This window comes from Gulosibacter sp. GYB002 (genome assembly GCF_036577665.1).
GTDB lineage: Bacteria > Actinomycetota > Actinomycetes > Actinomycetales > Microbacteriaceae > Gulosibacter > Gulosibacter hominis.
Map to the genome: position 1 here is coordinate 1 of NZ_JARBDD010000013.1, position 57,671 is coordinate 57,671.

Below are 57,671 nucleotides of genomic sequence, written 5' to 3' on the forward strand. Positions count from 1 at the left end.
CGGCTTCACCAGAGCCTGGGCTACCGCACGCCGGCTGAAGTAGAAGCCGAATTTTGGGAACACCACCCCGGTCAAGGAATAATGGAAATCAAGGCACAAGCCTAGGAACAAAACTCAGGGCACTTCACTACCTGGTCGACGATGGGTTTGTTCAGGTCGGATCCCTTGCTGGATGTGGTGTGGCTGTTATAGGCATCCACACCCGCATCCACCCAGCCGGGCACCGATAGCGGTGTGTACCAGTGCGGCCCGAAATCCCTACCGGAATCAAACTGCTTTGTCTCGAAAGCGGGGTCTTCATTCGGGCTGTCTTTCATGATGCCCACCGCATTGATCGGTTCACCCTCGTAGTGATAGTGCCGGTACTCGGTGTTCGGGTCGGCCTGCCACCCCTCCGGCATGAAGGATCCCGATAGCGAGGTGACGCTGTCGTAGCGCGCCCCGTGCATTTCAGATCCGGTCACAACACTATTTCCGGCTGAGTGACCAATTCCGTGGTACTTGGCGTCGCGGTTGTTTTCCTGCACATAAAGCGACTCTTGGAAATCGGCGAGCTGGGCACCTTTGTTATTGAGGAATGCTTCGTTCGAGTTGGCGTCGTCGCCCGACCAGCCAATCGCATCGCCCTGGTGGTGGATATAGAGATCTGTCGGGCTGTCACCAGCGTGCCGCGCAATATCACGCGCAGCCCCACCGCTTGAGCCGTCGAAAACACCGTCGTAGTCGCCACCCGTACCGTGCTGGTAGGTAATGACGTGCTCGGTGGGTCCCCGGCCACCGGTGTGCACCCGCTCGACAATATTGCCGTTTTCGGGGTCGTAGATCACAAAGCCGCCATTGTCGATCGCGCGCTGGCGCAGGTTGATCTGCTCGTTGATCCGCTTTCTTTCTTCCTCAAGCGACCGTATTTCACTGCTCGCACCAGATTCAATTGGGAAATAGCGCGCCTGAAGGCTACCCTCCAGTTCTTTCAGCCGCTCATCGATCTCATTGCGACGCGCCAGCATCTCGTCGATCTCTTCACCCATCTTGATGCGCGACGCTTCTTCAAGAATCTCTGGCGGCAATCCCTCCCTATTGAGGAGGCCATGAGGATCCATCGCCATCATGGCACGCTGCTCTTCCCACGACATTGACTGCCACAGCGCCTGTACTTCACCCGGGGTCTTGCCATCAAATACCCCGCCGGTGCCCTCACCGTTGAGCTGCGAAAGCAGGGATGCCACATCCGAAACCTCGCCCGCAGCCACGCTCGTCAATACGCTTTGGAATCGACGGTCGGTCTCATTTGCCCGGTTCCGCACCTCATCAACCAGTCCCTGGCACCGCATTTTGGCGCTGTCTGTCTTCTGGCGCTCCAAATTATAGAGTTGCACCGCAGCCGCGTCCCCTATGCTCAATATCGCTCGCAATTGAGCCTCGCGAGCGGCACTCACCACAACCGTTCCCGGATCGTGAATCTCCAACTCGTTGGCGCTCGCAAACGAATCAACATCCGGCACCGAAGCTTCAATACGCGCCACCTTACCGGCCGCACCCAAGCATCCCTGCATCAGATCGGTCAGCAGTGCCTCGAGCTGATCCGCCTGATGGCGCAGGTTTTGCACCTGCCCGCGCGCAGCCGACGCCGACTCGCCCTCCGATTGCAGCGCCGTTCCCGCATCCGAAAGCCCCTCACTGGCATCGCTCAAAATTTGCTCGCAGCGCGAAACCTCGTCGTAGGCGGCAAAGATCGGGCCAGATTTCCAGCTGCGCAGATCGCTCCAGTTCATCATGGCTACTGCCCGCCTCCCGGATAGGTGTAATCCTTCATTTGGTGCTCAATTTTCAGCGAAGCCTCATTGCCCGCATCAGTCTGCTGCATCGTCGTATCAACGAGCGAAGCCGCCGTAGCATCCGAGTCGATCGCCGACGCCAGGGCGCTCGCAGCGCTCTTAATCTTGGCCGCCGCCGAACCGGCCGCCCCCGCCGAGCCGCTCGATGGCATCCCCGACGACACCTCCCCCGGAAGGCTATTGACGTGCACCGAACCCGAGATCACCCCGGCAACCTCTGCCAATGCATCGGCGAGTCGCTGAAAGTCTCCACTGACCACTTCGAGCGCCACTTCGCTCTCCTCTCACGTGCCGCAAGTGGCCGCGAGGGTAACAGAAAAATCGACCGCGAACGTAAATTCCGAAAAACCGCTGGTCGAGCTAGCTGCCGAGCACCCGCTCAAGATAGTGGTTGTCAAACACCCGGTCGGGATCGAGCCGATCACGCAGCGCCACAAACTCGTTAAAACGCGGATACAGCTCAGCAAACTGCGGCGCCCGCAGCGAATGCAGCTTGCCCCAGTGGGGTCGGCCGTCGAAGTCGCGCAGCACCTCTTCAACCGCACCGAAATATTCAAGATGCGATTCGCGGCGGTAGCGGTGCACCGCGATATACATCGAATCGCGCTGATAGGCCATCGACAGCGGCACATCATCGGCCGCCGCAGTGCGCACCTCGAGGGGGAACGAAATGCGCCAGTCATTGTCGGTGATCAGGCGCTGGATTGCACGCACCGCCTCAACTCCGGCCTCGAACGGCACCGCATATTCCACCTCGTTAAACCGCACCCGCCGAGCCGAAACAAACACCTCATGCGAATCAGCAACGTACTGCCGTTCCCACATCAGGTTGCTCGACACCTGGTTCACGCGCGGCACAATTCCCGGTGCCACCGCGCCCACCGACGAAAGCAGGCCCTGACCCCAGTTCTGCACAATTTCGCCGTCCATAAACCGCGATGCCCTTGAAAGCGGCGGCACACCCTCGGGCTCCTCACCGGCAGCCAATCGACGGAAGGTTTTCACATAGGCACGCTGCGCCGGCGGATACCAAATAAACGTCACATGATCGTTTTCACGCGAGCGCTGCTGGAAGCTCTCCAGCACCTCATCGAGCGGCTCCGCGCCCTCGGTCGCCTCAACGCGAAAAGCCGGGACGCACTGCATCCCCACCTCAACGATCACGCCAAGTGCACCGAGACCGAGCCGCGCGAACTCGAAAATTTCTGGATGCATCCGCTCATCGCAATAAATAATCGAACCGTCAGCCAGCACGATCCGCAGCGATTTCACCATCGCCGAAAGGCCTGTAAACGCCAGACCGCTGCCGTGCGTACCGGTTGAAATTGCGCCCGCAATAGTTTGCGCATCCGAATCGCCTTGGTTCGCGAGCGCCAAACCGTGGGGCGCCAGCAAGCCGGGGATCTCGGACAATCGCGTGCCGCCACGGAACGTAGCCACGCGGCTCTGTTCGTTCACCGAAACCAGGCCGCGATAGTCGTCGAGGTGCATCCGCAGCCCCTCGGTGGCCGCAATGTCATTAAACGAGTGACCGGCACCAACCACCTTCACCGGCAGCTGCGAACCACCGGCACCGATGACCAGCGCCTTCACTGCCGTTTCGCTCGTTGGGCCAGCTGCCAGCTGCGAGCGCTCGCTCACCTCGCCCGACCAGTTACGCCAATTACTCGACCAGCGCTTGGGTGCAGTGCGAGTCGATTTGCCGGTTCGGCGTGACTGCTCGGTCATGACGATTGCAGATCCTTTACTCATTGCGGTTTTGCTCGCGTCGGTTGACAGGTTGAAATCAGCCAACCGCCGGGAGACAGCGGCTATTGGGGATGCGCGCGTGCTTAGCCCTCCTCACCCGCGATCCGCAGGTGGTGCTGAATCACCTCAGCAACGATAAACGCCAAAAACTTCTCGGCAAACTCCGGATCGAGATCCGACTCTTTTGCGAGCTCACGCAGCCGCGCAACCTGTCGGTGCTCACGGTCGGGATCGGATGCGGGCAGCCCGTGCTCGGCCTTTAGCTGACCGACACGCTGCGTGCAGCGAAACCGTTCAGCGAGGATGTGCACGAGTGCCGCATCAAAATTGTCGATCGAACAGCGCAGCTGCCGCAGCTGCTCGAGCGCGGCAGCCTGCGACGGTGCTGATTCGGGAGTTTCGGTCATGAACGGCTACTCCGTCGGCGCTTCGGCCAGAACCGCCTTGCCCGACGACAGCCCGAGGCGGCTGGCACCGGCCTCGATCATCGCCACCGCATCCTCGTAGGTGCGCACACCGCCCGAAGCTTTCACGCCCAGGCGATCGCCCACGGTTTCGCGCATCAGCTTCACGGCCTCGATGCTCGCGCCGCCAGCTTTGTGGAAGCCGGTGGAGGTTTTCACCATGTCGGCGCCGGCACGCTCTGAGGCCTGGCAGGCGCGGACGATCTCATCATCGGTGAGCGCGGCCGATTCGATAATTACCTTCAGCACCACCGGGGCGGGCGCCGCGCGACGTACCGTGGCGATGTCGGCCTCAACCAGATCGTCGCGACCCGCCTTGAGCATGGCGATATCGATCACCATGTCGAGCTCGGTGGCGCCGTCGCTGACGGCACGAACTGCCTCGGCCGCTTTGATGCTCGAGTGGTGTTTACCCGAGGGGAAGCCAATGACGGTCGCGACCTGCGGGCCGTTCGCGGCGATTTCGGTGGCGGTGGCCTCGGTGTCGCCCCAGGCTGCGCCGACGGGGAGCATATTTGGCGAAACGCAGATCGCGTAGGTGCCGAGCTCGGCCGCTTCGGCGTAGAGCGCGGCGACGTCTTCGTTGGTGGCGTCGGTGCTCAACAGGGTGTGGTCGATGTATTTGGCAAGCTCGTCACGAGTGAGTTTCGTCATGGTTCTATCCTCGCACCTTCGGGGTCGCCGCGGCGATTCGCCGCTCGAGTACGTCGCGGATCTGCGGCCATTCCGCAGCCAGGATGCTAAACACGGCGGTGCCATCCCAGCTGCCATCAGCCATTTTCCGGTCACGGCGCAGCACGCCATCCAGTTGCGCGCCGAGCTTGGTGACCGCGGCGCGCGAGCGCTCATTACCCGCCGCCACATGAAAAACAACGCGCTCGAAGCTGCTGCCGAACGCCCATCGAAGTAGCGTGAGTTTTGCATCCGGATTCACTACCGTGCCCCACACTTCGGGGGCATAGGCGGTGTAGCCGATCGCGATTGAACGCGTGTTCGGATTGAATTCATACAGTGAAGTGGTGCCCACGAGCCGGTCGCCGTAGCGCACCAGATAGCTGCGGCCGCCGCGCAGCCACGGGCAATAGGTCGAAAAAAACTCGACGTATCCCTCATCGGATGCGGGCATCGCTGCGGGTCCGCCGCCGTGGCCGCCCGCGAACACCTCGGGTACGCGCAGCAGCGGTGCCACTTCGCGCAGCCCGGCGATCGACATCGGTTCCAGCCGCACGTGGTGGCCCGTCAAGGATGCTGCGGGGCTGGGAAGCTGCACTGCACTCATGGGGGTATCCAACCGCATCCGCCCTGAGAACCGCATCCGCGCTTGCCTGCTGTCTGCCCTGGCGTGCTGCCGCCTGCCCCGGCGGTATCTGCCCTGCCCGTCCCGCCGCCGCGCCGGTACCTGCCCTGCAGATTCTTGTTTCCTGACTGCATCCCTGCTGAGGAGATTTGTTTCCTGACTGCATCCCGCCTGCAGATTTTTGTTTCCTGGATGCAGTTCGCTGCAGATTTTTGTTTCCTGGCTGCAAAACCGGCAGTTCCAGGCTGTTTCAGGCCAAATAGGCTGGTTTTGCAGCCAAATTTCTGAGTTCAGGAAACAAAAATCTGATGCCAGGAAACAAAAATCCGAGTTCAGGAAACAAAAATCTGCAACAGCCCGGCAGGCAGAACAGCCCGGCAGGCAGACGAGGCCGGGCCAGACCGGGCCAGGCAAACCCGGGCCGGGCAGCTGCTAGCCGAGGAGGTTGTGGCGCTCAATGATGTGGTCACGCGCCGGGCCGGTGCCAACAGCCGAGATGCGGGCGCCCGAGAGCTCTTCGATCGCCTCGACATAGGCGCGCGCGTTCGCGGGTAGCTGATCGAAGTGCTGCATCCCCGAAATATCTTCCTGCCAACCCGGGAAGTATTCGTAAATCGGCTTCGCGTGGTGGAAGTCACTCTGCGAAAGCGGCATCTCATCAAAGCGCTGACCGTCAACCTCGTAAGCGACACACACCGGGATGCGCTCAAACTCTGAGAGCACATCGAGCTTGGTCATCACAATGTCGGTAAAACCGTTGATCCGCGACGAGTAGCGCGCAATCACCGAGTCGAACCAGCCCGTGCGGCGCGGCCGCCCGGTGGTGACACCAAACTCACCGCCGGCCTCACGCAGCCGGTCACCATCCGCGTCGTGCAGTTCGGTTGGGAACGGCCCTGAACCAACCCGCGTGATGTAGGCCTTCTGGATGCCCACAATGCGGTCAATCTGGCGCGGCGAGATACCGGCACCGGTCGCCACACCTCCGGCGGTTGCTGAGGATGAGGTGACGTACGGGTAGGTGCCGTGGTCGATGTCGAGCATCGTCGCCTGCCCGGCTTCAAAAACTACGGTCTTGCCCGCTTCGAGGGCGCGGTGCACTTCGAGCGAGGTGTCACCCACCATCGGCCGCAGACGCTCGGCGTACGACAGCAGGTTGTCGGCGATCTCGTCGACGCTGAATGCGCGACGGTTGTAGGTCTTCACCAGCAGTTCGTTTTTTTGCACCAGCGCGCCTTCGATTTTTTGGCGCAGGATGCGCTCGTCGAAGATGTCTTGGATGCGGATTCCGACACGGTTGATTTTGTCGGCGTAGGTTGGGCCGATACCGCGGCCGGTGGTGCCGATGCGGCGCTTGCCGAGGAAGCGTTCGGTTACCTGGTCGAGTGCCCGGTTGTATTCGGGGATAACGTGGGCGTTGCCCGACACCTGCAGCTTCGACACATCGATACCGCGCTCGATGAGGTGGTTGAGTTCTTCAAACAGCACACCGAGATCGACCACGACACCGTTGCCGATCACCGGGGTTACGCCGGGCGACAGGATGCCCGAAGGCAGCAGGTGGAGGGCGTATTTTTCGTCGCCGATAACCACGGTGTGACCGGCGTTATTGCCCCCGTTGAACTTCACCACATAGTCGATACGGCTGCCGAGAAGGTCAGTCGCCTTGCCTTTTCCTTCATCGCCCCACTGGCTTCCGATGATTGCTACGCCGGCCATGGCCATCCTCAATTCGTTTGTGCGCGAGATTTCGGTGTGTGCGCGAGATCGCGTGCTTTGGGCACGGACCAACTTCCTATTCTAGTCGCCGCCGAGCTCGCTAGCGATGGCTGCGCCGGCGTTTGGGTCAGCGTCGCGCAGTAGCGCTCCGAGGCGGTTCACCTCGTCGGTTTCGCCGATGGCGGCGGCTGCCTGCTGCAGCAGCCAGAATGATTTGAGCACACCGCGGTTGGGTTCGTGCGACCACGGCACTGGCCCCTGCCCGCGCCAGCCAGCTTTGCGCAGCGCGTCGAGGCCGCGGTGGTAGCCGACGCGCGCATAGGCGTAGGCCTGGATGGTCTGTTTTTCGCGGCGGGCTTGTTGAGCGAGTTCGGCCCAGGCGAGTGAGGATGCGGGGTGTTTGGCGACGATGGCCTCGAGCGCCGGCAGCGTTGCCGGCAGGTGCGAGAGGTCGTCGAGCACCTCGGGTTCGGCTTCTAATAGCGTCGGGGGGATGCTGAGCAGGTTTTGTGGGTGCATGTTTCTGATGGTAGGTCGTTGTTATTTAAAAGGGATGCTTCGGATGCCAGGTGCGATCGGTACAAGCGGTGCGAACGGTGCGAACAAAAAGCTCGCTACCAGTCGCCGTTAATTTCTGCGAGCGCGTTCGACCAGTCTCGGTGATCGGCCGAGCAGATATAGCTGACGCCCGTGGCGGCGATGTTCATTGCACCGTCAGTTATTCGGATGCGTTCAGTTTCGGTTGCACCGCTGGCCATATCGGCGACGAGGGGTGATGTGGCCGCGTGCATGCGCACGGTGTCTGCGTCGACGTTGTGCGAGTTCAATATTGAGGTTTCACAGGCGTCCATTGCCAGCGCCAGTGCGGTCCACTCCAGTTCATCGCTCCACTGCCCACCCCGACTTTTCATCTCATCAATGAAGGCGTGCTGTTCGGGCGTGACTGCCTTGAGCGGTGTGCCGTCGAGGGGCAGCTGCTGTTCGGCGAAAAAGGCGTCGCGTTCGGCGAACACATCACCGTCAAAGTTTGACGGTGGGTCGTTCGGCTCAAAAGTGTCGGTGGTTTCGGGAGCCTCTTCCTCGCTCGTTGCCGGTGCTGCTTCGGCTTCTTTGCTGGGGCGCGCATCCTGCCCGCCGAATAGCAGCATTGAACCGATAATCGCGCCGGCAACAACGACCACGCCGACGCTTGTGAGCCCGATGATGAGCCCCGTACGTCGCGGTTTTTGCGGCGGCGTTTGGTTCCCCGGCCAGGGAGGGGGTGCGCCGGGGCCAGGATGCATTGTTTGCGGCTGATGATTGAAACCCGGTTGGTATTGCTGGTTCGGCATGCCGTTCGATGCCGATGGCCCGGGATGCGGGGCCTGGCGCGGCTGGTTCGCACCCCCGTGCGGGTTTGGATACTGCGGCTCAGGCCCCGAATGCGGACCTGGGCCACCCGAATGCGAGCCGGGCCCGGGATGCGGGGGCTGCGAGTTCCAGTGCGGCGGAGTTTGCGGTGGCTGATTCATATTCGCTCCATTTACAGCGGGCTGACCCACAGGTATCGAGCGACCGTGGGCCTCAGCCGTTGAGCCGCCCTGCCCTGGCACCGTGAAGGTGTCTTTTGCCGAGCCTAACAGCAGGCTCATCGGCCACGGGGATGACATTGGTACTCGATCGGGCGCATCGTGATCTGGCAACGACCTGCCGTTCAGCGTATGGTGGTTGCAACAAACGTGCTCCGGGGTCGGTGTAATTCCGAACCGGCGGTGAAAGTCCGCGACCCGCTGCCAACCAGGTAGCGGTTGAGCTGGTGAAATTCCAGCACCGACGGTGAAAGTCCGGATGAGAGGCGCACGCGCAATGCTTCGGCATTGCGATTTGAGCTATAGCTTCACCGCTACCAGCGGTGCGGCGGTTGCTGGCAATGCTGCCACTCTCCCCGGACTAACCGAGGAGAATCATGACCGCCCCAACCACAGTCGGCGCCGCACGCATCCGCGGCCGCAGGGCTGGCCGGATGCACTGGCTGGCGCCGATTGTTTTTGCGCTCGTGCTGGTCACAGCATGGGAGCTTGTGGTGCGCGCCGGCGTGGTCGCCGAGGTGTTTTTGCCCGCCCCGTCCACGCTTTTCGGCCGCTTCACACAGGAACTCGCCGGTGGCCCGCTGCTGCAGCACACCGGGGTCACGCTCGTTGAGGCGCTCGTTGGCAGTGTCATCGCCGTGCTCGTGGCGGTTCCGCTCGGTTATCTGGTTGCCCGCGTGCGCTGGGCCGACCTTGCCCTCACCCCGTACATCACCGCCTCGCAGGCAATTCCGGCGGTGGCAATCGCGCCGCTACTGGCGCTGTGGATCGGCTACGGGCTCGCACCCATCGCAATTCTCTGCGCAATCGTGGCGTTTTTCCCGATGCTCATCACCACGGTGCTGGGGGTACGGGCGCTGCCGACCGAGGTGCTCGAAGCCGCCCGCCTCGACGGCGCCAGCCGCTGGCAGTCGCTGCGCTGGGTTGAGGCTCCACTGGCCCTACCGAGTGTGCTCGCCGGCGTGCGCGCCGGTGCCGCGCTCTCGGTCACCGGTGCAGTGGTGGGCGAGTTCACCATGGGCGGCCACGGGCTCGGACTGCTACTGACCCTCTACCGCGACGCTAATGACACCGAGGGGCTGTTCTGTGCCCTCATCATGCTCGTGGTGCTGGCCGTTGGGCTGTTTATTGTGCTTCGCATCCTCGAATCGCTTTCTCGCACCCGCATCAAAAGGAAACCCGCATGACCCGCCTTCACCGTCGCATCCGTAGTTTTTTGGCCGCTGTTGCGACCGCATCCGCCGCACTGGCGCTTTCGGCCTGCGCACCGGCCGCATCCGGCGATCACCTCACTATTGGACTCACCTACACGCCCAATATTCAGTTCGCACCAATCTATGTGGCCGAAGAGCTCGGCTATTTCGATGAGGCCGGCGTGAATGTGAAGCTGCGCCACCACGGCGAGAGTGAGGCGCTTTTTGGTGCGCTCGAGGGCGGCAGCGAGCATCTCGTGTACGCCGCGGGGGATGAAATTTTGCAGGGTGCGGCAGGAGGTGTTCCGGTGACCGCAATTGGCACCCTCTACACCGAATATCCGGCGGTGTTGATTGTGCCGGCCGACTCACCGATTGAATCGGCCGCCGATCTTGCCGGCCACTCAGTTGGTGTGCCGGGCCCCTATGGCGAAACCTGGTTCGCGCTGCAGGCGCTGCTGCGTGACGCCGGCCTCGATAGCGACCAGGCGCAAATTGAGCACATCGGTTACACGCAGCAGGCGGCACTCACCTCGGGCAAGGTGGATGCGGTCATGGGCTTCCAAAACAACGATGCCGTGCAGTTCGAAGCAGCCGGCTTCGAGGTGCGCACCATTGCCGCGGTTGACGCGGATGCCCCGCAGCTGGTTGGCCCCGCCATTGGCGCCTCGCACAGCGTGATCGAGTCGCGCGGCGATGAGGTTACCGCTGCCCTCGCGGCCATTCAGCGCGGTGTGGAATACACCCTCGAGCACCCCGATGAGACCGTCAAAATTGCCGCGAAATACATTCCGACGCTGTCGACCGAGCAGGTGCGAGAGGATGCGCTGGCCACGCTGCTGGCAACGAATGAGCTCATGCAGCCGGTGGCAGGGCAGCCGCTGCTGCACAACGATGTTGAAACCTGGAAGCGGATGTGCGAGTTCATGCCCGCCGCGCAGCTGATTTCGGGTGAGGTTGACTGTGCCGCCGCCTACACCAACGAGCTCCTGCCGTAGTCTGCAGCTATGAACGACTCGACCGAACCCGAGATTGGTGTTGGCCCGTGGCCGGGAGGTGAGGCTGCCTGGCCCGACGATCCGCGCTACGACCGGCAGCTGCTGGCCGAGGGTGATCGCCGCAATGTTGTCGATCGGTTCCGCTACTGGACGAAGGCAGCGATTGTCGAACAGCTCGATCGCGAGCGCCACCCGTTTGAAATTGCGGTGGAGAACTGGCAGCACGATTTCAATATCGGTTCAATTGTTCGTTCGGCCAATGCCTACGGGGCTGAGGCGGTGCACATCGTTGGTAATAAGCGCTGGAATCGGCGCGGCGCGATGGTGACCGACCGCTACCAGCACGTGCATCACCATCCCGAGGTTGATGGTTTTGTGGCCCGGATGCGCGAGCGCGGTCTCGCGATCGTGGCGGTTGACAATGTGCCCGGTTCGGTGCCGCTTGAAGCGACACCGCTGCCGCGCGACTGTGTGCTGGTATTCGGGCAGGAGGGGCCGGGTGTTTCGCCCGAGGTGCTTGCGGCCGCCGATCTGTGTGTTGCCATCACGCAATACGGCTCGACCCGCTCGATCAATGTGGGCGCGGCCGCATCCGCGACCATGTACGCGTGGGTGCTGCAGCATGTGCACGGCTGGCGCCTGCCGCAGCAGTAGCTACTCGTTGAACGCACCCTGCCACGGCGTATCCGCGGTGACAAAGCAGGCGTAGTCGCGCATCCCTTTTTGCCATTGTTTTTTGGTGGGCCACACGGCAACAATTTCCACCTGTGCGAGCCGCTCGTCACTCACTTCGGCGAACGCATCCGCCTGCTGACAGGCGAGCATGGCGTGGGCTGAAAGCGGCTTGTCGCGCGGCCGCTCATATTTGTCTTCGAGTTCGAGTGCTTCGGCAATCGGCACCTGCGCCACCAGTTCGGTGCGATGCAGACCGGCGCAGTCGACCGGCGCAAATTCATCCGGCAGCTCAGTCAGGGGTGCATCCAGGCAGGTGGGTGCGGTCAGATCCGCGAGCGTGGTTGCGGTGGGCGTGGGTGTTGGGGGTGGGATTGATGGTTCGGCTACCGGGATGAACCGGGTCGCCAAAAAGCGCCCGGCCACCACCGCGAGCACAAAAATAATGACACCGATGAGCAGCCAGCGCACTCGCTGCGGTCTGCTGCGTTCGGTCGATGCTGTGGGCATCGTGGATGCTATTCGATCGGCGGCAGGCCGAGGTCGTCGAGTGTGATGGCGGCACGGTAGGGGTAGCCGGCGGCTTCGATGCGCTCAGCCGCACCGGTGGCGCGGTCGACGATAGTGCACACCGCAACCACTTCGGCACCGGCCCGCTCGAGCGCTTCGGCAGCCTTCAGTGGAGAACCGCCCGTGGTGGAGGTGTCTTCGAGCACGATGACGCGCTTACCCGCGACCTCGGCGCCCTCAATCTGGCGGCCGCGGCCGTGGTCTTTAGGTTCTTTACGCACGACGAACGCATCGATGGGTTTGCCGGCAGCAACCGAGCGGTGCAGCACCGCGTTCGCGAGCGGGTCGGCACCCATGGTGAGGCCACCGGCAGCGGCAATTTCACCGAACTCGGCCATCAGTTCGAGCAGCACATCACCGATCAGCGGTGCAGCGCGGTGGTCGAGCGAAAGTTTGCGCAGATCGATGTAGTAGGGAGCTCGTTTGCCGCTGGTGAGAACAAAGTCACCGTGGAAAACGGCCTCCGATTTGATGAGTTCGATGAGGGATGCACGCGCGTCAGTCACCTCGCCAGTGTATGTCGGAACTTCGGCACCGTGTGACAGGTACGGTGGAGCAATGCGCATCGCCACCTGGAATGTGAACTCCATCCGCACCCGTGTCGGCCGGGTTGTCGACTTCATCACGCGAGCCGATATTGATGTGCTCGCGATACAAGAGACCAAGTGCAAACCCGAACAGTTCCCCTACGAACCATTTGAGCGAGCCGGTTACGAGGTTATTGCTCGGGGTTTGAACCAGTGGAATGGCGTGGCGATTGCTTCGCGGCTGCCTATCGACGAAATCACCGAGGGATTTGCAGGCATGCCCGGTTGGGGTAAGCCGGGCGCCGATGGTGAGTTGCCGCGCGAGGGGCGCGCGCTGGCCGCCCAGATCGAGGGGGTGACCATCTGGTCGCTGTATGTGCCCAACGGTCGCGAACTCACCGACCCGCACTACGAGTACAAACTCGAGTGGTTGGCGGCGCTGCGCGAGCATATTCAGCAGTGGCGCGCCGCGCATCCGGGTGCCCCGCTGGCGCTCATGGGCGATTTCAATATCGCCCCGCTCGATATCGATGTGTGGGATATGGCGGCATTCGAGGGCCGCACGCATGTTTCGGCACCCGAGCGCGCCGCGTTCAATGCCTTCCTCGAGGACGGGTTCGTGGATGCGCTGCGCTCGCGCGGTGTTGAGGGCTACACCTACTGGGACTACCAGCAGCTGCGCTTCCCAAAAAACGAGGGGATGCGCATCGATTTCATTCTCGGGACGCCCGAGTTTGACGAGCTGGTCACTGCCGGTGAAATTGTGCGGGATGAGCGCAAGGGCGACGGCCCGAGCGATCACGTTCCGGTGGTGGTTGAGCTCGATGTTGAAACCGAGCTCGATGATGACCGACCGATGATTTTTTAGCCGGGATGCATCCCTGCCGTTAGCAGTCGACCGAGAGCGCCTTATCGGCGAGCTCGTAGACGATGTCGACCCGCGGATCATCCCCGTAGTTCGCGGGCGAACCATTCCAGGCGATCGTGACCTGGCGGGCACCGTCGGGGCTGGTGAGGGTCAGTGCTCGATATCCGAGCCCGGAACCCAGGTGCCCGTAAACCACACCAGCCTCGCCGATCTGCACTTCTTCACCCTCGGTGGCTGCCGGAGTGTTGGCGCCGCCGAGTTGAGCGGCGGCGGCCGTGGGTGTCGATTCGCCCTGCGGCATTGAGGTCGGTTGCGGCGATTGTTCACCGCCGGCATCCGAAATCTCCAGCGGCAGGTAGACGGGAGCTCGATCGGGGCAGCTGTCGGCTCGGCCCTGCAGCCCCAGCCCGTAGCCGTCGCCGCTGAGCTCGGTCATTTCGGCGAGCAGCTCGGGCGGCACCACCGCGCCGCTCATGAGCGCGCGCATGAAGGTGTTGATATCGCTGACGTTTGATTCGACGCCGCCGGCACCCGACCACAGTGACGCATCCTGTCTGGTCACCTCAATGCTGAAGCCCTGCTCGGTGAAATAACCGTTCAGGTGATCGTCACTCAGCTCGGTGCCTTCGGGGATGCGCGTGGAGTTCAGCCCCAGCGGCTCGGTGATGCGGGTGCGCAGCGATTCGGCGAGCGGTTGGTCGTCAAGTTTTTCGACCAGCATCGACAGGGCGATGTAGTTGGCGTTCGAGTAGTAGTACTCGGTTCCGGGGGTTGACCGCCAGCCCTGCTTGGTGGCGAGTTTGAGCAGGTCTTCGGGTTTGTGCGGCGTAGCAAGAATTTCGGGGATGCGCTCGGGGTTTTCTAGCCCGAGCCGCGCGATGTAGTCGTCGAGCCCGGAGGTGTGCTGCAGCAGGTGTCGAATGGTCACCGGTTCGGGGGCGTCTGCGAACAGCTGCGGGAAGTAGTCGTTGAACGGGTCGTCGAGTGAGACTTTACCCTCATCGACCAGCTGCAGCACCATTGCGGCGAGGATCGGTTTGGTGAGGCTGGCCACGCGGAAGGTTTGTTCCGGGCGCGCAGGGAGTTCTGATCGCAGTGATGCCACGCCCGCGCCCGAGCTCCACACCCGGTCGCCCACCCGCACTTCAATCACAGCGCCGGGCACACCAGCGGCGACGATGTCGTCGAGGCCCTGCTGCAGCTCATCGGTGCTGAAATCGGCCGTCGCGGTGGGACGCAGCGGCAGCGCGGTGGGGCCCGGCTGGCTGCCGCCAACGCAACCGACCAACAGGGCCGCGATCAGCATCAGGGTGAACCCCATCAGGGCCAGTCGCGAACGGCGGTTGGGCTGGATGCGGTGCGGATGGATGCGTGGGCTACTCACGTGTGCCAATGGTGCCAGGTTCGGGGGCAGTTGCGCGAGGGGGTTACCGAATAGCGAACACGCACTCGGTAACCCCCTCGTTGGATTTGGGCTAACTGCCGCGTTATTTAGCTTGGCGGCGCCGGCCGCGCAGCAGCAGGCCACCGGCGAGCGTAGTGGCCGCCAACGTCAGCAGGCCAAGTGCGCCCTCGTTACCGGTGGTGGCGAGGCTATCGGCATCCTGCGTGGGAGCCTCACTGGCCGTCGGCTCGCCGGTGGGCTCGGCCGTCGGCTCGCCGGTCGGATCAGACGTGGGCTCAGCGGTCGGCTCGGCGGTGGGCTCAGACGTGGGGTCAGCGGTCGGCTCGGCGGTGGGCTCAGACGTGGGGTCAGCGGTCGGTTCACCGGTGGGCTCAGCCGTCGGCTCGACGGTCGGCTCAGGAGCCGTCGTGTCGCAATCGTTCTCGCTCACCGGCTGACCGGCCGCATTGAAGTAGACGTGCTGCACACCGCCGGTCAGTTCGCGCCGTTCAGTGCGAACCACGTTGTAGTCGTCATCAAGGATGGGGAACGAGGCGACCGGGGTCATGGTCAGCTGCGACGCGATGTCAGTGCAGCTGCCGGTGTACTTGTCGAACACCATGTCAAGGTGCCCATAGTGCTTACCACCCGAAACCAGGTGCTGCACACCATTCTCGTTGGTCTGCCACACCTCGGGTTCGTCTCGCTGAGCCGACCACACCTCGTGCGTGTTGAAGTTTTGTGGCTCGTAGCTGCCGTCTTCAAGTTTGATTTTTTTGTCAGCACGCAGGCCGTCTGAGGCGACCCCCACATCCCAGTGGTAAACACCAATACCGTCGTTGTTTTCGTCGACGTAGCTGGCTTGGAACATCTCGTCGTGGCCTGAAATCACCGCGGCCACGCCGTATTTCTCGATGAGCGGCTGGAGGTGACGGGTGGCAACACCCGGCTGGTCATCCGGGAACTCATTGCCCATCGGGGTGCCGTGCACACCGTTTGAGTAGGCAACGTGGTGCCACTGCACGACAATAATCTGACCCTTTTCGCGCGCATCCTGTAGCTGAGCTTCGAACCACTTGTACTGCTCAGAACCAGGCATGAAGCTCGGCTGGTCGGGCTGCTGGTTTTCAACCGGCTCATCGATCCAGTTGTTGTCCTGGGCCACGTGGAAGTCACGCTGGTATTCCTCTAGCGTGAACACACCCTGCGTGTCGGTACCGTACTGCTCGGGGGTGAGGTTTTCGTCGGTGTGGGCCGAGCGCTGCTGGGGGTCTTCCTGTGCCTCGTCTTTGGTCGAGTCGGGTTGACCGTTGGTGACGTCAAGCGAGATGAAGGTTACCTTGCCTTGGTCGATGCGGTGGTAGGCATCCATCGCGTTCGGGTTATCGGAACCGAAGGTGTCGAAGTAGTGGTTGTAATACATCCGCGAGCGCACAATCGAGCTGCGGTCTTCGGGCTTTCCGTAGCCGTACACTTCGTGGTTTCCGAGCGAGGTGAATACGGGGATGCTGTCGAGCAGGTGGCCGCGATCGCCAGCGAAATTACGGAAATAGTCATCCCAGTGGGTTTGGCTCGACCCCTGCTCAACGAGGTCACCGGGCATGAGCAGCAGATCGGGCTGACGTTCGGCGATGATCTGGTTGTTGTAGTACTGACCGTCGTCTTCGGTGAGCATATAGTTCACGGCATACTGACCGTTACGCTCGCTGCCACCGAAGCGGGTGTCATAGGCTGAGCCCTGGCCGGGTCGCGCCTCCGATTCGACACCCAGCTCGCGGGTCTGCTCCCACTCTCGGTAACGCACGCGACCGCGGGGCTCGGTCTCCGAGTCGCTCATGGCGACGACGTAGAGCCGCTCATCCAAATCACTTCCGGCGCTTGGCGCGGTTGAGAAAGTGGCGTCGTGGCGGTAGCCGTCGAGGATCACCGCGTAGCTGTAGTTGGCGTTCGGCTGCAACTCGGTGATCGTTTGGCTGTACTTGTACGAACCATTGGCACGAACCCAGCTGCCCTTCGGCACCGAGCGCACGATGCTGCCGTCGCCGCCCTTGTGGGTGTAATCGCCCTGGTTCAGCTCATAGTCCTGGTACTGGGTGACCGGGTTGTGCTTACCGCTGACGGTAAAGCTCTTACCGCCCTCGGGGAGTCCGGGGCCGGTGACAATGAGGGTTGCGTCATTGCCCTGTTCACTGAACCAGTTAATGGTCATCTGGTCAGCAGCTGGCTTCTGCAGATAGGGAAGCACACGGAAGCCGGGACGCGGGTCGACCGGGATGGTCTTCTCGTCAGCCACGTTCGGTAGCTCATTAACCGACGCCAGCGCGGGTGAGTCGAACGAGCTGCGCTCATCGGCTGCGAAGGCGGGCGTGGCTACGGTGACGCCAAATGCCATGCAGGTCGCGGCGATCAACGTCGTAGTTCGCTGAGTGACTTGGGGAAAACGTGGCACGGAGCGCTCCTCACTGTGTTGTGGTCAAGCTGTGTTGTGGCCAAAGTTGTAATCTGGCCAAAGTTGTGCCTATCGAGCGACACAATCGCAGCCAGACTAGGCAGCCGTATCGGCCCAACTGGCCGGGGAGCACGAGTTTTCGCCGAGCATTAGCGCTTTGGTCATCCGACGCTTACCAGGCGGACACTTGACAGCACGGTAAGTGCCTGCTGGCCGTAGATCGGTCGTATGGTTGAGGCCATGACCGATGATGACGATCTCACTCCGCTGCCGGATGATTTCGTCGTGCCCGACGACGCATCCGCACTCGCTCACGACCGCGCCGCGCACCGTATTTCGGGGCTGCCCGAGTTTGATCCGATCGTGGTGCGCTCAATTTTTGCGGCAATATCGAGCTTTGTCTGCACCTTTGCCATGTATGCGGGCATCATGTCGCTCAATGCCGGATGCGCCACCGAGGCCGAGTGCAATGAACGCACCATGTCGCTGACTTCGACACTGATCGTGATTTTTACTCCGGTGTTGGCGGCGGTGGTGATCATTTTGGCCACCCGGCCGCGGATTCCCCGTCGCGCCCGCATCACCATCGCGACCGTCGATATTGTGCTGCCGGTCATCTTGGCGGTGGTTTACTACCTGGCGCTCTAGCGGCTTGCCCGTGCGAAAAGCGCGGACAGTCGGGATGTGCCGACTGCCTTCGAGATGGCGAGGTGGCGCACCGAGAAGCTGATCTCGGTGTGGGTCGGGTCGATGGTGTACGTACCTACGGTGAGTCCTTCAAATGCGGTCATGCGTTACCCCATTACTAAATTGCTTGTAGGTGCAACTTATTTGTATGCGTGGGATTACGCAAGGGGTAATTCAGGATGCATTGCCGCAAGTTACGTAGAAGGTCTCGGCACCGTTCGCCCAGCTCGTGAATAATGGAGCGCATGTTTCGATTCGCGCGCCGCAACCGCCGCAGCGAGTCACATCGCACCAAAAAACGGCTGCGCAAAACCACCGCGCGAGCGCAATCAAATCCTGTAACAGCCAGCAGCGAACCCAGAGTTCGCCACCTCGCCCGCCGCTTATCACCCCTGCTCCCCAATTGGTGGGGACTCGTTGGCGGTCAAACTGCCTCGTGGATCGCGCTCGGCCCGAGCTTCCTGCCGCGGCGCTGGTGGACCACGGCCGGCAGCGTCAGCCTTTCACAAATGTACGGCTACGCCATCGGCTCGGGTGCCCGCGCAATACGCAACGCCCTGCGCCGCAACGGCCACAGCACCCCCAGCCTGCGAAGCGCCACCGCCGAACGCATCACCCAAACCGCCATACTCTCAGCCCTCGCCGCTGGTACCGGCGTGGCACTGGTCAACGCCAGCGAACGGCAGCGCGAAATTGCTCAGCTCGTGCAGCAAAAGCCGCAGAGCAACCTCGAACAGATCGCCGGCTTCGTGATCGGCACCACCAACACCGCATTGACGGTCGGTTTCGTGCGCTTCATGCAGGTGTCATCGGCACGCGCACACAACCTCATTCGCCGCATCGCACCAGCACTGGCGGCACCGCTATCGGGATTCCTCGTGGTGTCAACACTCGTCTATGGCATCAGCCGCTACCTGATCCGCTCGCAGGTGTTCAGCCGCGTGCAGGCAGCCGCCGAACTAAAAAACCTGCTCCCGCTCCCAGGACGGACACCCCCCACCGAACCCGAACGTTCCGGGTCGCGCGCATCCCTCGAAAGCTACGGCGGGCTGGGGCGGCACGGCCGCGCGATCGCCTCCGACGGCCCCCGCCGCGCCGACATTGCGGCATTCTGGAATGAGCCGGCGATGGAACCAGTGCGCGCCTACATCGGTCTCGCAGCCCGCCTGAGCATCCCCGCGGCCGCCAAGCGTGCCGTAAAAGAACTCGACCGGGCCGGCGGATTTGAACGCGACCATCTGGTAATTTTTGTCGGCACCGGAACCGGCTGGCTCAACGATTGGTCGATGGCGGCAATCGAATATCTCACCCGCGGCAATTGCGCGATGGTTTCGATGCAGTACACGGTGCTCACGAGCGCCCTGGCGCTGATTGCCGACCGGCGCTCACCGCAGCTGACCGCACAATCGCTCTATCGCGAAGTGCGCGCCCATCTCGACACGCTGCCACCCGAACGCCGGCCGAAACTCTATATGTCAGGCGAATCGCTCGGCGCGTTCGGCGGCCTCTCAACGTTCGAAAATGCCACCGATATGGTCAACTCACTCGCCGGCGCAGTGTGGGCGGGCACTCCCCAGTTCTCCCCCATCTGGCAGGAGCTCACCGAGGCACGCAACCCGGGTTCGCCCTATATCCGGCCCGATATCGGCAACGGTGCCCTCATTCGGTTTTCGAACCGCCCCGGTGACGTGACGCATAACGCATCCGGCGAACCCTATGCACCGTGGAGCAAGAGCCGAACCATTTTTTTGCAGCACCCGAGCGACCCGGTGGTGTGGTGGCATCCCTCGCTCATTTGGAAACAGCCGGTGTGGTTTGAAGAACCGCGCGGGCACGACGTCACCGACCGGATGCGCTGGTGGCCGTGGGTGTCGTTCTGGCAGATTTCGGCTGATATGCCACTTTCGCTCGCCACCCCCGGCGGGCACGCCCATCGCTATTTTGAAGAATATGTCACAGCCTGGTCGCAGGTGCTCGGCGTGGATGCACCCGTCGCACAGCTCGAACGAGCAATCCGGCCGTTCATCAAACCGCACTAGTACGCCGCTTTTTTGCCCGAGCGACAACGGCAGGTTGCACTGACCTGGGACGCTAGTTGAGGTTGTGTGAACCGGGGATACAGTCCGCCGCCACAAGCACACCAACCCCGGGGACTTGCTCCACACCGACGTAACCAAGTTCGGGTGCATCCCTGATGGTGGCGACTGGCGGTATGTCGGCGAACTGCAAAGTGTCCGAAACCGGGCAGCAACCAAAGACCCCCCGCAGCAGCCAGCACCGGCACCCACTGTTGGGGTATTGCTTTATCCACACCGTGGTTGATGATCATTCCCGAGTCACGTACGCGGAAATCCATGACGATGAAACCGCTGCCACGACTGCGGGAGTGTTACGCCGCGCGGTCCAATAGTTCGCGGCACTCAGCGTGCTCGCCAAACGTAATCATCACCGACCTCATACTGCATGCGCAGGCCACCGACCCATCACCCGGTTAACCACCCTTCCCGAAAGTGTATCTAGACGATCCGAGCAGTCGACACGGGTGCGTGAGATGCAACCTACGACACGACGACGGTGAGGTCGATTATCGATGACTCGTAGCGCGTCCCGCCGTCGAGGCGCGATATTCTACTCGGATGGGCAGGGGCACGTCGGCACCACCGCGCGGCCGGCGACCTCGCACCAGGTCGATCAGCACCTCGACGCAAGAGGCGCCCGCGGCGCGGGGGGCGAGATCGATCGCGGTGATAGGCGGGTCGGTGTAGACGAGCGACGTGTTGTCGACGAGGGCGGCCACGAGCACGTCCCGGCCGACCCGCTTGTGGAGATTCTCGAGCACATCTAGGGCGACGAGCGCCGACCCTTCGGGGCCGCAGACGACGGCGTCGATGTCGGGGCGCAGCGCGAATAGGTCGCGCAGCGCCTCCGCGTATGCCGCTGGCGATGACCCAAAGGGCCGCTCGGTGATAAGGGCCGAAAGGCCGCGCTCAGCGCACCATTCGCGGTAGCGCTGCTGGATGCGCCCACCCCAGTCGGTGACGGCCGGGGAGGCCAGGAGTGCGGGCGCCCGCACGTTGAGGTCGCCAAGGTGCTCGAGCAGTTCGGTGAGCGCGCCTTCGTGGTCCGCGGTGACCACACCGTCGGACCGCTGGCCTGGGGATTGCTCGAGCGTCACGATCGGCACGTCGAGATCGAGCAACTTTTGCGCGATCTCGTCGTCACTGAGCGGGTCTATAACGATCACACCGTCTACTCGGGGACGTGCGTTGCTGCCGAGCCGGCGCGACGTGATGAGCGTGACATCGACGTCGGCCGCAGCTGCGGCCTCGAGCGCCCCGAAAATGATCTGTAAGTAGTAGTCGATGCGGGTCATCGCCTCGGGCAGATGGATGCCGATTGTGCCGGTCGTAGACGTGCGCAGCGACTTCGCGGCAGTGTTCGGTCGGTATCTGAGCTCCTCGGCGGCGCGTGTGACGGCCTCACGAGTCGATTCGGAGACGCGGCCAGTTCCATTAAGGGCATCGGAAACTGTTGTGCGGGACACTCCCGCGTACCGCGCCACATCCTGGATCGTCACTGTTCTTTTGGCCATGCAAGGTTTTTAGCACACCGGGCGCGCCCGCTGCCGAATCGTTCCGCGGCGTTGAGTCGATTTGACCATCTGCGTCGAAGCGACGTATGCTCGGGCAATGCCGGAACGATCCGGCAACGGCTCAATCACTCAACGATGCGTTGGCTGAGCCGTGCCAAAGTGACACGAAGGGTCCCACCGTGCGAAACAAAACTCCCGCCATTGCGGTCGGCGGCTTCACTGCCGTCGCGCTCCTGCTCACCTCCTGTTCTGCCACATTCACGGGGGGCACCTCCAACGGCCCCGATACCGAAGGCTACGTCGCCCAGGTCGACGAGTCGGTCGAATCGACCGGCGGAATCCTGAAACTGCAGCTTGACTACGACACCGCCGAGGTAGGTGGACTCGACCCGGCAGTCGCTGAGATCGCCCGCTCGTGGAGCATCGAGGGGCTCGTGTACGAGTCACTCGTCACGATGGGTCCGAATTTCGAGATACAGCCCGAGCTCGCGGAGTCATGGGAGCAGGTCGACGACACGACCTACGTCTTCACGCTGCGCGACGGTGCGACCTTTTCGAACGGTCGCGAGGTGACGGCAGATGACGTCGTCGGTTCTCTTGAACGTCTACAGGAGCTTGGCACCGTTTGGTCGGCTCAGCTGGGACCGATCGAATCGATCGAAAACACATCCGAGGGAGACACCAACGAAGTGACGATCTCGCTCGCCGAACCGTACACCCCGTTGCTCGCCGCGCTGGCGAACACTCCGGCAGCTATCTTGCCGATGCAGGAGCTCGAGGCCGGCGACTTCGACCCCGCCATCGAGATGCTCGGCAGCGGACCCTTTACGATGGTCGAGCACCGACAGGACGAATCGTGGACGTTTGAGGCGAACTCTGAGTGGTGGAACGCCGAGTCGCTCGGTGTTGACGGCGTTGAGATTGAGATCGCCAGCGACGACCAGACCCGGCTCGCAGCTCTGCGTGATGGCTCAACCCACTTTGCTAATTTCGCGAACCCGGACGCGCTGAGCCTGCTTGCGTCGACGGGTGATGTCACCGCTGTGAGCCAGGAACAGAGCGACTACTTCTACGTCATCCTCAACACGGTGAACCCAGACTCCCCGTTCGTCGACGACGAGCTGCGCTCGAAAGTGAACGCCGCGCTCGACCGCGAGACGATCGTCGACATCGCGCTTGCGGGCGCCGGTTCACCGACCGCCGTTACACCCGCGAACCTCCCCGGCGCCTGTGCAGCCGACTCGCTGCCGTCGTACTCGGCCGAGATCGATACCACGGCGCTCGAGGGCCAGGAGTTCACGCTACTGATCTACAGTGGTGACCCTTCACTGTCGGCCGTCGGCCAGGTCGTGAAGCAGCAGCTCGAGCAGGCCGGCGCGACCGTCAACCTCGATACGCTCGACTATGGCACCTACTCGGAACGCGTCTACTCGACGCAGCCGGGCGATTTTGAGATGGCCCTTGGCTGGTTCGCCGGCTACGGCGACGCTGCCATGGTGACATCGTGGTGGAACCCAGACAAGGCGTTCTTCAACGCCGGCTTCACACAGTCGCACGAAGACCTCAACGTCGCGATCGCAGAGACGCAGCGCCTGCCCGTCGGTGAGGAGCGCGATGCCGCGTTCGCCGAGGTCTGCCGTCTCGTCGACACGTACGCCGAGATGATTCCGCTCGCCACCCGCCCCACCATCATCGGCTATCGCAGCGATCAGCTGCAGGCGAGTATCCTCGGCGGCGAAGGCTATGGCGACTTCCTCCGCGGCGTGCCCGAATACCGCCTGACTGAGGGATAGCGCCATGGCACGCTGGGTGCTTAGCAGAATCGCCACGGGACTCATCACGCTGCTCGGAATCGCGATCGTCGTGTTCCTCTCGGTGCGGCTCGTGCCAGGACAGGCGGAACGAGTGCTGCTCGGACCTCTTGCCTCGGAGGAGGATCGCGCAGCGCTTGTGAGCACACTCGGACTCGATCGAGACCTGTTCACGCAGTTCGGACTCTGGTTCACGAGAGTGCTGCAAGGCGACCTCGGCACGTCGATCATCTCGCGGCAGCCGGTTGTCGACGAACTCGCACTCCGTCTACCCGTGACAGCGTCCTTAGCGGTGCTCGCGCTCGTCATGGCGCTCGCTGTGGGGATCCCGCTCGGCATCTGGCAGGCGGTACGAGCACATCGCCGCGGCGGCGCGGTTGTATCGCGCGTTGTGAGCGGTCTAGCGATCAGCGTGCCCGAGTTCGTACTCGGTGCGCTCGTCGTGCTCGTGTTCTCGATGATCCCGGTCGGAATCACTATCGGGGCGGTGACCCCTGTCACTGAGAACTTTCTCGCGGGGATCGGTTCTCTGCTGCTACCCGCTCTTGTGCTCTCAGTATTCTGCGCCGCCGCGACTGCCCGTACGACCCGCGACGCTACGCTCGGGGTGCTCATCGAGCCGTACATCCAAGCGGCGAAGGCCCGAGGGGACAGCCCCGGCACGATCATCCGCCGTCACGTGCTGCGCAACGTGTCGATTCCGATACTCACGCTCGCGGCGACGTTGCTCGCCCAACTACTCGGTGGAGCGGTCATTGTCGAGGGCCTGTTCAACGTCCCCGGCGTCGGTTCGTACATGCTCCGCGCGATGGATCGGCGCGACTTCGCAGTCGTGCAAGCTGTCGTCATGTTCGCAGCTATCGTGTTTGTCGTCGCGAGCATGCTCGTCGAGCTCGCCTCGAGCCGTATCGACCCGCGGGTCGCTACGACGGGAGACCGCACATGACCGCCCGCCGACGCGACCCAATCTTCTGGTTCGCCGCGCTCGTGCTCGTCGCGCTCGTGGTCGCAAGCGTATTAGGGCAGCTCGTGCCCGGCCTCAGCGACGGCGAGTCGACCGTCGGTGGTCGCTTCGAGCCGCCCTCGCTCGTGCATCCGCTGGGCACCGACAGCCTTGGTCGCAGCCTGCTTGCTCGGCTGCTTGAGGGAATCGGCACGACGTTTCTCATGTCAGTGATCGCGGTGCTCGTCACCTCGGTGCTCGCGATCGCACTTGGCATCGTCGCGGCGTACCGAGGCCGCTGGGTACGCGAGATCGTGCTGCGGCTCGGTGACGTGCTTTATGCGTTCCCCGCGATTCTGCTCGCACTGCTCATCGCCGCCGCCTACGGCCCCGGCTGGCCGGCCGCGATCGCGAGTATCGTGCTCGTCACCCTGCCACTCATGACGCGGATGGTCACGGCCGCCGCCGCGCAGGTAATGCGTCGAGACTATGTGACGAGCGCCCGAATATCTGGCGTGCGCGCGCCCGCGATCATGGTGCGGCACCTGCTTACGAACGTGTCGGGCACCGTCATCGTGCAGGCGACCTACGCGTTCAGCGTTGCGATCCTCGTCGAGGGCGGGCTATCGTTCCTCGGCTATGGCGTGCAGCTGCCTGCATCGTCGCTTGGTCTGCTTGTGAGCGAAGGAAACGTGTACCTTCTCACGGCGCCGTGGATCCTGATCGCGTCGGGCGGCACGATGGTGCTCGCGATTCTTTCGGTGAACCTTCTCGGCGACGCCTTGCGCGACCGCCTCGAACCCCGAACCGCGGTGGATATCTCATGAAACTCATCACCATTGACAACCTCACGGTAGATTTTGCGACCGCGGGCAGCTCCGTGCGTGCGCTCGACGGCGTCAACTTCGATGCTAGCGCGGGCGAACGCATCGCGATTGTCGGCGAATCGGGCAGCGGGAAGTCGACGATTGGCTCCGCGATCGGCGCCCTATTGCCTGCCACGGCGCGCTACGTCTCCGGGCACATCGAGGTCGACGGCTGCTCGGTGCTTGGGTTACCAAGGCGTGAGCTGCGACAGCTGCGCCGCGACGTGCTTGGCTACATTCCGCAAGACCCAATTGCGACCCTCGATCCGACGAAGCGCATCGGTAAGCAGCTCAAGTTCATCGTCGGCGACCTTGGCGGCGACAGGTCGGCCGCTTCGCTCGGGGAGCTGCTCGAGCGGGTACACATCCGCGAACCGGAACGAGTGCTGCGACGATTCCCGCATGAGCTCTCGGGCGGTATGGCGCAGCGTGTCGCCGTCGCCCTCGCAATCGCCCGCCGACCCCGCGTGCTCATCGCTGACGAGCCCACCGCATCCCTTGATGCGAACGTGCGCCGTGAGGTCCTGCAGCTCATCTTCGACTTCGCCGACGAGGCTGGCACGACCGTGATCTGGCTCAGTCACGACCTTGAGGCCGTCGCAAAATGGTGCGACCGCGTTGTCGTCATGTACCGGGGCCGGGTCGTCGAAGACGGGCTCGCTGCGACGGTACTCACGACGCCAAAGCATCCCTACACGCAGTCGCTGCTCGACGCGCTGCCCTCGCGCCTCGACCGCAACGTTGAAGTGCGCACGTACACGCAGCTTATTCGGATCGGCGAGATCACTGAGCAGGAGATGTGAGATGACTCTGTTGGAGTTCGATAAGGTGTCGGTGGTTTTCGGCCGCGGGGCGACCCGCAATGTCGCCCTCGACGCTGTGTCGCTCAGCGTTGCTCCGGGCGAAACGCTCGGGCTCGTCGGAGAATCAGGCTCGGGCAAGTCGACCCTCGCGTCGGTCGCGCTCGGCCTGCGCGACCCGACGAGCGGCACTGTGCGCTTTGACGGCGGTCAGCTCACGCGACGGAGGCTCGCTGGGCGCATGCAGGCGGTGCTGCAGCAGCCTGTGTGGGCGCTGAACCCGCGCATGTCGATTGGCGCGTCGGTCGCCGAGCCACTGCGTGTGCGCACACGCGACCGCGCAGTGGTGGAGCGCTGCGTCGACGAGATGCTCGAGGCCGTCGCGCTCGAACCCGAGCTGCGAGATCGCCGCCCGCACGAGCTTTCGGGCGGGCAGCGGCAACGCGTCGCGATTGCCCGCGCGCTCGTCACGCATCCTGAATTCATTGTCTTCGACGAAGCGGTGAGCGCACTCGATGTGTCCGTACAGGCGCAGATCCTGCAACTCATACGACGGCTGCAGGCCGAGCACGGGTTCGCCGCACTGTTCATCACCCACGACATGGCCGTCGTTCAGTACATCGCCGACTCGATCTGCGTGCTGCGCAGCGGCGAAGTCGTCGAACATTCGTCAGCCGCCGACTTCGCGGCCGGCCCCGAGCATCCCTACTCACGATCACTTTTGGAGGACTAATGACGAACCTCAATCTGCTCCCGCAAACCGACTGGGATGCGGGGCCACGCACCACCGAACGGTCGACTTTCGCCGGGCTCGAGATCAACGACGACGCGGTACGTACGCCGGTGCCGGGTACGCCGCGAGAGCTCGTCGAATTCGATTTCCCGGGCGTTCGCGTCGGCGTCGCCGAGTACGCGGATGGGCCGACCGGGGTGACCGTTATTGAGTTCGAGGGCGGCGCCCGCACCGCGATCGACGACCGAGGCGGGGCGGTCGGTATCACAGGGCGCTATAGCTACAACTCTGCGATCGTGCTCACAGGCGGCTCGGTGCAGGGTCTCGCCGCGGCGAGCGGCGTCACCGATGCGATCATGGCCGAGCGTGGCCGCAAGACGGGCTTCGCCGACCTAGTGCCGGTTTCGGGCGCCTGCATCTACGACTTCGCGGTGCGCGACAACGCGATCACCCCCGACAATGCTCTTGGCCGTGCTGCGCACGCGAACGCGGTGCCGGGGCACGTGGCGATCGGTCGCGTCGGCGCAGGCGTCGCGGCCAGCTGTGGCAAGATGAGCCCGACCTCGACCGAGTGGGCTGGTCAGGGTGCCGCTTTCGTGCAGGTCGGCGAGCTCAAGGTGCTTGCGATCGTCGTAGTCAACGCGGTCGGAGTTGTCATGGATCGTGACGGCCGAGTGCTGCGCGGCAACCTGCAGCCCGACGGCAGCCGTCGCCATCCGATCGTTGACGGGATGCTCGCCTTTGACCCGACCAGCGCTGCCACGCCCTACCAGCCCGGCAACACTACTATCTCGACCGTCGTGACGAACGCGAAAGTCAACGATGTCGACCTCGCGCAACTTGCGACGCAGGTGCACTCGTCAATGCACCGCGCGATTCAACCCTTCCATACCGCCCTCGACGGCGACACCCTGTTCCTCGTGACCACCGACGAGGTTGAGCTACCGAGCTTCGACGCACGCAAGACCCTGAGCCCAAGCGTTGCCTCGGTCGGCGCCATCGCTTCGGAAGCCATGTGGAACGCCATTATCGAAAGCGTGCGATAACCGTGTACACCTACCCTGCATACCACGCGCCCGACGGCAAGGCACTAGTCAACTTCGTTGCGGCAACGCCGTTCGCAGTCGCCGTCACCTCGCAGACCGGAGCCCCGATCGCGACGCACGTGCCTGTCGTATTTCCGCCCGATCTCAATCCCACCGATCACGAATCGCTCATCGGCCAGATGCTCTGGTCACACATCGGCCGCGCTAACCCACACTGGGAACGGATGCTTGAAAACCCCGAGGTGCTGCTCATCCACACTTCATCGCATGGATACGTATCGCCGACCCTCTACGAACGTCCGAAATCGGTTCCGACGGTCGACTACACGGCAGTGCATCTCACAGGCCGAGTGACGATGTTCGATGACGAGGGGGCGCTCCGAGTCGTTGAGCAGACCGTTCGCCAGCTCGAGGCCACGCGAAAACACGAGTGGGACATGTCTGATTCGCGCGACGTGTTTCGCACCATCATCGGCGGCGTTGTCGCGTTTGGCATCGAGATCACAGGAGAGCAAGCGGTGTTCAAACTAAGCCAGGACATACCCAGCGAGATTCGCAGGCGGGTACGCGACGAGTTTGCAGGGGAGGGCGGCGAACCCTTGCCCGGCTGTCCGCACGCCGACCTTGCGAAACTCATGGATTCCCTGCCTCTGTCCGAACAGCCGAACAATTAGGGAGAGAACTGATGCGCGTACACGAACTACGGCTCGTCGAGACCGATCCGTACCACCGCGGCCAGGAATACGGGCGCGCCCTGGCCGAGCAGGTGCGGGACTCCGTCGAACGCTATACCTGGGCGTTCGGGGAGCTCGGCGTTGACACCGATACGGTGGCACGCGTCGCCCGCGAGTCATTCGCGCAGCTCGAGGAGTGGGCCCAGACACAGGCCGATGAGCTTCGGGGGCTTGCCGCGGGCTCGGGCGTGAGCCTCCTTGACCTCGCGGCACTCATCGCCCGCACCGAGGTGCTCGCGCACGCCCCACAGGAGGCGATCGAGTGCTCCACTGTCGTGCGTCTCGCCGCTGAGGGACCGATGGGGATCCAAACCTGGGACTGGCACGCCGAGCTCGTGCCCGACGCCGTGTTGCTCGAAGCCAACGTCGGAGGCCGATGCGTGCGCACCTTCGCCGAGGTCGGCATGCTCGCGAAGATCGGCATGGGCGGTAACCTCGCGCTGTTCTTCAATATCCTGAGTCACGAGCGGGATGCGCAGGGCGCGGGCGTGCCCGTGCACGCGGTCGCGCGGCGCATACTCGAGCAGGCCGACACCGTTGAGGAAGCCCTCGCGATTGCCGAAGGCGCGCCGCTCGGCGCCTCGACTGTGCTGACGGTGCTCGAGGCGCCAAGCGTGGCGAAACCGGCGGGGGATGCGGCGAGCATCGAACTCTCGCCCGCGGGGGTCGCGCTTGTGCGCGGCTCGGGCGGCCAACTTGCACACACGAACCACTTCCTCGACCCTGTGCTCGCGACAGGCGACACAGCCTCAACCCAGTCGACTACAGACGTGCGGCTCGCGCACCTCAAGTCGGTGGCCGCGCCGGTGGCCGCCGCTGCCGAAGTAGCTGAACTTGCGCACGCGATGTGCGGCGACGCCAGCGCGGCGGCGCCTGTATGCATGCGTCCCGCCGACTCGCCGAATCTCGCCGACCGGTGGCAGACGCTCATCACGATCGCGATGACGCCCGGTACCGGGGAGCTGCACTGGCACGAGGGAATCCCAGCCGACGTTGCAGAATCGGGGTTCCAAGTGTTCGGCTAGTTGTACTGATCGGAGAAGTTGGTTGAGATTGTGTGAACCGGGGGATTTGAGAAAGACCTCTGGTGTGGAATGGAAATGTAATCAAGATTCAACCAACCCACACAAGCAGTCCTCTCAATGGTTCACTCGAACTCAGCACTGACCCTACGTCACCGCCTGAAAGTCACGGAACTGGTCGCTAACCACGACCTGCCCATCGCTGAAGTCGCCGCACGGATCCGGTATGCCTAGCCAAACGCCGGGCCGATCGCTACCGGCACGGTGAACCCATGCACGACCCCTCATCCCGACCACGCACCAGCCCGAACGCAGCCGAGCCCGAAGTGATCAAACGCCTCCTGTCGCTGCGCCTGCGCAAGCGTCTGGGCTCGGGAGTCCCGTCCGGGTTCCGCCAGCAACAGCCCGTTCGCAGTGACCGCGCGCCGCGCCTCGGCGACCTCTCAGACTCGATCCATATGCTACGACGAGTGACACCATCGCTATGTTGACTACATTGACGTAGGAGACTTCATATGCAGCGCAGAAAGAGAATACGACTAGCGGTAATGCTCACCTCTGCGATACTCGGAGCAATCAGCCTTGCACTGTACTTGATTAATTCGATAGGAATCGAGATACACAGATGTCCAAATTATGCACCCGAAGGCATCCACGAGAACCTAGACATCAAAAGCGAGCTTTCATTATTTCCGCTCGGCGCAAACTGTAAATATTTTCAAATCACACCAAATGGTGACACGGTTCTATTGAACGAGCGACTCAGCGACTTCAACCTAACTTTCCAGATCCTTCCGATGGCACTTGGCGTGCTGTCCTTCTTCTTTCTTGCACTGAATACAAACGCAAACGCGAATCAGGTTCATCATCGCAATATTTAGCACAAGCCTATCCGCCCTCCTAGCCATTGGAGCACTAATCACGGGTTCGATTGTCGCAACCGAACCTGATATGGCCAATTAGTAACCCTACCGGAATCCAGATATTTCTGAATGTTTCTCGCAACTGGGTCGCAAATCCAAATTTATGCTGGGTCTCAAAGTCATACGGCATAACTCCTCCAACCAGGCTGACTTGCTAAATCTATAACCTGGAGGTCTCACGCGCATGAACCCTCATAGAATATATATCCAATGAATACCATTTAGACCCTCGCGCTACTTCCGATTCAAGGCACTCGGCTTTTAGCGAGCATTGCTATTCAATAAATTATCAAGTCCCGGTACAGCCGCGCGCCGCGCCTCGGCGACCTCGTGCATGAACCGCAGCACGTTTTCATCCGCAAAAATATCGTTAGGCTGCAGCGGGCGCGTCAGATACAGCCCGTCAAGCGATCGGATGCGAGAAAGCGCCACATAGGTTTGCCCCGGCGAAAACGCGCGGGCACCCAAATCAACCACAGCCCGGTCATAGGTCTTCCCCTGCGACTTGTGAATCGTCACCGCCCACGCCAACCGCAGCGGGAACTGGTGAAACTCGCCAATCACATCCCGTGACAGCTCATTCGTGCCCGGATCGTAGCTGTACTTCAGCTTCTCCCACACAATCGGCTCGACCTCGTGCTCCTCACCGTCAACCTCAACATAAACGGTGCGCTTAATACGCGAAACCGTGCCCACCGAACCATTCACCCAGCGCTGATCCGGATCGTTACGCAGGAACATCACCTGCGCGCCCTCTTTGATTTCAAGCCGCTCATCGGCAGGAAACGCGCGCCCGGTGAACTCACCCACAATCTCGGCCTCGGCGGTCATCGACTGGCCCGGCAGCCGCGCCAGCTCGCGCGCATTAATACGGCTCACCGTCGCATTGCGCGAGGCAAGCGTGATGATGCCGTCCTGCGGAGCCTGCCGCGCACCCACCTCGTTGAGCCGCTGCGCCATCGGCGCCGTCACCCGCGCATACCGCACCGCCGTCAAAAGCTGGCGAAACTCCTCGTCATGCTGCCGGTGAATTTCTCGCAGGGTGTGGATGCGCATCTCGGCTTCCCGCCACACATGCGCATCAAAAAACCACATCGAGCGATAGTTTTTTTCGACCCAGGCACGCTCCTGCGGATCCGACGGCGGCACCGGTGCCAGCTGGAACGGATCACCAAACATCACCACCTGCACCCCGCCAAAGGGCTCGGCGCGACGCTGACGCGCCTGCCGCAGCGACCGATCGATTGCATCCAGCAGGTCGGCCGACACCATCGAAATTTCATCAATGACGAGCGTGTCAATTTTTTGCAGCAGCTTACGCACCTCACGCGGCTGCTCAATCGGTTGGTTACCAATCACCCCAATCGGCAACTTAAACAGCGAGTGGATCGTCTGCCCGCCAACATTCAACGCCGCAACCCCGGTGGGCGCACAAATAACCAGCTGCTTCTGCGTGTGCCACGAAAGATGATTGAGCAGCGTCGACTTGCCCGTGCCGGCCCGGCCGGTCACAAACAGATGCTCGGTGGTGTTCTCAATCGCATCGAACACGCCCTGCTGTTCAGGGGTGAGCTGAACCGTCATTCCGACTTTGCCTCACGGTCAGCAAGCGCCTGCAACTGGGCGTTATAGGCAGCCAGCTCGGCATCCTCATCGCGCGCGGCACGACGGTCGTAGGTGCGGGCCCGCTTGGTGTCGACACGCGCCCACTGCACCCCAACAAGCACCGCAAGCATCACCGTCGGGAATTCACCAAGGCCCCAGGCGATAGCGCCACCGATTTGCTGATCCTCAAGCGCCGTCGCCGGGCCCCAAGTGCGGCCGGTCACACCAAACCAGTCAGCAACCAGCAGGTTCGTGTCGACCATCACCGCAAGACCAAAGAACGCGTGGAAGGTCATCACCAGCACCAGCGAAATCAGCCGCATCGCGTGCGGAGCGCGGGTGCGGCTCGGGTCGTCACCGATGAGCGACTCAACAAACAGGTAACCGACGATGAGGAAGTGTGCAACCATCCACATGTGGCCGACGTGGTCGGTGACCGCCCAACGGAAAAGCGGCGTGTAATAAAACGTGAGCAGCGCTACCGCAAAGTTCACGCCCGCCACAATCGGATGCGAAAAGAAGGCCGCGTATTTCGAGTGCACGAGCAGCAGCATCCACTCGCGTATCCCCATCGAGCCATCCGAACGCGGCTTTACGGCACGCAACAGCAGCGTCATCGGGGCGCCAAGCACGAGGAAGATCGGGATGATCATCGACAGGATCATGTGCTCGGTCATGTGGAACGAAAACTGGAAGCGGCCGTAAACAAACAGCGCACCGTTCACGTTATAAAGCAGGATGAGACCGCCAATAAACACTGAAACCGTGCGCCACAGCGGCCAATCATCGCCGCGCTTGCGCAGCCGGCGCACGCCCAGCACATAGTAGATGAGCCCCATCACCACGAGCGTCGTCCACACCGGCTCGAGATTCCACACGGTGAACAGCTTCGAAAACTCAAACTCGGGCGGCATCCGGTCGCCACTGAGCAGCTGAGCGGGCGTGGGTGCATCCAGTTGGTCAGCGGTCAGCTGCGGCTGCGGGGATGCGGTGCGTCCCAGTGCCGCGGCAATACCGGCCACCGCACCCATCACGAGCATCTCGGCCGCGATCAGCCAGGCGAGCGGGCGCCTGCTGGTGTTGCCCTCGACAAGATTCGCGCGCATCCGGTCAATGAATCGCCGCCGCTGAGCGGCACCAAAAATCCCCAGGATGACCAGCAGCACGGTCTTGATCAAAATGAGCGTGCCGTATCCCGTGGTGAACAGGCGCGAAAGATCACCGACGTTGATGAACGTGGCGACCACACCGCTTGTGGCAGTCACAAAAAACGCCACCAGCGCCAGCGATGAATAACGTTCGAGCAGCGGCAGGCGACGCGGCGCGGGCGCGAGTGCCGCCACGACACCCACCGCCACAAGCCCGCCCAGCCACACGGCCGCACCGGTGTAGTGCAGCGTGATGCCGCCCACCGCGGTGATGTGATTCGAGGCACCGGCAGCGTGGCCCTGCGCCGCCAACGGCCACAGACAAAGCAGCGCGTAGAGCGTACTCAGGCAGGTGCCCCAGCGGCTGCGGGTGGCGAACACCGCGACGCTCAAAATCAGCACCATGATGGTGTTGAGCAGCCACTGCTGGCCCGCTTCAAGCCCGCGCATGAAATACCACAGGCCCGCACCGAAGTCGGACGAAGTCGAGAAGGGCACGCCCGAAATCGACAGGTACGACATCACCGCCGCAAACATCGTCGCGAGTGTCCAGCCAGCTGCACCGCCCTGGGCGAGCTGCATCGCCCGCTCATGCTCAGGTTCGGATCGGCTGGCACAGTACATCGCCACCACCAAACCGCCGATGGTGAGCGAGGCGGTGAGGTTATAAAGCAGCCGTGCAAACGGCAGGCCCCAGCGAACCACCGGGCCTGGATCGCCAACCTGAAGTGGGTCTGCAGCGCCGCCGATGAGCAGACCGATGACGGTGGCAAAAGCAGCCACCGCGACCAGCGCCGCCGGGCCCCACACGATGAGATCCCGGGTGAGCGGCGACCACCCTGCCTGGCTGACGCGATTCAGCGTCGCCTCATCGAGGCCCGATCCTTTGCGCTGAACGCGCGTGCGCCCCAGGCGCTCATCCGCTACTGACATGGTGCCTACCAGCCTAGTCGGCCCGCGCATTCCCGGCAGTCGACCGTCCACATGCGCTCATCGAGAGGTTGGTGCGCATCCCTGACACCAGGTGGGCACACCTGATCTGGTAGGGGAATCAGAAGGGTCGGCCCTGCGTCTCTGACGCCAGCCCATTCACATTCGTAACCGTGCCCCTCAGCAACCGAAAGACCCACGCATCCCTGGCACCCGATTTCGATGCCGGAAGTGCCGCTGTTTATGGCCGATTTCGACTGTTTTCGGGCGATTTACCCGGGAGATTGCCGAAAATCGTGACGAAATTCATCCAAAACCCGCTAAAACACAGGCAACTCACCTGAACGGTGCTAGTTTGGCGACGTTGCGCTGCACAGATGAAGTGCCGGGCACGACCTAACCTAACCCGGATTGCGACCGCATCCGTGGACGCAGAATTCCCAGGAGGACCCATGGCAGAGAAGAAGCCAACCGTTAACAAGACCGACCTCGTCGCAGCGATCGCCGCTGAGACCGGCCAGAGCCAGGCCACCGTGAACGGTGTGCTCGACGCACTGTTCCAGCAGTTCGCCAAGCACGCTGCTGAGGGCACCAAGGTCACCATCCCCGGCTGGCTTTCGGTTGAGCAGACCCAGCGCGCCGCTCGCGTGGGCCGCAACCCCCGCACCAAGGAAGAGATCCAGATCCCCGCTTCGAAGGGCGTCAAGATCTCGGCTGGTTCGAAGCTCAAGAACGCTGTGAAGTAGTTTTTGCTGCTAACCGCGTGGGCCGCTCCGTTTGGGGCGGCCTTCGCCGTTTCCAGGGCGCGCGTGCGCTTGAGCTTGGAGCGCGCGACTCGCCGCCGCTGTGGTGCAACTCTGTAGGCACCAGCGCGGCCACTCGGGTACACCGCAAACACCGGAAGCCACCGCTATAGCGGTGTACCCCAGCGTTTTCGGTGGCTTTCACGGCGCACCACGGGTGCGTAGACGCGGGCGGGACGCGACGCGGCGGCCGAAGCCCGGCGTGGCGCGGCAGTGAGCACAGCGCGATGCCGCACACCAGCAGCACCGCCACTCACCACTCCCACCGCTCTCACCGCTCTGACCGCTGACCACTCTCCCCACCTTCTGTGTGGGTTCGCGTCATTTGTACGTGGCACAGCACACACACTTGACGTGGAGACACACAAATCCCGCAGATGCGCGGGGGCGAAGCCCGGTGGGCGCGACGAAGCGAGGGGGCGCGGCGCAACGCGGGGGCGCGACGCAGCGAGGGGGCGCGACGCAGCGCTGGGGGCGCGACGTGCACCCCGCGCGTCGTTCGCGTACACCGCAAACACCGGAAGCCACCCCTATAGCGGTGTACCCGAGCGGTTTCGGTGTACCTGGGCGGACGTCGGGTGCGCGGACGGCGGGTGGGCGGACGGCGGGTGGGCAGACGGCGGGTGGGCGGACGTCGGGTGCACAGCGGCGGCAGCGCAACGCGGCGCGTCCCCGGCGGAAACGCGACGAGCCGCATCCCCAAGAGAAAAGGATGCGGCTCGTGCGTGAGTTAAAAAGCGGTGCTTACCAGCTCGACTTGCGGATGCCGGGCAGCTCGCCACGGTGCGCCATCTCGCGGAAACGGACACGCGAGATGCCGTACTCCGAGAGCACACCACGGGGACGACCGTCGATGGCGTCGCGGCTGCGCACGCGCACCGGCGAGGCGTCGCGGGGCAGCTTCTGCAGTGCCACGCGGGCCTCCTCGCGCGACTCGTCGGTGCCGTTCGGGTCGATGAGCTGCTTCTTCAGCTGCGCGCGACGCTCGGCGTAGCGGGCAACGATTTCTTTGCGCTGCTCGTTCTTTGCAATCTTGCTCTTCTTCGCCATGATCTATCGCTCCTCGCGGAATTCAACGTGCTTGCGGATCACCGGGTCGTACTTCTTCAGCACGAGGCGGTCGGGGGTGTTCCGACGGTTCTTCTTCGTGACGTAGGTGTAGCCAGTACCCGCGGTCGAGCGGAGCTTGATGATGGGACGGACGTCCTGTGACTTCTTCGCCATTAGAGCTTCACACCCTTCTTGATCAGGTCGGCAACCACCGCGTCGATGCCACGGGCGTCGACGACCTTGATGCCACGGGCCGAGAGCGTGAGGGTCACCTTACGCTTCAGCGACGGCACGTAGTACGTCTTCTTCTGGATATTCGGGTCGAACCGACGCTTGGTGCGACGGTGTGAGTGGGATACGTTGTGACCGAAACCGGGGGTGGTTCCCGTCACCATGCACACTGCTGCCATGGTTTCTCCTTCAATACCGCGACGCCGGGAAGCGTCGCCCAAGATCTCTTGTCTGCAGCAAGCGCTGCTTGTCAGCAACTCGCCACGGTCTCACTCGAGGGGAACCCAAGTGAGCCAGCTGACAACTATACCCGAGCGCGCGCATCCACACAATGACGAATCTGCCCCAAAACAAGCACCCCAAACCGGCAGCCGCGCCCGGCAGCCAACGCATCCGCTGCGAGCATCCAAACCCCAGCAATAGCCCAGCAAGCAGGCAGCCGCGCCGTTTAGCATCTTGCCCGTGAATATCAGTTGCTTTGAGCTGTTTCAGGTCGGTCTGGGACCTTCAAGCTCACACACTGTCGGCCCAATGCGGGCCGCGCGCGCATTTGTGCAAACCCTGGTCAACGACGACCGGTTCGCCAACCTCGCCACAATCCGCATCGACCTGTTCGGTTCGCTCGCAGCCACGGGCAAGGGCCACGGCACCCTCGAGGCGGTGCTGCTGGGGCTTGAGGGATACGATCCCTCCGCAACACTCCCCGACCAGGCTGATGCTGCTCGCGAACGCCAGCACACCACCGGCATCGTGCGCGTCGCCGAACAGCTCGGAAAAGCGTCGGTACCCATCAAACTCGGCGTCGACGATATTGTGCTGCGCCCGCTCACCATCCTGCCGCGGCACACCAATGGGATGCGGTTAGCTGCGGTGGGTGCCGACGGCACCGAACTGCTCACGCAGACCTGGTACTCGATCGGTGGCGGCGCGGTCGAACTCGAGGGCCAGGGTGCCGCAGCTGGCGCCGCCGTCGCCGTGCCGCATCCGTTCACTTCGGGTGCGGAGCTGCTGCAGACCTGCGCTGAAACGGGCTTGTCGGTTGCCGAGCTGATGCTGGCGAACGAGTGCGCATCCCGCCCCGAAACCGAGGTGCGGGCGCGCCTGAACGAACTGTGGGAGGTGATGGAGGCGTGCAAAGACTCGGCGATCCGCCGCAGCGGACCGCTTCCGGGCGGACTGCAGGTGCATCGCCGTTCACCCGCATGGCACACTCGTCTGCGCCAGCTTGATCCCGATCGCGAAGAACGGTTCTGGCAAGAGTGGACGAATCTCGTAGCACTGGCCGTCAATGAAGAAAACGCTTCGGGCGGGCGTATCGTGACCGCCCCAACCAACGGCGCCGCCGGAATTATTCCGGCCGTATTGTTCTATGCCACCCACTATCTGCCCGGTGCAAAACATTGGGATGCGACCCAAAAACAGGCCGTGATCGCCGACTTTTTGCTCGCGTCGGCCGCAATCGGGGGACTTATTAAACGCCACGCATCCATTTCGGGTGCCGAGGTTGGTTGCCAGGGCGAGGTGGGATCAGCCTCGGCCATGGCTGCCGCCGGGCTCGCGCAGGTGCTCGGCGGCACTCCCCCGCAGGTTGAAAACGCTGCCGAAATCGCGATGGAGCACCACCTCGGGCTCACCTGCGACCCGATTGCCGGGCTCGTGCAAATTCCCTGTATTGAACGCAATGCGATTGCGGCATCCACCGCGGTGAACGCGGCAAAAATGGCGATGATGGGTGATGGGTCACACTTTGTGTCACTGGATGATGTGATCGTCACGATGCGCGAAACGGGCCGCGATATGAGTGCAAAATACAAGGAGACCGCGCTCGGCGGGCTCGCGGTTAACGTCGTCGAATGCTAGTTCGTATCGCGGCTGGCTCAGGGCACCTACAACACCATGCGCCGGCTGTCATCAACACGCCTGGTGAGTCGGCGACGGTCGAGCAGCTCGAGAAGTGGCACCGCCACGCGTCGGCTGGTGTCGAGCCGCTGACGCGCCTCACTCACAGTGAACGGCTGCGGCAGCTCACGCAGTATTGCTGCCGCCCGCGCCGGTGCATCCGGTAGCAGCACGATCCCCTCGGCGATGCGCAGCAGCCGCCCCGCACGCTCAGCCGCCGCGAGTTCTCGACGCCCAAGTTTGAGCGCCGCGAGCGTGTCGGCATCCGGTGCCACAAACGGCGCCGTGCGCAACTGGGTTTCAAGTTTTGCCACCGCCGCCTCGATGGGTCCGAGTGTGGCGGCGCGCTGTGCGGCGCAGATTCTCCCGTCACGCACCTCGAGTTTTGCCAGCCGCACCACCGAGCCCAGCAGTTCCGCATCCGGAACCGCCAGCGCATCCACGGCCGCATCCCGGGTTATACCCACGCTGAGCGGATCAGCAGCCGCGTCATCGACCACGAGCTTCCGCAACTGCCGCGCCCAGCCCAGCAGCGCATCCTTGGTGGCAAGCCACGCACCAATTCGCACGAGCTCATTCGGCAGTTCATCTGGCACCTCGATGCCAAACTGTTCGATCCTCGCCGCCGGCATCGCACCACGCCGCGCCACCTCGTGCACGATCGACCCGGTGTCGGCCATGCCCGCGAGTTCGGCACCGCGGCGGCGGCCGGCACCGCGCCGACGCAGCTGCGGCGGGTCAACATCCAGCACCAGCGCGCCGCCAATTCCCACGGCCGCGCCCGGTGCGCGCAGCACGAGCCGGTCACCAATCTGTAACGGCAACTCGGCAGCAAAATGTAGCCGCGCGTGTTCGGCACCGAAATCGCGCACGGTCGCCGCAATCGCCGCGGTGCCGAGGTGGGCGATCACCTCGCGCGGGAGTTCATCGAACGCTGGCCCACTGACGCGACGCACATCCACCGAGTCGCTCGCCCACCAGCGCTGCGGGGTCACGAGTGCCTGTCCGCGGGCCGCAACCCCGGAAGGTACACCCCGCAAATTCACCGCCACTCGGCTAACCCCGGTGACTCGAGTCTCGTCGTGTTTGCCGCGCTGCAGACCGCGTACCTGCACCGCCACCGGGTCGGCATCCCCGCGCCACAGCTCAAGCTGTTGGTCAATTTCGAGGGCACCCTCGGCGAGCGTGCCGGTGACCACGGTACCCGCACCAGAAATAGTAAATGCCCGGTCAAGCCACATTCTTATCGGGGCGGATGCGTCCGGTTCAGGCAGTTGCGCCAGTGTCGCGTCGAGCGCCTCGCGCAGCTCGTGCAGCCCGCTGCCTTCCAGCGCGCACACCGGCACGATCGGCGCATCCGCGAGCGCGGTTCCCGCCAACTGTTGCCGCACCTGCGCGGTGGTGGCGTCGAGTTGTGTGTCGTCGGCAAGGTCGGTGCGGGTGAGTGCCACCACACCGTGCCGGATGCCGAGCGCCACCGCCGCGGCAAGATGGTCGGTCGACTGCGGCTGCCACCCCTGGTCGGCGGCGACCACGAAGAGCACCACCGGCGCGGGGCCGAGCCCGGCGAGCATATTGCCGATGAATCGCTCGTGACCGGGCACATCCACGAATGCGACCGAGCGGCCCGAGTCGAGTTCAAACCAGGCAAAACCGAGGTCGATCGTGAGCCCGCGGCGGCGCTCTTCGGCCAGCCGGTCGGGTTCGATGCCGGTGAGCGCCCGCACCAGAGTCGATTTGCCGTGGTCGACATGCCCGCTGGTGGCGACCACAAAACGCCCGGTCACCGCAGTGCTCGCAGTGCGGCAATAATCGCGTCAGCCAGCTCGGCGTCACGGTCGGCGGGGATGCAGCGCAGGTCAATCAGGCAGGCGCCATCGTGACTGCGCGGCAGCACCGCCGGAGTGCCAGTGCGCAGCGGTGTGGCGGCGGCCTCGGGAAGCGCGAGCGCCCAGCCGGGAAGCGGCACCCCAACTCCGCCGCCACCGCCAACGCGACCATCGTGCGGGACGATAGCGATTTCGATGTCGGTTGCGGCTGTCGCGCGGCTGGCGAGCTGCTCGGTGCGCTGCCGCAACTGGTCTGCATCCGCGCCCAGTGCCTCGCGCACCGGTGAGGTTCCGGCAGCGACGGTTGCCTCAACTGCCGCCAGTGTGAGTTTGTCGGCGCGCACCGCGCGAGCGATCGGATGCCTGGCAATGCGGCCAATGAGGTCGCGTCGGCCGAGAATGATGCCGGCCTGCGGCCCGCCGAGCAGTTTGTCACCGCTCGCGATCACCAAATCGGCGCCTTCACCCAGGGCGGTTGTGGCATCGGGTTCGTTCGGTAGCCGCGGCTCGGGCGCCAACAACCCCGAGCCAATATCGGCGATCAGCGGTACGCCCCGTTCGCGGCACAGTTCGGCAAGGGGCGAGGTTTCGACCGAACTGGTGAACCCGGCAACGTAATAGTTACTCGGATGAATTTTCAGCACGCATCCGGTTTCAGTGGTGACGGCCTCGTCATAGTCGGCCAGATGCGTGCGGTTGGTGGTGCCAATTTCGCGGATGCGCGCGCCGGTTGCGGCGATCAGGTCGCTGATGCGGAATCCGGCTCCGATCTCGATAAATTCACCGCGGCTGAGCACGATTTCTTTCGCACCGACACCTTTTTCGTCGGTGGCGCCGGTGCCCGCGAGCGCGGTGGTGGCGAGCATCAGCGCGGCGGCTGCATTGTTGACGATGAGCGCATCCTCGGCCGCGGGGCAGGCGGCAAGGAGCGCCGCCCGCGCCCCAACGCCGCGTCGCGAGCGGGTGCCGGTGGCGAGGTCGAGTTCAAGATCACAGTATCCGGCGGCTTCAACAATGGCGGTGGTGGCGGCGGCCGAAAGCGGTGCGCGGCCGAGGTTTGTGTGCACGATCACCCCGGTGGCGTTGAGCACCGGCCGCAGCGAGACAGGACGCGTGGAGGCGATCGATGCGACGACCTCGGCGGCAACCTGCTCGGGCGCGATTTCACCGCGGCGGGCGCGCTGCTGCGTGGCGTGAATCACCCCGCGTAGCACCTGTTCGCCCAGACCGGCAGCGGCGGCACGCACCTCGGGCAGCGCGAGCAGCGTGTCGGTGCGTGGGATGCGGCGGCGCGGGTCGTCGGGGGATGTCATGTCACCTGCTTCATTGCGGCTGCCGGGCGTGGTGGCGCGGCGAGCTTGTGCGGGTTGCGATGCACGGTGGCATCACGGTGGCGGAAGCGGACGGGAATCGAACCCGCCAGACCGAGCTACTCGGCCTCACCGGTTTTGAAGACCGGGGGGCCCACCAGGGCACCAGACGCCTCCAGTGAGCGACAACTTACCAGCAAAGAACTTTCACGACGCGGTTGCCGGCCGTGGGTAGGCTAGCCGCATGGAACCGACTGCACAGTTCAATGACGAATCCGCGCTGCGACTCACTACCACGGCCAGCGGCGGCGGCTGCGCCTGCAAAATCCCGCCGGGCGAGCTCGAAAACGTGGTGAGTGAACTCGCCGGTCAAGACTATGACAGTGTGATCGTCGGGCTCGATGACGGTGACGACGCGGCCGCTGTTCGCATCCAGGATGGGCTGGCGGTCCTGAGCACGGCCGACTTTTTTACGCCCGTGGTCGACAGCGCTTACGATTGGGGCCGCATCGCCGCCACCAACGCACTTTCGGATATTTACGCGATGGGTGGCACCCCGACTGTCGCGATCAACCTCGTGGGCTGGCCGCGTGCATCCCTGCCCATGGAACTCATGCGCGAAGTGCTGCGCGGCGGGCTCGATGTGGCCAAGCAGGTGTCGTGCCCGGTGATCGGTGGCCACTCGATTGATGCGCCCGAGCCGGTGTATGGTATGGCGGTTACCGGCACCGCGCATCCCGACAAACTGCTGCGCAATGACGCTGCTGAGCCGGGGCTGCCGATCACGCTTACGAAGCCGATCGGTGTGGGCATCCTCAACAACCGGCACAAGTCGACCGGTGAGGTGTTCCCCGAGGCGATCGAGGTGATGACCACGCTGAACGCCGAGGCATCGCGTAAGGCGCTCGAGTCGGGGGCGAAAGCGGCCACCGATGTCACCGGGTTTGGGCTGCTCGGTCACCTGTTCAAGATGTGCCGCGCCTCGGGTGTGGATGCGGTGATCGACCGCTCGTCGGTGCCGTCGCTGGAGGCTGCGCGTCGCTCGATTGCTGAGGGATACATTTCTGGCGGTTCGAGGCGGAATCTCGACTGGGTGCGCCCGCACCTTGATGTCGCGACGACCGTGACCGAAAACGACCTGATTTTGCTGGCGGATGCGCAAACCTCGGGAGGTCTGCTCGTGATCGGCGAGGTGCCCGGCTACCCGGTGATCGGTGAGACCGTGGCCGGCACGGGTCGCGTGCACATCCGCTAGCGCGAGCGCGCGGTCGCGCCGGGCGCCCGGCGCGACCGGTGCACGCGGGTGCCCGGCGCGGCCCGACGCAGTGCGCGGCAACCTGTGCGCGCACCCCCTTCTGCCTACAGAACACCGCCGCCCCTCCGGATCTGTGTGTGTCCGCGTCAAATGTGTGTGCCCTGCCACATACAAATAACGCGAACCCACACAGAACCCGAGAGAAGTGGAGCGCTGGGTTCGGCACTGGCGGGTGCGCGGCGAGCGCGCCTGCCAACGCGGAACGAGCCGGCGCGGGAGCACTGCGCCGCGATGCGCATCCCCCTCTGGTCACGGAACACCGTCGATACCCCCGAACCCAGCGCTTCCTCCCCCGGCCCTCGTGCCTCCTCCCCCGGATCCAGCGCCTCCTCCCCGGGATTTGTGTGGGTTCGCGTCAAATGTGGGTGTTGTGCCACATACAAATAACGCGAAGGCACACAGAACCGGGAAATGGGAGCCGCGAGGGTGAAGCGCAAGACCGCAGGGCAGGACGCGGCGGGGATGCGACGCGGCGGGGCACGACGCGGCGGGGATGCGGCGCCGAGCGCGGGTGCGAGGGCGCGCTCGGCGGCGACGCGAAGCGACGGCACGACGCGAAGGCACGACGCGAAGGCGAGCACCGCGCGCCCTCGCGAGGCGGGCGCTAGCCGGCGGTGGTGATGGAGTCGTCGACGATGCCCGCGGCGCGACGGGCCGCGAGCCGCGCTTTTTGCGGCTCGACCACGTGCCGCGGGTCGTGCGTCGACTCGATCCCAGCCTCGAGCACACCGAAACGGGTGAGCGCTGAGGCTCCGGCGAGCGCCAGCCCCGAAACGACCCCGAAAACACGATGCACGCGCGCCAGCAGCGCGCCAACCCCACCGGCGATCGCGAGCACTTCGGCAGCTTTGAGCATTTTGCCCGGCTGTCCGCTTTCAAGCGGCTCGCGCTCGGCCGGATGCATATTTTCTTTCATCAGGTGCATGGCGGCCACATCACCGATCACGCCAGCCACGGCAAGCTTCTGTGCCGGACCGATCTCGGCCGTGGGAGTGGTCACCATCGCCACGCCGGATGCGGCCAGCGACGCCGAGCTGGCGAACAGATACGGCAGCTCTCGTCGGCCTGCGTTCCACACCGGGTTAGCGGTGTCGGCAATGAGCACCGCGGTGTAGGTGGCAAGCGGCGCAGCCATCGCTGCCGCACCGACCCCGGCCACCGGGGCCGTGACATCGACCAGGCGCCGCGCAAACTTCGGTAGCGGCAGCCGGCGGCCCGTCGCACGGTCGACCTCGGCGATAGCAGGAATGGCGGCAAGACTCGAGAATCCGGCGAGAATCCAAGACCCGACACTCATCGGCGAGGTGATTTTGAAGGTGCGCATCATGTTGATGAAACGCTCGGGGCGGCCGAGGTCTTTGATGAGCGCCAGCGCACCCACACCGATAGCGGCCAGCGCAGTGATGCGCGTGTTACGCAGCAGTCGCGGCCGCTTCGTCGCCTGCGCCCCCAGCGCGAGCAGCGACGAGCCACCCGCCACACCGCCGAGAAAGAAGTAGATGCCGATCTCGTGCTTCCACGGCGGCGCCTTCACGATCGGGCGGCCGTAATACGACGAGAACTCCACATCGTCGACCATCGCCATCTCACGCGAGCCATCACCGCCACCGTCCGGACGGCGACGCGGTTGATCACCGTCGCGGCGTCGTCGGCGACGCGGCGGCTCGGGCGGGCGGTATCCGTCAAATACTGAGGTGCTCATTCGTTTCCGGCCTCGCTCGTCTACTTCCGCCCGCCGAGAAATGCGAGCGCAACCGCGCCGAGCATCCCGGCAGCGGCCACCACCGCGTGCTTAAACATCTGCGGCAAATCTTTCGTGGGAACTCGCGGGTCGGGCGGCAGCCCATAGGTCTCGGGTTCGTCGAGCAGCAAAAACACCGAACCGGTACCGCCCACACCGTCGAGCTCATTCGCACCGTACAGTCGGGCCTCGGTGAGTCCCTGCTCGTGCAGCTGCTTTACGCGCGCTTTCGCCTGCGCCACCATCTCGGCGCGGTCACCGAATTTGATCGAGGTGGTGGGGCAGGTTTTTGCACAGGCGGGCTGTTCGCCAACTACGAGCCGGTCGTAGCAGAGCGTGCACTTATTGGCGGTGCCTCGGTTGGGTATCTCCTGCTCGAATTCGTTGACGTGATCGTCGCGCTGCGCCTTGGTCTGCACTGTGCCATCGTCGCGACGTTCAATCACACCAAACGGGCAGCCGGCTACGCACGTTCCACAGCCATTACACACATCAGCCTGCACCACTACAGTGCCGAACTCGGTGCGATAGAGCGCACCGGTGGGGCACACATCCAGGCAGCCGGCGTAGGTGCAGTGTTTGCACACATCCGATGACATCAACCAGCGGAACTCTGGGGTGTCGGGCATGGTGGTATCGGTGTCGGATGCGTACTGTTTCGCCACCGCGGCTGCCGGCCCCTCGGGCGGCCGCACGGTCGGCATACCGAGGTTCACCAGTTGGCGGCCCGATTCGCGGGCCTGCTCGATGCGCTCGCCGTCCTGTTCGATGAAGGCGACGTGCCGCCAGGTGTTGGCGCCGAGTGACCCGGTGTTGTCGTATGACGAGCCGAGCAGCTCAAAGTCGCCATCCTGCGGGTTTTGGTTCCACTCTTTGCACGCGACCTCGCAGGCCTTACAGCCGATGCAGATTGAGGTGTCGGTGAAAAACCCTTTGCGCTCGTGCGTGTGCTGCCAGTTGACCGCCGCGGCGGGGTCGGCGGCGTCTGCACTGGGGTTACCGGCATAGACCCTGCCGAGATCGTTCACGCGGCCGAGGTTGATTGCGCCGCGGCGTTCCGGGGTCATGGTCATCGTCATGCCTCCTTAGCGTCGCTGCCGGATGCCAGGATACCCGCGCGCTCTCGGTATTCGTTGACCAAGCGCTCACGGTCTTCACCCTGCGGGCGGCGGCCGGGGCGAATATCGCAGGCACCGGTTTTCGCATCCTGGATGTACACGTTCGGGTCGAGCGTCAGGCCGAGTAGGTCGTTGACCGAGTCGCCGGTGACGATCGCGTCACCGCCGACACCCCAGTGGTAGGGCAGACCGATCTGATGCACGGTGGTGCCGTTGGCCACGACGGGGCGCACTCGTTCGGTAACCAGCACGCGCACTTCGATAGCGGCACGCGGCGAGACGATTGTGGCCCAGCCACCGTTTTCGAGACCGCGCAGTTCGGCGAGCTCGGGCGAAATTTCGGCGAACATTTCTGGTTGCAGCTCGGATAGGAACGGCAACCAGCGGCTCATACCGCCGGCGGTGTGATGCTCGGTGAGTCGATAGGTGGTGAACGCGAACGGATACACCTCGGCACCGGGCGTGCCGGCGACCGGTTTGAGCAGGTTGTCGCTGCGGCTAAATTCGACCTGCGTCGGCGGGTTTTGCACCGAGTACACCGAGTTACCGACCGGCGATTCGTGCGCTTCGTAGTGCGCCGGCAGCGGCCCGTCGATCACGCCCTGCGGCGCGAACAGCCACGCCTTACCGTCGGGTTGCATGATGAACGCATCCGTACCCGCGAGCGATGCCGGGCCCGCCGGATCACCCTCGGGGCTTGCATCCGGGGCGCGATCGGCCGGGAAGTCGGGCACGTCGGGGCCGACCCACTTGCCGGTGTCGGCATCCCACCACACAAGTTTTTTGCGTTCGCTCCAGGGCTTGCCGTCGGCGTCGGCCGATGCGCGGTTGTAGAGGATGCGGCGGTTCGCCGGCCACACCCACGCCCAGTTCGACTGCATCTCGTTTTGTTCGTCGCGCTTGGGGCGGCGGCGCGACTGGTTGACGTTGTCGGCAAACACGCCCGCGTAAATCCAGCAGCCACCAACAGTGGAGCCGTCGGCGCGCAGCTCGTTGAAGCCCTTCACGAGCCCCTGTTCATTGGGGCCCTCGGCGAGCCGGTAACCGTTGATTTCGCGCAGCACAGCCTCGGCGTCGGGTTCGCCATGCTCGTCTACCGGGTAGTCCCAGGTGAGGTCGAGTAGCGGCCGGTCACGCGGGTCGGTGCTGTCGGCCAGGCGTTCACGGATGCGCTTTCCGAGCTCGTAGAAGAACTCGAGTTCGCTCTGTGCCTCACCCGGCGGGGTGACGGCCTGTTCACGCCATTGCAACATGCGCTGCGTCTGCGTAAACGTGCCGGATTTTTCCATGTGGTTAGCGGCAGGCAGGAAGAATACTTCGGTTTCGATGTCTTCGGTGCGCAGCTCACCCGATTCGATCTCGGGGCCGTCCTTCCACCAGGTGGCCGATTCGATCATCGAGTAGTCACGCACCACCAGCCACTTCAGGTGGCTCATGCCGAGCCGCTGCATCCGACCATTTGCCGAACCAACCGCTGGGTTTTGGCCGAGGATGAAGTAGCCGTCGACCTCGTCGCGCAGCATCCGCATCACGGTCTGATAGGTGCCGTGGGCGCCGTTGAGCCGTGGTAAATAGTCGTAGGCGAAGTCGTTTTCAGGTGTGGCTGCATCGCCCCACCATGCCTTCAGCATGCTGATGGTGTAGGCATCGGCGTTTGCCCAGAAGCTCTTCTGGTTCTTGGGCCCGACCGCGTTGAGATAGTCGTCGAGGGTGTCGTGCACGCCGGCGCTGGGCATCGGTAGGTATCCCGGCAGCAGGTTGAACAGCGTGGGGATGTCGGTAGATCCCTGAATCGAGGCGTGGCCGCGCAGCGCCATGATGCCCGATCCGGGTCGACCGATGTTGCCCATGAGTAGCTGCAGGATGGTGGCGGTGCGGATGTATTGGGCACCCTGAGCGTGCTGGGTCCAGCCAACGGCGTAGGCGAAGCAAGTGGTGCGGTCGCGCCCCGAGTTTTGCACGATTGAGTCGGCCAGGTACTGGAAGTCGGCGCGCGAAATACCGCAGACTTCTTCAACCATTTCGGGCGTGTAGCGCGCGTAGTGGCGTTTGAGGATCTGGAAAACGCTGCGGGGATGCTGCATCGTCGGGTCGGTCTGGCAGGTTTCACCAGCCGCGACCGTCCTATCCGAGCCGTCGGGTGCGGCGTACTGCCAGGTTGACCTGTCGTAGCTGCCGGTTTCGGGGTCGAATCCCGAGAACAGCCCGTCGAGGTCCTCTGGGCCTTCGTATCCTTCGCTCACCACCGAGGTGGCGTTGGTGAAGGCACGCACGTACTCGTCGAAGTAGAGCTCGTTCGTGATGACGTGGTTGATGAGCGCGCCCAGCAGCACGATGTCGCTTCCCACGCGGATGCGAATGTGTTTATCGGCATTCGCGGTCGTGCGGGTGAATCGCGGATCAACGTGAATGATGCGGGCACCGCGCAGTTTGGCTTCGATCACCCATTGGAACCCAACGGGGTGACATTCGGCCATGTTGGAACCCTGAATGATGATGCAATCGGCATTTGCCATGTCTTGCAACGACTGGGTCGCACCACCGCGCCCGAACGAGGCTCCCAGACCGGGAACCGTGGCGGAGTGTCATATGCGGGCTTGGTTTTCGATCTGAATCGCGCCGGCTGCGGTGAACAGCTTTTTGATCAGATAGTTTTCTTCGTTGTCGAGCGTGGCGCCACCGAGGGATGCGATACCCATGGTGCGGCGCAGCGGACGGCCGTCTTCGTCGCGGTCTTCCCACCAATTGGCGCGCGCTTCGAGAAAGCGGTCGACGATCATGTCGATGGCTTTTTCGCGATCGATGCGCTGCCAATCGCGTGCGCGGGGTGCGCGGTAGAGCACTTCGGTGACGCGGTTGGGGCTGTTGCCAAGCTGTTCGCTGGCCGAGCCCTTGGGGCACAGGCGCCCGCGCGAAATTGGTGAGTCGGGGTCGCCCTCGACCTGAATCACCTTGTTGTCTTTGGTGTAGACAAGCTGACCGCATCCCACCGCGCAGTAGGGGCAGACACTGCGTGCCACACTGTCGGCGGTGGCAATACGCGGCTCGGTTGATTCGGTGCGAGCCGAAGTCACGGCAGGCCCGCGACCGGTGGTATCACCGGTGCGTAGCTGGCGCAGAACCGGCCAGCCAAGAAAGCTCTTGCGTGACATGTCAGCAGTCTAGGCGAGTTTTCGCCGTCGTCACTTTTTTTCAGCAGTTTTTGTGCAATTGCCACACAGTCCGAACACTTCGAGCACGTGGGTGGGTTCGCTATAGCCGTGCTCGGCTGCCACCTGCCTGGCCCACGACTCAATTTCGTTGTCTTCGATCTGTTCGGCAGCTCCGCAGCGCCGACAAACGATGTGATGGTGGTGCCCGTCATCGTCACAGAACCGGTAGAGTTCTGCATCCTCATGACGGATGCTGTCGGCAAGCCCATCGGCGACGAGCGTACCGAGTGCCCGGTACACGGTTGCCAGACCGATGCGCTGTCCGCTTTCTTCAAGCAACCGGTGCAATTCTTGCGCCGTTACAAAACCGCCCTCAGCCTCGAGCCGCTCACGCACAGCCTCGCGCTGCCAGGTGCGGCGGCGCTGGGGTGCCCGGGATACGTCACTGTTCATGGCCTCTACTCTAGGGCGAGGTCGTCACCCGCGGGCAATCTTTGTGCGTGCCGGGATGCTCGCACGTGCCGCGTTCCATCCCCACGCCAGCAAAAAAATCATGGTTGCAGTGATTGCCATCGCTCCCCCGGCGGCCAGGTTGAACCAGCGTGAGACGTAGAGTCCGAGCACTGCCGAACCCACGCCCAGCGCGCAGGCGAGCGGCACGAGGCGTTCGATGCGCTGCGTGAGTAGCCGCGCGGCGGCAGCCGGAGCCGCGATCATCGAGATCGCCAGGATGGAACCGATTGCCGGCATGGTTGCCACGACGGTCAGCGTGATCAACAGCAGCACGAGCACCTCGGTGCGCCACTCGCGGTAGCCGCTGGCGACAAACCCGCCGCGATCGAAGCTCGAAAACAGCAGTTCTTTCCACCACAGCGCGACGGCGAGCAGCGCAATCAGCAGCACGACACCGATGATGGCAATGTTTTCGGGCGGGATCGCCAGGATGGAGCCGGTGAGATACGACTCAACTTTCACCGGCAGCTGTGGGTTGAGCGCGTGCAAAAACACGCCGAGGGCGTAGCCAAACGAGAGCACGATGCCCGAGGCCACCTGTTTACCCTGCCGGTGGATGCGGCTGAGCGCCACCATCAGCGCCACGAGCCCCACGCCCATCACCCCGGCGCCAACAACGATATTGACACCCAGCACCGCGGCCATCACCCCGCCGGGGAAAGTGGCGTGGGTGAGCGCCACGGTGAAAAAGGCGCGGCGGCGCAGCACCACGAGGCAACCCACCAGCCCGCACAAAAATCCAACGAGCACCGCCGCCAAGAGTGCTGTTTGAAAGAGCGTCATGTGGCTACCGCCTCGGCACGACTCGGCCGCTGCGAGCGTTGTTTAACAAGTTTCACTCGCGTTGAAGTCGTGCTAATTGCTGCCACGATCAGGTACACCGCAACCATCATGAGCACGAGCACGGCCGAGGGTGAGATGGTGAGCCGCGCATCCACCGAAAGCCAATAGCCGCAGATCAGCCCGGCAACCGAAACCAGCACCGAACTCACGATCGCCACCGGCACGATCACGTGCAGTCGACGCGATACCAGCCGGCCGATAGCTGCGGGAACGATGAGCATGGCCAGCACCAGCAGATTACCAACCGCCCGGGATGCGGCCACCACAACCGCCGCAATCGCTAGGTTGAGGGCCAGCTTGTAGGCGAGCAGCGACAGTCCGGCTGCCTGCGCGCCGGCGGGATCGAACGAAATAAACAGCTGTTGCTTCCAGGTGAGCAGCACGGTGGCCAGCGCTGCGCCTCCCAGCACTGCGATTGCTACCAGATCGGCGGTTCGGATTGTGAGTAGCTGCCCGAACAGCAGGTGTTCAAGCCCGGTCGCGTAGCTGGTTGATCGTGAAATCAGTACGACGCCCAGCGCGAACGAGCCCGAAAGCAGCACGGCCGTGGTCGCATCCTCGCCCACGCCGCGATGCGCCGCCAGCGTGAGCAGCACGGTGGCGATCAGTGCCGCGATGATTGCGCCGAGATAGATGCCGTCGTAGCTGGCCGCAAGAAACCCGATCACCACGCCCGGGAAAACCGCGTGCACGATTCCGTCACTCAAAAACTCGAGTTCGCGCAGGTTGAGGGCCACCCCCACCACGGCTGCAACAGTGGCAATCAAGATGACCGCAAACAGTGCCCGCTGCATGAATGACGCACCGAAAATGGTCACGAGATCGGTCACGGCAGCGGCTCGCTTGTGCTCGTGTGCGGAATGGGATGCGGATGCGCGATCGCATCGGAGTGCGTCTCTCGGTGATCGGTTGATTCACCAAAGGTGGTGACCACCGAGGCGTCGGTGAGCACTTGGGCAACGGGCCCGAATGCGACCTGCTGGTGGTTGATGAGTAGTGCGTGGGTGCAGGCCTGGGTGGCTATTTCGAGGTCGTGGGTTGCAACCATGATGGCCATTTCTTCGCCTCGCAATTCGCGCAGCGTTTCAAGCAGAGCCGTGCGATTGGTGGTGTCGAGCCCGTTGAAGGGTTCGTCGAGCAGCAGCAGTTTCGGGTTGGATACGAGCGCGCGGGCGAGCAGGCCGCGCTGCTGTTGTCCGCCCGAGAGGTCACCGAAAACACGGTCGGCGCGGTCGGTGAGCCGCACCCGCTCGAGTGCCGCATCCACCGCCTGCTGATCGGTTTTACCCGGCCAGCGGAAGATACCAAGTTCTCGGTAGCGGCCCATCATGACCACCTGGCGCAGCGAGACCGGGAAGTTTGCGTCGAGGTCGGCTCGCTGCGGGAGGTAGCCGATGCGGTTGCTGGCCCGATCGAGATTGCCGCCAAACACGCGCAGCTCACCGTCGATAACTGATACGAGCCCGAGCAGTGCTTTCAGCACGGTTGATTTTCCGGCGCCGTTGGGGCCGATCAGCGCCACCGCCTCACCGGGCCGGACGGTGAGGGTGACGCCGGCGGCCGCCACGGCGGAGCCGTCGTAGCTCAGGTTGGCCGAGCGGAATTCCACGACCGGTGACTGCGCCGACTGCGCGGTGGGTGGAACGGCACATCCCCGAACCTGCGAGGAGGTTTCGGGGATGTGCCGTTCGTTGGATGTGTGAGTCACCCGATTAGCCTACTTATCGTCTTTCAGGCTGCTGGGCACCTCGCTCACCTTGCCGCCCCACGAGTCAACCAGCTGGGTCACGTTGTGGATCTGCGAACCGATGTAGGTCTCGCCGTCGCTGCCTTCCGGTCCGAGCGCGTCGGTGTAGAGTCCGTCTTCGCCGGAGTAGACCTTGGCGCCGGTTTCGTTGGCGATTGCTTTCGCGGTGTCGGGCGATAGCTGCTGTTCGGCAAAGATCGCGGGAACCTTGTGCTCTTTGATCTTGGCAATCAGCTCGTCGAGTTCGGCAGCGCTGGGTTCGGCATTGTCGTCCCAGCTGGGGATGATCGAACCGACGAAGGTGACGTCGTACTCGTCGTTGAAGTAGTGGAGAGCGTCGTGGTTGGTAACCAGCAGACGCTTGTCTTCGGGAATCTGGTCGATGTTGCTTTCGACCCACTCGTCGAGGTCGTCGAGCTTCTCGTTGTAGGCTTCAGCGTTCTTCTTGTAGGTGGCAGCGTTATCGGGGTCGGTGTCAGCAAGACCCTTGGCCACGTTTTCGACCATGTCTTCTGCGTTGCTGGGTGAAGTCCAGATGTGCGGGTTTACACCACCGTGGTCGTGGTCGTGGCCGCCGTGGCCGTGGCCGTGGCCGCCGTGGCCGTGGTCGTCATGGTCGTCATCGTCGTGTTCGTGCGCGTCATCGTCGTGGTCATGCGCATCATCATCGTGGTCATGCGCATCATCGTCGTGATCGTGCGCATCATCATCGTGGTCATGCGCATCATCATCGTGGTCATGCGCATCATCATCGTGGTCATGCGCATCATCATCGTGGTCATGCGCATCATCATCTTCGTGCACGTCAATGCCCACCGATGCGTCGATGCGCGCGCCCTTAAACTCGGCAGCGTCGAGCGTGTCGTCGAGCCAGGGTTCGAGGTCGACGCCGTTGTAAATCACCACATCCGCGTTGCGGAGCGCCTCGAGGTCAGCTGCGGTGGGTTCGAAGCCGTGTACCGATTGACCGGGCTTCAGCAGCGTTGTTACCTGAGCACCCGTGCCGTCACTCACCTCGCGAGCAAAGTCATCGAGCTGGGTGGTGGTAGTCACCACTGAAATCCCGTCGCTGTTATTGGCAGCAGGTGATTCACCGCTTGCGCAGCCGGCCAGTGCCAGCGATACGGCACCAATTGCACCGGCCATTCCGAGCAGGTTCGAAAACTTGCGCATCCTGTTCCTCTCATTTGCACGCGCGTCAAACAGAATCAGCCAACCGTAGCGATTAACAATAATCATTGTCAATTGATGCCAGGATGCGCAGCAGCATCCGGCCTTGCAATTGCCAAGTTGATGTTGAATCATCCAGCTGAACGTGCCGGAGGCAAACTAAAGACCGCAAGCTGCCAATTCTGCGGCAAATTACTTGCAAACTTAATTTTGCAAACGCAAAATAGAAGTATCCCCCGCTCCCGTCGGTCTGGAGTGAACAGTATGGCAACCAACCAACGCCGCGCCGAGATCACGGCCGCACTGCGCGCCGAACACACGGTGCGCATCAGCGACCTCGCCCAAAAATTTCAGGTCTCCCGCGAGACCATCCGCAAAGATCTCTACCGTCTCGAAGAAGAGGGTGTCGCCACTGTCGTCCGGGGCGGCGCTGTATTGCGCGACCAGCGGCGCGAATCAGCGTTCGAGCAGCGTCGCACGCTCAACGTCGAACGCAAGCGCACTATCGCCCGGCAGGCAGCATCCCTGGTTGAACCCGGCATGACGGTGTTTCTTGACTACGGCACCACCACGCAAATACTCGCCGAACAAATCGTCGAGGTCAGCCCGCTCACGGTGGTGACGAACACCCTACCGATCGCCAGCACCCTACTGGCCAACCCAGAAATCGCTCTAGTCATCCCCGGTGGCAATGTGCGCGCCGATGAGTCGTCGATTTCTGGACCGCTGGCCATGTGGAACCTGCAGCGGCTCTATTTTGATGTCGGTTTTTTCGGCTGCGCCGGCATCTCGGCCGAACGCGGCGTCACCAATTTTCACGTGCTCGAAGCCGACTTTTCGCGCCAGGCAATCGCGCACGCAAACCGCAGCTATTTGCTGGCTGACTCGAGCAAGTTTGGCACTGCCGCGCTCAACAAGGTCGTACCGCTGAGCGCGCTCGACGCCGTGATCACCGACGATGCAGTCGACCCCGAACAGGCCGAGGTGATCCGCGACGCTGGCCTTGAAGTTCGGCTGGCCAACACACCCTAGGGTGCAAACAAGTTCTCCACCCGCGAAGTCACACTTGAGTGCAATACACCCCGGAAGGAATACCCATGTCACAGGCAACTCGCACCATTACCGTCAACGACCCGGTCGGCCTGCACGCCCGCCCCGCATCCGAGCTGGTAAAAACCGTGGGCGAGAGCGGTGCCAAAGTCACCATTTCGAAAACTCCTGGTGAACCCGGCGTGGATGCGGCCAGCATCCTCGCGGTGCTCTCACTCGGTATTGCTCAGGGCGACACCGTCGAGCTTGTGGTGGACGGCGAAGATGCGGATGTGATCGCCGACCGGCTCGTCAAGCTCATCGCTGAACAGAACGGCTAGTTTCGCCGAAGCGACGACCTCAGCATTACACGCCATCATCTGCCCCGCTGGGCGGGAGTTCATGCAGCCAACTGCGGACGACTTCAAAAAATGTATCCGGAGGCACCAAACTGTTCAATCAATAGGCGAACCGACTTGAGAAGCTACACCATTATTAAGAAATAACAGTACGCGATGAGCCGAAGGAAAGCGGCGTCGGATTAACGATTCCGCATTTTCGACTGCTCCAGTAAAGAAATTGGGTTCTACGAGACTCGGCGATGAGGATTCACTCTCTTCATCAAATACGCAAGCAGCGAAATTGCTGGGATTAACAACGCACCGAGAGGGAGGAATCGGCCCGCATCCGTCTTCCCAAAGCACACCATACGCGTCTCGCCCGAGATATCCCATTGGCTCAGCGAACTCCGATGCAGCAATCTCCGCATCAACCAACCTCGCCTTACGCAACCCTGGCCTTGGCAGAACGAAAGACTGCCCAACCAACCCACCTACCCGCTTGTCCCAAAACAAATAATTAAGCGCTGGCCTTTCTCCGGATATTTCAACCCAGGTCACCCGCAGTTCTGGACAGTAAAATTCACGCCCTATAATGAATGGGTACATCCACAGAAGGTGCCGGTCAAGGTGTTCAACATCATATTCTTCCATGACGAATCGGATGTTTGAGCTTGTCACATCTACACCTCTCCCTTAATGCAACGAATCGTATACTTCCTGCTCTGTTAATGGTTGATATCCCGCTACTTCAATAGTGACACTCTCGCCACCCCCAGAGGCTAGCCCTGTCCCCTCATCGGAATCCGCGTAGAAAGGTACGAGAGGAAGCCCTCGGGCCGCTGCGTAGACCTGTTCGTACACCCATGAATCGCATTTTAGTCGTTTATCTCCGTCAGGATAATTGCAGTACATGGTTTGCAGACCGAGCGCGTCTACCGGCTTGGGGAACTTATGGCCATACCACTCCGATCGAGCGTCCTGGATAGCGATTCCCTTAATCTGCACACGCTCAACTTCAGTGCACGTATTCCCACTACACTTGAATCGCTGACTATATCCTAATAATACAGCAGTAGTGCCCTGCACTTGAACACTATCTGAATTCAGTATCCATCGGATCGATTCTATATCTGATCATCCATGTCGATGCCGTGCCTTATCATAACCAAACCCCGCTTCGGGCCTACCATCGAGACTTGCGTCGTAATAGCCACGGTGAACGGGAATGACGCGCAGCCTTACCTTTGGATTATTGACCATCAACATTCTATCCGTCATTGGATATCCCTCTGGTGGCCGTGCGAAGGACTCACTAGCTCAAGCAGTCCCAGTACCCGTTGATGTTGCCATGATGAACAATACCAGCAAGACGGAAACAATCCATGCCACTCTATTGCTTTTAGTTACATTGACCACAGTCATCTACACCTCACCTTTGAGTTTGTTCATAACTGTAGTGAAAATAGAACCCTGCTTAGTTAATAGTGAATGACGAGCTGCCGAACACTAGGGGCTCTTCGCAATTGAGGGTGTAGCGGGCGGGTGAACTGTGGAGGCGCGTCGTTACCTGGATAGGGGTCGAGGCCTTTCGAGGATGGAAGTTCTCACACTCACCATCCGAAAGACCGCGACATGTCCAACGCTACCCTCCTCACCCCTGACTTGACCACGTTCTGCCGTCTGGACGAGCTCGGTTTGGAAGTAACGGGCCAACACCTCCAACCGGATCTCACGATCCTCGAATGCCGTGTTGTCGAACCCGATCAGTGATGCCGACGCTGTGGCGGTCAAGGTTCGCGCCGTGACACCGTCGTTCGCCGCCTGGCGCACGAACCGTTGGGTTGGCTGCCCACCGTGCTACAGGTCCGGGTCCGCCGCTACCGGTGCCATGAGTGCGGGCATGCGTGGCGCCAGGACACGAGCAAGGCAGCCGAACCACGCTCGAAGCTCTCTCGCCGGGCGCTGCGGTGGGCGCTGGTCGGGCTCGTCACCCAGCACCTGACCGTTGGCCGTGTCGCCGATGCCCTGGCCGTGTCCTCGAACACCGCGAACACGGCGGTGCTGGCGGAAGGTCAGCGTGTTCTGATCAATGACCCCGCCCGGCTCAACGGCGTGCGCGTTGTCGGGGTAGACGAGCATATGTGGCGGCATACGCGTCGTGGCGACAAATGCGTTACCGTCATCATCGATCTGACCGGCCCGCACACCGGTACCGGTCCCGCCCGATTGTTGGACATGGTCCAGGGCCGCACGAAGCAAGCATTCAAGCGGTGGCTCGAGGCCCGTCCGAAAGCCTGGCGCGATGGTGTCGAGGTTGTCGCCATGGACGGCTTCGCCGGCTACAAGACCGCAACGCTCGAGGAATTGCCTGAAGCGGTTCCGGTTCTTGATCCATTTCACGTAGTCCGGTTAGGCAGTGAGGCGTTGGACGAGTGCCGTCGCCGCGTGCAACAAGAGCTTTGCGGTCGCCGTGGCCGTAAGACCGATCCGCTCTACCGCGCCCGCCGCACCCTGCTCACCGGGCACAGGTTGCTCACACCCAGCCAGCAAGAACGCCTCGAGGAGCTGTTCTCGAACGAAGTGCACGTCGAGGTGGAAGCCACCTGGGGCATCTACCAACGCATGATCGCCGCTTACCGCGATCCCGACCGTGCCCGCGGCCGAGAAACGATGCGCGCTGTGATCAGTTCCATCGGCGGCCGTGTCCCCGCCGCGCTCAAGGAGGTCCGTAGTCTTGGTCGCACGCTAACCAAACGCGCCGCTGACGTGCTCGCCTATTTTTCGACAGCCCGGCACCAGTAACGGGCCAACTGAAGCGATCAACGGTCGACTGGAACACCTGCGCGGTAATGCTCTGGGTTTCCGAAACCTGACCAACTACATCGCCCGATCACTCCTCGAAAGCGGTGGGTTCAGAAACCAACTACACCCTCAATTGCGATGAGCCGTTAATCTATTTTAAATACATCCCACTTGCGGCCAGAGTACGAACAATGAAAGGAAGGCGTGCGCTTCTCGGGCCCACACCTCGAGACCACCTCGAAGCATCTTCGCGACCACACATAGCCACCCGACAACAACTGCTTCGTGTTACGCCGGTCCAGCTGAGATCAAATGATAGTTATCGAGGGTCCTGATGTCTCGATTGAGTTCACGAGCACCCGCCTCACTTATCCCAGATATAGTGGGAATCGCTTGCGAGAACCATTCAATGAAAGCCCTCCATTCGCTGTCAATCCACTCATTTCCTAATTGAAGTAGCACGTTGCTAAGAAAGCGCGCCCGGAATGCCATAATATTACCGCGATATTCAAAATCAGAATCCTCTGCAGCAAGAACCTTGTAGAACGTAGAGAGATGCGTATACACATGAGCAGCCACAATTGAACGATCTATATCCCAATTCCACGTCCCCCTACCAGTACGCCACCATGGGATATCAATGAA

52 protein-coding genes, 1 tRNA gene, 2 pseudogenes and 1 riboswitch are annotated in these 57,671 nt (G+C 62.8%); of the genes and pseudogenes, 23 read left to right on the forward strand and 32 right to left on the reverse strand.

The features are described from left to right. Positions 1-101: 101 nt before the first annotated feature. The 9 genes from PV375_RS07095 to PV375_RS07135 form a co-directional block, all read right to left on the reverse strand. Entirely contained in the window at positions 102-1,775 is a 1,674-nt protein-coding gene (locus tag PV375_RS07095) for a hypothetical protein (protein ID WP_332106720.1), read from the reverse strand. A gap of 2 nt (positions 1,776-1,777) precedes the next feature. Beyond that, complete coding sequence (locus tag PV375_RS07100) at positions 1,778-2,107, reverse strand: hypothetical protein (RefSeq protein WP_332106721.1); 330 nt, start codon at positions 2,105-2,107, stop codon at positions 1,778-1,780. Between the two features lie 88 nt (positions 2,108-2,195). Beyond that, the gene (locus tag PV375_RS07105; protein WP_332106722.1) at positions 2,196-3,563 is read right to left on the reverse strand and encodes a D-arabinono-1,4-lactone oxidase; all 1,368 of its coding nucleotides are present in this window, start codon (positions 3,561-3,563) and stop codon (positions 2,196-2,198) included. A gap of 104 nt (positions 3,564-3,667) precedes the next feature. Beyond that, positions 3,668-3,991: a chorismate mutase gene (locus PV375_RS07110; RefSeq protein WP_201522116.1), complete on the reverse strand. Its 324-nt coding sequence runs from the start codon at positions 3,989-3,991 to the stop codon at positions 3,668-3,670. A gap of 6 nt (positions 3,992-3,997) precedes the next feature. Continuing rightward, a complete protein-coding gene (gene deoC / locus PV375_RS07115; protein WP_332106723.1) occupies positions 3,998-4,702 on the reverse strand; it encodes a deoxyribose-phosphate aldolase in 705 nt (234 codons plus the stop codon). A 4-nt stretch (positions 4,703-4,706) separates the two neighbouring features. Further along, positions 4,707-5,327: a GNAT family N-acetyltransferase gene (locus tag PV375_RS07120; RefSeq protein ID WP_332106724.1), complete on the reverse strand. Its 621-nt coding sequence runs from the start codon at positions 5,325-5,327 to the stop codon at positions 4,707-4,709. 450 nt (positions 5,328-5,777) lie between these two features. Continuing rightward, on the reverse strand, positions 5,778-7,064 hold the full coding sequence (locus PV375_RS07125; protein WP_201522118.1) for an adenylosuccinate synthase: 1,287 nt from the start codon (positions 7,062-7,064) through the stop codon (positions 5,778-5,780). Positions 7,065-7,145: 81 nt separating this feature from the next. Then, positions 7,146-7,583, reverse strand: coding sequence for a DUF3151 domain-containing protein (locus PV375_RS07130; RefSeq protein ID WP_332106725.1), 438 nt, complete (start codon positions 7,581-7,583; stop codon positions 7,146-7,148). Between the two features lie 95 nt (positions 7,584-7,678). Further along, positions 7,679-8,347 (reverse strand): hypothetical protein, encoded by a 669-nt coding sequence (locus tag PV375_RS07135; protein ID WP_332106726.1) that lies wholly within the window; start codon positions 8,345-8,347, stop codon positions 7,679-7,681. A gap of 432 nt (positions 8,348-8,779) precedes the next feature. Then, positions 8,780-8,907: riboswitch (FMN riboswitch) on the forward strand. Between the two features lie 102 nt (positions 8,908-9,009). Here PV375_RS07135 and PV375_RS07140 point away from each other — a divergent pair. Genes PV375_RS07140 through PV375_RS07150 form a run of 3 tightly spaced genes read left to right on the forward strand, consistent with a single transcriptional unit; the run spans position 9,010 to position 11,477 of the window. Next, a complete protein-coding gene (locus PV375_RS07140) occupies positions 9,010-9,819 on the forward strand; it encodes an ABC transporter permease (RefSeq protein WP_230972719.1) in 810 nt (269 codons plus the stop codon). Beyond that, a complete protein-coding gene (locus PV375_RS07145) occupies positions 9,816-10,823 on the forward strand; it encodes an ABC transporter substrate-binding protein (protein ID WP_332106727.1) in 1,008 nt (335 codons plus the stop codon). Before PV375_RS07140 ends, PV375_RS07145 begins: the two co-directional genes overlap by 4 nt. 9 nt (positions 10,824-10,832) lie before the next feature. Beyond that, positions 10,833-11,477, forward strand: a complete 645-nt coding sequence (locus PV375_RS07150; protein ID WP_332106728.1) for a TrmH family RNA methyltransferase — start codon at positions 10,833-10,835, stop codon at positions 11,475-11,477. Here PV375_RS07150 and PV375_RS07155 read toward each other — a convergent pair whose 3' ends face one another. Both PV375_RS07155 and pyrE read right to left on the reverse strand, forming a co-directional pair. Continuing rightward, a complete protein-coding gene (locus PV375_RS07155) occupies positions 11,478-12,005 on the reverse strand; it encodes a septum formation family protein (protein ID WP_332106729.1) in 528 nt (175 codons plus the stop codon). Between the two features lie 8 nt (positions 12,006-12,013). Continuing rightward, positions 12,014-12,571, reverse strand: coding sequence for an orotate phosphoribosyltransferase (pyrE, locus tag PV375_RS07160; protein WP_201518038.1), 558 nt, complete (start codon positions 12,569-12,571; stop codon positions 12,014-12,016). A gap of 52 nt (positions 12,572-12,623) precedes the next feature. Here pyrE and PV375_RS07165 point away from each other — a divergent pair, with 52 nt between their 5' ends. Continuing rightward, complete coding sequence (locus PV375_RS07165; RefSeq protein ID WP_332106730.1) at positions 12,624-13,460, forward strand: exodeoxyribonuclease III; 837 nt, start codon at positions 12,624-12,626, stop codon at positions 13,458-13,460. 19 nt (positions 13,461-13,479) lie between these two features. Here the strand turns inward: PV375_RS07165 and PV375_RS07170 are convergent, their stop codons facing one another. After that, entirely contained in the window at positions 13,480-14,844 is a 1,365-nt protein-coding gene (locus PV375_RS07170; protein WP_332106731.1) for a serine hydrolase domain-containing protein, read from the reverse strand. Between the two features lie 103 nt (positions 14,845-14,947). Next, positions 14,948-17,293 (reverse strand): metallophosphoesterase, encoded by a 2,346-nt coding sequence (locus PV375_RS07175; protein WP_332106732.1) that lies wholly within the window; start codon positions 17,291-17,293, stop codon positions 14,948-14,950. Positions 17,294-17,533: 240 nt separating this feature from the next. On the opposite strand from PV375_RS07175, the gene PV375_RS07180 reads away from it, so the two are divergent. After that, positions 17,534-17,941, forward strand: a complete 408-nt coding sequence (locus PV375_RS07180; RefSeq protein WP_332106733.1) for a hypothetical protein — start codon at positions 17,534-17,536, stop codon at positions 17,939-17,941. On the opposite strand, the gene PV375_RS07185 is transcribed toward PV375_RS07180, so the two are convergent. Next, complete coding sequence (locus tag PV375_RS07185) at positions 17,938-18,084, reverse strand: hypothetical protein (RefSeq protein ID WP_332106734.1); 147 nt, start codon at positions 18,082-18,084, stop codon at positions 17,938-17,940. The genes PV375_RS07180 and PV375_RS07185 overlap by 4 nt on opposite strands. Positions 18,085-18,225: 141 nt before the next feature. Between PV375_RS07185 and PV375_RS07190 the strand changes: the two genes are divergently transcribed. Further along, the gene (locus tag PV375_RS07190) at positions 18,226-20,019 is read left to right on the forward strand and encodes an alpha/beta-hydrolase family protein (protein ID WP_332106735.1); all 1,794 of its coding nucleotides are present in this window, start codon (positions 18,226-18,228) and stop codon (positions 20,017-20,019) included. Positions 20,020-20,089: 70 nt separating this feature from the next. Further along, a pseudogene (locus PV375_RS10560) lies at positions 20,090-20,384 on the forward strand (IS481 family transposase); the annotation flags it as partial. A gap of 180 nt (positions 20,385-20,564) precedes the next feature. Here the strand turns inward: PV375_RS10560 and PV375_RS07200 are convergent. Then, positions 20,565-21,572, reverse strand: coding sequence for a LacI family DNA-binding transcriptional regulator (locus tag PV375_RS07200; RefSeq protein WP_332106736.1), 1,008 nt, complete (start codon positions 21,570-21,572; stop codon positions 20,565-20,567). A 179-nt stretch (positions 21,573-21,751) separates the two neighbouring features. Here PV375_RS07200 and PV375_RS07205 point away from each other — a divergent pair, with 179 nt between their 5' ends. The 9 genes from PV375_RS07205 (at position 21,752) to PV375_RS07245 (ending at position 30,408) form a co-directional block, all read left to right on the forward strand. After that, entirely contained in the window at positions 21,752-23,365 is a 1,614-nt protein-coding gene (locus PV375_RS07205) for an ABC transporter substrate-binding protein (RefSeq protein ID WP_332106737.1), read from the forward strand. Between the two features lie 4 nt (positions 23,366-23,369). Continuing rightward, the gene (locus PV375_RS07210) at positions 23,370-24,329 is read left to right on the forward strand and encodes an ABC transporter permease (RefSeq protein WP_332106738.1); all 960 of its coding nucleotides are present in this window, start codon (positions 23,370-23,372) and stop codon (positions 24,327-24,329) included. Then, positions 24,326-25,153: an ABC transporter permease gene (locus PV375_RS07215; protein WP_332106739.1), complete on the forward strand. Its 828-nt coding sequence runs from the start codon at positions 24,326-24,328 to the stop codon at positions 25,151-25,153. The genes PV375_RS07210 and PV375_RS07215 overlap by 4 nt, the downstream gene beginning before the upstream one ends. After that, positions 25,150-25,995 carry an ABC transporter ATP-binding protein gene (locus PV375_RS07220; protein WP_332106740.1) on the forward strand — a complete coding sequence of 282 codons (846 nt, stop codon included), beginning with the start codon at positions 25,150-25,152 and terminating at the stop codon, positions 25,993-25,995. Before PV375_RS07215 ends, PV375_RS07220 begins: the two co-directional genes overlap by 4 nt. A gap of 1 nt (position 25,996) precedes the next feature. Then, positions 25,997-26,725 carry an ABC transporter ATP-binding protein gene (locus PV375_RS07225; RefSeq protein WP_332106741.1) on the forward strand — a complete coding sequence of 243 codons (729 nt, stop codon included), beginning with the start codon at positions 25,997-25,999 and terminating at the stop codon, positions 26,723-26,725. Then, entirely contained in the window at positions 26,725-27,771 is a 1,047-nt protein-coding gene (locus PV375_RS07230) for a P1 family peptidase (protein ID WP_332106742.1), read from the forward strand. The genes PV375_RS07225 and PV375_RS07230 overlap by 1 nt, the downstream gene beginning before the upstream one ends. After that, positions 27,741-28,445: an FMN-binding negative transcriptional regulator gene (locus PV375_RS07235; RefSeq protein ID WP_332106743.1), complete on the forward strand. Its 705-nt coding sequence runs from the start codon at positions 27,741-27,743 to the stop codon at positions 28,443-28,445. Before PV375_RS07230 ends, PV375_RS07235 begins: the two co-directional genes overlap by 31 nt. Positions 28,446-28,456: 11 nt before the next feature. Beyond that, positions 28,457-29,530: a C45 family peptidase gene (locus PV375_RS07240; RefSeq protein ID WP_332106744.1), complete on the forward strand. Its 1,074-nt coding sequence runs from the start codon at positions 28,457-28,459 to the stop codon at positions 29,528-29,530. 512 nt (positions 29,531-30,042) lie between these two features. After that, positions 30,043-30,408 (forward strand): hypothetical protein, encoded by a 366-nt coding sequence (locus PV375_RS07245; RefSeq protein ID WP_332106745.1) that lies wholly within the window; start codon positions 30,043-30,045, stop codon positions 30,406-30,408. Between the two features lie 303 nt (positions 30,409-30,711). Here the strand turns inward: PV375_RS07245 and PV375_RS07250 are convergent, their stop codons facing one another. Both PV375_RS07250 and PV375_RS07255 read right to left on the reverse strand, forming a co-directional pair. Beyond that, positions 30,712-32,034 (reverse strand): ATP-dependent DNA helicase, encoded by a 1,323-nt coding sequence (locus PV375_RS07250; RefSeq protein WP_332106746.1) that lies wholly within the window; start codon positions 32,032-32,034, stop codon positions 30,712-30,714. Beyond that, entirely contained in the window at positions 32,031-34,136 is a 2,106-nt protein-coding gene (locus tag PV375_RS07255; protein WP_332106747.1) for a cytochrome c oxidase assembly protein, read from the reverse strand. Before PV375_RS07255 ends, PV375_RS07250 begins: the two co-directional genes overlap by 4 nt. A 449-nt stretch (positions 34,137-34,585) precedes the next feature. Between PV375_RS07255 and PV375_RS07260 the strand changes: the two genes are divergently transcribed. After that, positions 34,586-34,879 (forward strand): HU family DNA-binding protein, encoded by a 294-nt coding sequence (locus PV375_RS07260; RefSeq protein ID WP_201518048.1) that lies wholly within the window; start codon positions 34,586-34,588, stop codon positions 34,877-34,879. Positions 34,880-35,680: 801 nt separating this feature from the next. On the opposite strand, the gene rpsN is transcribed toward PV375_RS07260, so the two are convergent. Genes rpsN through rpmB form a run of 3 tightly spaced genes read right to left on the reverse strand, consistent with a single transcriptional unit; the run spans position 35,681 to position 36,396 of the window. After that, the gene (rpsN, locus tag PV375_RS07265; protein WP_201518049.1) at positions 35,681-35,986 is read right to left on the reverse strand and encodes a 30S ribosomal protein S14; all 306 of its coding nucleotides are present in this window, start codon (positions 35,984-35,986) and stop codon (positions 35,681-35,683) included. Between the two features lie 3 nt (positions 35,987-35,989). Next, positions 35,990-36,160: a 50S ribosomal protein L33 gene (gene rpmG, locus PV375_RS07270; RefSeq protein ID WP_068483925.1), complete on the reverse strand. Its 171-nt coding sequence runs from the start codon at positions 36,158-36,160 to the stop codon at positions 35,990-35,992. After that, entirely contained in the window at positions 36,160-36,396 is a 237-nt protein-coding gene (rpmB, locus tag PV375_RS07275; protein WP_332106748.1) for a 50S ribosomal protein L28, read from the reverse strand. The genes rpmG and rpmB overlap by 1 nt, the downstream gene beginning before the upstream one ends. A gap of 283 nt (positions 36,397-36,679) precedes the next feature. Here rpmB and PV375_RS07280 point away from each other — a divergent pair, with 283 nt between their 5' ends. Continuing rightward, positions 36,680-38,077 carry an L-serine ammonia-lyase gene (locus PV375_RS07280; RefSeq protein ID WP_332106749.1) on the forward strand — a complete coding sequence of 466 codons (1,398 nt, stop codon included), beginning with the start codon at positions 36,680-36,682 and terminating at the stop codon, positions 38,075-38,077. A 26-nt stretch (positions 38,078-38,103) separates the two neighbouring features. On the opposite strand, the gene selB is transcribed toward PV375_RS07280, so the two are convergent. The 3 genes from selB to PV375_RS07295 form a co-directional block, all read right to left on the reverse strand. Next, on the reverse strand, positions 38,104-39,903 hold the full coding sequence (selB, locus tag PV375_RS07285) for a selenocysteine-specific translation elongation factor (RefSeq protein ID WP_332106750.1): 1,800 nt from the start codon (positions 39,901-39,903) through the stop codon (positions 38,104-38,106). Beyond that, on the reverse strand, positions 39,900-41,258 hold the full coding sequence (selA, locus tag PV375_RS07290; RefSeq protein ID WP_332106751.1) for an L-seryl-tRNA(Sec) selenium transferase: 1,359 nt from the start codon (positions 41,256-41,258) through the stop codon (positions 39,900-39,902). The genes selB and selA overlap by 4 nt, the downstream gene beginning before the upstream one ends. A gap of 78 nt (positions 41,259-41,336) precedes the next feature. Beyond that, positions 41,337-41,432, reverse strand: a tRNA-Sec gene (locus PV375_RS07295). Positions 41,433-41,499: 67 nt separating this feature from the next. Between PV375_RS07295 and selD the strand changes: the two genes are divergently transcribed. Next, the gene (selD, locus tag PV375_RS07300) at positions 41,500-42,510 is read left to right on the forward strand and encodes a selenide, water dikinase SelD (protein ID WP_332106752.1); all 1,011 of its coding nucleotides are present in this window, start codon (positions 41,500-41,502) and stop codon (positions 42,508-42,510) included. Positions 42,511-43,174: 664 nt separating this feature from the next. Here selD and nrfD read toward each other — a convergent pair. Genes nrfD through PV375_RS07340 form a run of 8 tightly spaced genes read right to left on the reverse strand, consistent with a single transcriptional unit; the run spans position 43,175 to position 52,857 of the window. After that, positions 43,175-44,272: an NrfD/PsrC family molybdoenzyme membrane anchor subunit gene (nrfD, locus tag PV375_RS07305; RefSeq protein ID WP_332106753.1), complete on the reverse strand. Its 1,098-nt coding sequence runs from the start codon at positions 44,270-44,272 to the stop codon at positions 43,175-43,177. Between the two features lie 20 nt (positions 44,273-44,292). Continuing rightward, positions 44,293-45,384: a 4Fe-4S dicluster domain-containing protein gene (locus PV375_RS07310; RefSeq protein ID WP_332106754.1), complete on the reverse strand. Its 1,092-nt coding sequence runs from the start codon at positions 45,382-45,384 to the stop codon at positions 44,293-44,295. Positions 45,385-45,386: 2 nt separating this feature from the next. After that, on the reverse strand, positions 45,387-48,581 hold the full coding sequence (gene fdh / locus PV375_RS07315) for a formate dehydrogenase (RefSeq protein ID WP_332106755.1): 3,195 nt from the start codon (positions 48,579-48,581) through the stop codon (positions 45,387-45,389). Positions 48,582-48,611: 30 nt separating this feature from the next. Continuing rightward, positions 48,612-49,034: a Fur family transcriptional regulator gene (locus tag PV375_RS07320; RefSeq protein ID WP_201613743.1), complete on the reverse strand. Its 423-nt coding sequence runs from the start codon at positions 49,032-49,034 to the stop codon at positions 48,612-48,614. 24 nt (positions 49,035-49,058) lie between these two features. Next, entirely contained in the window at positions 49,059-49,877 is an 819-nt protein-coding gene (locus tag PV375_RS07325; protein WP_332106756.1) for a metal ABC transporter permease, read from the reverse strand. After that, complete coding sequence (locus PV375_RS07330; RefSeq protein WP_332106757.1) at positions 49,874-50,767, reverse strand: metal ABC transporter permease; 894 nt, start codon at positions 50,765-50,767, stop codon at positions 49,874-49,876. Before PV375_RS07330 ends, PV375_RS07325 begins: the two co-directional genes overlap by 4 nt. Next, positions 50,764-51,645 (reverse strand): metal ABC transporter ATP-binding protein, encoded by an 882-nt coding sequence (locus PV375_RS07335; protein ID WP_332106758.1) that lies wholly within the window; start codon positions 51,643-51,645, stop codon positions 50,764-50,766. The genes PV375_RS07330 and PV375_RS07335 overlap by 4 nt, the downstream gene beginning before the upstream one ends. A 9-nt stretch (positions 51,646-51,654) precedes the next feature. Then, positions 51,655-52,857: a metal ABC transporter substrate-binding protein gene (locus PV375_RS07340; RefSeq protein WP_332106759.1), complete on the reverse strand. Its 1,203-nt coding sequence runs from the start codon at positions 52,855-52,857 to the stop codon at positions 51,655-51,657. 261 nt (positions 52,858-53,118) lie between these two features. On the opposite strand from PV375_RS07340, the gene PV375_RS07345 reads away from it, so the two are divergent. Both PV375_RS07345 and PV375_RS07350 read left to right on the forward strand, forming a co-directional pair. Then, positions 53,119-53,886: a DeoR/GlpR family DNA-binding transcription regulator gene (locus PV375_RS07345; protein WP_332106760.1), complete on the forward strand. Its 768-nt coding sequence runs from the start codon at positions 53,119-53,121 to the stop codon at positions 53,884-53,886. A 65-nt stretch (positions 53,887-53,951) separates the two neighbouring features. After that, complete coding sequence (locus tag PV375_RS07350; RefSeq protein WP_332106761.1) at positions 53,952-54,224, forward strand: HPr family phosphocarrier protein; 273 nt, start codon at positions 53,952-53,954, stop codon at positions 54,222-54,224. Between the two features lie 114 nt (positions 54,225-54,338). On the opposite strand, the gene PV375_RS07355 is transcribed toward PV375_RS07350, so the two are convergent. Then, positions 54,339-54,875 (reverse strand): hypothetical protein, encoded by a 537-nt coding sequence (locus tag PV375_RS07355; protein WP_332106762.1) that lies wholly within the window; start codon positions 54,873-54,875, stop codon positions 54,339-54,341. Between the two features lie 601 nt (positions 54,876-55,476). Between PV375_RS07355 and PV375_RS07360 the strand changes: the two genes are divergently transcribed. Together PV375_RS07360 and PV375_RS07365 are read left to right on the forward strand one after the other, a co-directional pair. Next, a complete protein-coding gene (locus PV375_RS07360; RefSeq protein ID WP_332106763.1) occupies positions 55,477-55,716 on the forward strand; it encodes a hypothetical protein in 240 nt (79 codons plus the stop codon). A gap of 140 nt (positions 55,717-55,856) precedes the next feature. Next, positions 55,857-57,168, forward strand: a pseudogene (locus PV375_RS07365) (ISL3 family transposase). Positions 57,169-57,671: the final 503 nt, after the last annotated feature.

Bases quoted from the DNA above. Each gene is read 5' to 3' on its own strand.
- PV375_RS07095 (WP_332106720.1), bottom strand. From the start codon at position 1,775: ATGATGAACTGGAGCGATCTGCGCAGCTGGAAATCTGGCCCGATCTTT.
- PV375_RS07105 (WP_332106722.1), bottom strand. From the start codon at position 3,563: ATGACCGAGCAGTCACGCCGAACCGGCAAATCGACTCGCACTGCACCC.
- PV375_RS07110 (WP_201522116.1), bottom strand. From the start codon at position 3,991: ATGACCGAAACTCCCGAATCAGCACCGTCGCAGGCTGCCGCGCTCGAG.
- deoC (WP_332106723.1), bottom strand. From the start codon at position 4,702: ATGACGAAACTCACTCGTGACGAGCTTGCCAAATACATCGACCACACC.
- PV375_RS07120 (WP_332106724.1), bottom strand. From the start codon at position 5,327: ATGAGTGCAGTGCAGCTTCCCAGCCCCGCAGCATCCTTGACGGGCCAC.
- PV375_RS07125 (WP_201522118.1), bottom strand. From the start codon at position 7,064: ATGGCCGGCGTAGCAATCATCGGAAGCCAGTGGGGCGATGAAGGAAAA.
- PV375_RS07130 (WP_332106725.1), bottom strand. From the start codon at position 7,583: ATGCACCCACAAAACCTGCTCAGCATCCCCCCGACGCTATTAGAAGCC.
- PV375_RS07135 (WP_332106726.1), bottom strand. From the start codon at position 8,347: ATGCATCCTGGCCCCGGCGCACCCCCTCCCTGGCCGGGGAACCAAACG.
- PV375_RS07140 (WP_230972719.1), top strand. From the start codon at position 9,010: ATGACCGCCCCAACCACAGTCGGCGCCGCACGCATCCGCGGCCGCAGG.
- PV375_RS07145 (WP_332106727.1), top strand. From the start codon at position 9,816: ATGACCCGCCTTCACCGTCGCATCCGTAGTTTTTTGGCCGCTGTTGCG.
- PV375_RS07150 (WP_332106728.1), top strand. From the start codon at position 10,833: ATGAACGACTCGACCGAACCCGAGATTGGTGTTGGCCCGTGGCCGGGA.
- PV375_RS07155 (WP_332106729.1), bottom strand. From the start codon at position 12,005: ATGCCCACAGCATCGACCGAACGCAGCAGACCGCAGCGAGTGCGCTGG.
- PV375_RS07165 (WP_332106730.1), top strand. From the start codon at position 12,624: ATGCGCATCGCCACCTGGAATGTGAACTCCATCCGCACCCGTGTCGGC.
- PV375_RS07180 (WP_332106733.1), top strand. From the start codon at position 17,534: ATGACCGATGATGACGATCTCACTCCGCTGCCGGATGATTTCGTCGTG.
- PV375_RS07185 (WP_332106734.1), bottom strand. From the start codon at position 18,084: ATGACCGCATTTGAAGGACTCACCGTAGGTACGTACACCATCGACCCG.
- PV375_RS07190 (WP_332106735.1), top strand. From the start codon at position 18,226: ATGTTTCGATTCGCGCGCCGCAACCGCCGCAGCGAGTCACATCGCACC.
- PV375_RS07200 (WP_332106736.1), bottom strand. From the start codon at position 21,572: ATGGCCAAAAGAACAGTGACGATCCAGGATGTGGCGCGGTACGCGGGA.
- PV375_RS07210 (WP_332106738.1), top strand. From the start codon at position 23,370: ATGGCACGCTGGGTGCTTAGCAGAATCGCCACGGGACTCATCACGCTG.
- PV375_RS07215 (WP_332106739.1), top strand. From the start codon at position 24,326: ATGACCGCCCGCCGACGCGACCCAATCTTCTGGTTCGCCGCGCTCGTG.
- PV375_RS07220 (WP_332106740.1), top strand. From the start codon at position 25,150: ATGAAACTCATCACCATTGACAACCTCACGGTAGATTTTGCGACCGCG.
- PV375_RS07225 (WP_332106741.1), top strand. From the start codon at position 25,997: ATGACTCTGTTGGAGTTCGATAAGGTGTCGGTGGTTTTCGGCCGCGGG.
- PV375_RS07230 (WP_332106742.1), top strand. From the start codon at position 26,725: ATGACGAACCTCAATCTGCTCCCGCAAACCGACTGGGATGCGGGGCCA.
- PV375_RS07240 (WP_332106744.1), top strand. From the start codon at position 28,457: ATGCGCGTACACGAACTACGGCTCGTCGAGACCGATCCGTACCACCGC.
- PV375_RS07245 (WP_332106745.1), top strand. From the start codon at position 30,043: ATGCAGCGCAGAAAGAGAATACGACTAGCGGTAATGCTCACCTCTGCG.
- PV375_RS07250 (WP_332106746.1), bottom strand. From the start codon at position 32,034: ATGACGGTTCAGCTCACCCCTGAACAGCAGGGCGTGTTCGATGCGATT.
- PV375_RS07255 (WP_332106747.1), bottom strand. From the start codon at position 34,136: ATGTCAGTAGCGGATGAGCGCCTGGGGCGCACGCGCGTTCAGCGCAAA.
- PV375_RS07260 (WP_201518048.1), top strand. From the start codon at position 34,586: ATGGCAGAGAAGAAGCCAACCGTTAACAAGACCGACCTCGTCGCAGCG.
- rpsN (WP_201518049.1), bottom strand. From the start codon at position 35,986: ATGGCGAAGAAGAGCAAGATTGCAAAGAACGAGCAGCGCAAAGAAATC.
- rpmG (WP_068483925.1), bottom strand. From the start codon at position 36,160: ATGGCGAAGAAGTCACAGGACGTCCGTCCCATCATCAAGCTCCGCTCG.
- rpmB (WP_332106748.1), bottom strand. From the start codon at position 36,396: ATGGCAGCAGTGTGCATGGTGACGGGAACCACCCCCGGTTTCGGTCAC.
- selA (WP_332106751.1), bottom strand. From the start codon at position 41,258: ATGACATCCCCCGACGACCCGCGCCGCCGCATCCCACGCACCGACACG.
- selD (WP_332106752.1), top strand. From the start codon at position 41,500: ATGGAACCGACTGCACAGTTCAATGACGAATCCGCGCTGCGACTCACT.
- nrfD (WP_332106753.1), bottom strand. From the start codon at position 44,272: ATGAGCACCTCAGTATTTGACGGATACCGCCCGCCCGAGCCGCCGCGT.
- PV375_RS07310 (WP_332106754.1), bottom strand. From the start codon at position 45,384: ATGACCATGACCCCGGAACGCCGCGGCGCAATCAACCTCGGCCGCGTG.
- PV375_RS07320 (WP_201613743.1), bottom strand. From the start codon at position 49,034: ATGAACAGTGACGTATCCCGGGCACCCCAGCGCCGCCGCACCTGGCAG.
- PV375_RS07325 (WP_332106756.1), bottom strand. From the start codon at position 49,877: ATGACGCTCTTTCAAACAGCACTCTTGGCGGCGGTGCTCGTTGGATTT.
- PV375_RS07340 (WP_332106759.1), bottom strand. From the start codon at position 52,857: ATGCGCAAGTTTTCGAACCTGCTCGGAATGGCCGGTGCAATTGGTGCC.
- PV375_RS07345 (WP_332106760.1), top strand. From the start codon at position 53,119: ATGGCAACCAACCAACGCCGCGCCGAGATCACGGCCGCACTGCGCGCC.
- PV375_RS07350 (WP_332106761.1), top strand. From the start codon at position 53,952: ATGTCACAGGCAACTCGCACCATTACCGTCAACGACCCGGTCGGCCTG.
- PV375_RS07355 (WP_332106762.1), bottom strand. From the start codon at position 54,875: ATGGAAGAATATGATGTTGAACACCTTGACCGGCACCTTCTGTGGATG.